Origin of the sequence: Ciceribacter lividus, assembly GCF_003337715.1 — a bacterium.
Classification (GTDB): Bacteria; Pseudomonadota; Alphaproteobacteria; order Rhizobiales; family Rhizobiaceae; genus Allorhizobium; species Allorhizobium lividum.
This window is the reverse complement of sequence record NZ_QPIX01000013.1, coordinates 1-56,431: the sequence shown is the minus strand read 5'-3', so window position 1 is coordinate 56,431 and position 56,431 is coordinate 1. Positions and strand designations below refer to the sequence as shown.

Annotated in this window: 52 protein-coding genes, 2 pseudogenes and 1 riboswitch; of the genes and pseudogenes, 30 read left to right on the top strand and 24 right to left on the bottom strand. The window is 63.1% G+C overall.

The genetic code is table 11. From position 1 onward, the window contains the following. The first annotated feature begins 154 nt into the window (after positions 1 to 154). Positions 155 to 987 (top strand): IS5 family transposase gene (locus tag DFR48_RS19405; protein WP_245415667.1). Its coding sequence is split into 2 segments (ribosomal slippage): positions 155 to 254 and positions 254 to 987, totalling 834 coding nucleotides; the frame shifts between segments, so codons are not numbered across the junction. Positions 988 to 1,019: 32 nt separating this feature from the next. On the opposite strand, the pseudogene DFR48_RS19400 reads toward DFR48_RS19405, so the two are convergent. Next, positions 1,020 to 1,326 (bottom strand): annotated as a pseudogene (locus tag DFR48_RS19400) (IS6 family transposase); the annotation flags it as partial. Between the two features lie 305 nt (positions 1,327 to 1,631). On the opposite strand from DFR48_RS19400, the gene DFR48_RS19395 reads away from it, so the two are divergent. Further along, entirely contained in the window at positions 1,632 to 2,435 is an 804-nt protein-coding gene (locus tag DFR48_RS19395; RefSeq protein ID WP_114364877.1) for a creatininase family protein, read from the top strand. An 8-nt stretch (positions 2,436 to 2,443) separates the two neighbouring features. Here the strand turns inward: DFR48_RS19395 and DFR48_RS19390 are convergent, their stop codons facing one another. Next, positions 2,444 to 3,403, bottom strand: a complete 960-nt coding sequence (locus tag DFR48_RS19390) for a LysR family transcriptional regulator (RefSeq protein ID WP_114364876.1) — start codon at positions 3,401 to 3,403, stop codon at positions 2,444 to 2,446. 162 nt (positions 3,404 to 3,565) lie between these two features. Between DFR48_RS19390 and DFR48_RS19385 the strand changes: the two genes are divergently transcribed. From DFR48_RS19385 to ggt, 13 genes are all read left to right on the top strand, one after another. Continuing rightward, positions 3,566 to 4,570 carry an ABC transporter substrate-binding protein gene (locus DFR48_RS19385; protein WP_114364875.1) on the top strand — a complete coding sequence of 335 codons (1,005 nt, stop codon included), beginning with the start codon at positions 3,566 to 3,568 and terminating at the stop codon, positions 4,568 to 4,570. Between the two features lie 71 nt (positions 4,571 to 4,641). Further along, positions 4,642 to 5,466 (top strand): ABC transporter ATP-binding protein, encoded by an 825-nt coding sequence (locus DFR48_RS19380; protein WP_114364874.1) that lies wholly within the window; start codon positions 4,642 to 4,644, stop codon positions 5,464 to 5,466. Continuing rightward, on the top strand, positions 5,466 to 6,293 hold the full coding sequence (locus DFR48_RS19375; protein WP_114364873.1) for an ABC transporter permease: 828 nt from the start codon (positions 5,466 to 5,468) through the stop codon (positions 6,291 to 6,293). The genes DFR48_RS19380 and DFR48_RS19375 overlap by 1 nt, the downstream gene beginning before the upstream one ends. Before the next feature lie 3 nt (positions 6,294 to 6,296). After that, on the top strand, positions 6,297 to 7,607 hold the full coding sequence (locus tag DFR48_RS19370) for a cytosine deaminase (RefSeq protein ID WP_114364872.1): 1,311 nt from the start codon (positions 6,297 to 6,299) through the stop codon (positions 7,605 to 7,607). Between the two features lie 2 nt (positions 7,608 to 7,609). Continuing rightward, on the top strand, positions 7,610 to 9,016 hold the full coding sequence (locus DFR48_RS19365; RefSeq protein WP_114364871.1) for an FAD-binding oxidoreductase: 1,407 nt from the start codon (positions 7,610 to 7,612) through the stop codon (positions 9,014 to 9,016). Continuing rightward, the gene (locus DFR48_RS19360) at positions 9,017 to 9,598 is read left to right on the top strand and encodes an NAD(P)H-dependent oxidoreductase (RefSeq protein WP_114364870.1); all 582 of its coding nucleotides are present in this window, start codon (positions 9,017 to 9,019) and stop codon (positions 9,596 to 9,598) included. Between the two features lie 11 nt (positions 9,599 to 9,609). After that, positions 9,610 to 9,996 (top strand): RidA family protein, encoded by a 387-nt coding sequence (locus DFR48_RS19355; RefSeq protein WP_114364869.1) that lies wholly within the window; start codon positions 9,610 to 9,612, stop codon positions 9,994 to 9,996. A gap of 86 nt (positions 9,997 to 10,082) precedes the next feature. Further along, positions 10,083 to 10,274 (top strand): hypothetical protein, encoded by a 192-nt coding sequence (locus DFR48_RS19350; protein WP_210206019.1) that lies wholly within the window; start codon positions 10,083 to 10,085, stop codon positions 10,272 to 10,274. Positions 10,275 to 10,362: 88 nt separating this feature from the next. Next, positions 10,363 to 11,037 carry a GntR family transcriptional regulator gene (locus DFR48_RS19345; protein WP_114364868.1) on the top strand — a complete coding sequence of 225 codons (675 nt, stop codon included), beginning with the start codon at positions 10,363 to 10,365 and terminating at the stop codon, positions 11,035 to 11,037. Positions 11,038 to 11,134: 97 nt separating this feature from the next. Beyond that, the gene (locus DFR48_RS19340; RefSeq protein ID WP_114364867.1) at positions 11,135 to 11,986 is read left to right on the top strand and encodes a transporter substrate-binding domain-containing protein; all 852 of its coding nucleotides are present in this window, start codon (positions 11,135 to 11,137) and stop codon (positions 11,984 to 11,986) included. Positions 11,987 to 12,058: 72 nt separating this feature from the next. Further along, positions 12,059 to 12,772: an ABC transporter permease gene (locus DFR48_RS19335; RefSeq protein ID WP_114364866.1), complete on the top strand. Its 714-nt coding sequence runs from the start codon at positions 12,059 to 12,061 to the stop codon at positions 12,770 to 12,772. Then, complete coding sequence (locus DFR48_RS19330) at positions 12,769 to 13,461, top strand: ABC transporter permease (protein ID WP_114364865.1); 693 nt, start codon at positions 12,769 to 12,771, stop codon at positions 13,459 to 13,461. The genes DFR48_RS19335 and DFR48_RS19330 overlap by 4 nt, the downstream gene beginning before the upstream one ends. Positions 13,462 to 13,500: 39 nt before the next feature. Next, positions 13,501 to 15,096, top strand: coding sequence for a gamma-glutamyltransferase (ggt, locus tag DFR48_RS19325; RefSeq protein ID WP_114364864.1), 1,596 nt, complete (start codon positions 13,501 to 13,503; stop codon positions 15,094 to 15,096). Positions 15,097 to 15,278: 182 nt separating this feature from the next. Here the strand turns inward: ggt and atzF are convergent, their stop codons facing one another. The 8 genes and pseudogenes from atzF to DFR48_RS19285 form a co-directional block, all read right to left on the bottom strand. Beyond that, entirely contained in the window at positions 15,279 to 17,084 is a 1,806-nt protein-coding gene (gene atzF / locus DFR48_RS19320; RefSeq protein ID WP_114364863.1) for an allophanate hydrolase, read from the bottom strand. After that, the gene (uca, locus tag DFR48_RS19315; protein WP_114364862.1) at positions 17,084 to 20,620 is read right to left on the bottom strand and encodes an urea carboxylase; all 3,537 of its coding nucleotides are present in this window, start codon (positions 20,618 to 20,620) and stop codon (positions 17,084 to 17,086) included. Before uca ends, atzF begins: the two co-directional genes overlap by 1 nt. A gap of 2 nt (positions 20,621 to 20,622) precedes the next feature. Continuing rightward, positions 20,623 to 21,273, bottom strand: coding sequence for an urea amidolyase associated protein UAAP2 (locus DFR48_RS19310; protein WP_114364915.1), 651 nt, complete (start codon positions 21,271 to 21,273; stop codon positions 20,623 to 20,625). 13 nt (positions 21,274 to 21,286) lie between these two features. After that, the gene (locus tag DFR48_RS19305) at positions 21,287 to 22,105 is read right to left on the bottom strand and encodes an urea amidolyase associated protein UAAP1 (RefSeq protein ID WP_210206018.1); all 819 of its coding nucleotides are present in this window, start codon (positions 22,103 to 22,105) and stop codon (positions 21,287 to 21,289) included. Between the two features lie 3 nt (positions 22,106 to 22,108). Beyond that, positions 22,109 to 22,931 (bottom strand): annotated as a pseudogene (locus DFR48_RS19300) (ABC transporter ATP-binding protein); the annotation flags it as partial. Beyond that, a complete protein-coding gene (locus tag DFR48_RS19295; protein ID WP_114364914.1) occupies positions 22,928 to 23,746 on the bottom strand; it encodes an ABC transporter permease in 819 nt (272 codons plus the stop codon). The pseudogene DFR48_RS19300 and the gene DFR48_RS19295, both read right to left, overlap by 4 nt. A gap of 72 nt (positions 23,747 to 23,818) precedes the next feature. Further along, complete coding sequence (locus DFR48_RS19290; RefSeq protein WP_114364859.1) at positions 23,819 to 24,892, bottom strand: putative urea ABC transporter substrate-binding protein; 1,074 nt, start codon at positions 24,890 to 24,892, stop codon at positions 23,819 to 23,821. A 72-nt stretch (positions 24,893 to 24,964) separates the two neighbouring features. Next, positions 24,965 to 25,073, bottom strand: a riboswitch (guanidine-I (ykkC/yxkD leader). Between the two features lie 200 nt (positions 25,074 to 25,273). Next, complete coding sequence (locus DFR48_RS19285; protein WP_114364858.1) at positions 25,274 to 26,230, bottom strand: bile acid:sodium symporter family protein; 957 nt, start codon at positions 26,228 to 26,230, stop codon at positions 25,274 to 25,276. Positions 26,231 to 26,319: 89 nt separating this feature from the next. On the opposite strand from DFR48_RS19285, the gene DFR48_RS19280 reads away from it, so the two are divergent. The 8 genes from DFR48_RS19280 to DFR48_RS19245 all read left to right on the top strand — a co-directional run bounded on the left by DFR48_RS19280 (position 26,320) and on the right by DFR48_RS19245 (position 36,060). After that, complete coding sequence (locus DFR48_RS19280) at positions 26,320 to 27,180, top strand: LysR family transcriptional regulator (protein WP_114364857.1); 861 nt, start codon at positions 26,320 to 26,322, stop codon at positions 27,178 to 27,180. A gap of 205 nt (positions 27,181 to 27,385) precedes the next feature. Beyond that, a complete protein-coding gene (locus DFR48_RS19275; protein ID WP_114364856.1) occupies positions 27,386 to 28,117 on the top strand; it encodes a FadR/GntR family transcriptional regulator in 732 nt (243 codons plus the stop codon). 101 nt (positions 28,118 to 28,218) lie between these two features. Beyond that, on the top strand, positions 28,219 to 29,727 hold the full coding sequence (locus DFR48_RS19270; RefSeq protein ID WP_114364855.1) for an ABC transporter substrate-binding protein: 1,509 nt from the start codon (positions 28,219 to 28,221) through the stop codon (positions 29,725 to 29,727). Positions 29,728 to 29,796: 69 nt separating this feature from the next. Beyond that, on the top strand, positions 29,797 to 30,744 hold the full coding sequence (locus DFR48_RS19265; protein WP_114364854.1) for an ABC transporter permease: 948 nt from the start codon (positions 29,797 to 29,799) through the stop codon (positions 30,742 to 30,744). Beyond that, complete coding sequence (locus DFR48_RS19260; protein WP_114364853.1) at positions 30,741 to 31,613, top strand: ABC transporter permease; 873 nt, start codon at positions 30,741 to 30,743, stop codon at positions 31,611 to 31,613. Before DFR48_RS19265 ends, DFR48_RS19260 begins: the two co-directional genes overlap by 4 nt. A gap of 22 nt (positions 31,614 to 31,635) precedes the next feature. Beyond that, entirely contained in the window at positions 31,636 to 33,420 is a 1,785-nt protein-coding gene (locus DFR48_RS19255; protein ID WP_114364852.1) for a gamma-glutamyltransferase family protein, read from the top strand. Positions 33,421 to 33,422: 2 nt separating this feature from the next. After that, complete coding sequence (locus DFR48_RS19250) at positions 33,423 to 34,181, top strand: DUF1028 domain-containing protein (protein ID WP_114364851.1); 759 nt, start codon at positions 33,423 to 33,425, stop codon at positions 34,179 to 34,181. Between the two features lie 46 nt (positions 34,182 to 34,227). After that, positions 34,228 to 36,060, top strand: a complete 1,833-nt coding sequence (locus DFR48_RS19245; protein ID WP_114364850.1) for an ABC transporter ATP-binding protein — start codon at positions 34,228 to 34,230, stop codon at positions 36,058 to 36,060. Positions 36,061 to 36,193: 133 nt separating this feature from the next. Here DFR48_RS19245 and speB read toward each other — a convergent pair whose 3' ends face one another. Genes speB through DFR48_RS19210 form a run of 7 tightly spaced genes read right to left on the bottom strand, consistent with a single transcriptional unit; the run spans position 36,194 to position 41,959 of the window. Further along, entirely contained in the window at positions 36,194 to 37,144 is a 951-nt protein-coding gene (gene speB, locus DFR48_RS19240) for an agmatinase (RefSeq protein ID WP_114364849.1), read from the bottom strand. 1 nt (position 37,145) lies between these two features. Next, entirely contained in the window at positions 37,146 to 37,925 is a 780-nt protein-coding gene (locus tag DFR48_RS19235) for a creatininase (protein ID WP_114364848.1), read from the bottom strand. Between the two features lie 10 nt (positions 37,926 to 37,935). After that, a complete protein-coding gene (locus DFR48_RS19230; RefSeq protein WP_114364847.1) occupies positions 37,936 to 38,643 on the bottom strand; it encodes an SDR family NAD(P)-dependent oxidoreductase in 708 nt (235 codons plus the stop codon). After that, a complete protein-coding gene (locus DFR48_RS19225) occupies positions 38,637 to 39,392 on the bottom strand; it encodes an SDR family NAD(P)-dependent oxidoreductase (RefSeq protein WP_114364846.1) in 756 nt (251 codons plus the stop codon). The genes DFR48_RS19230 and DFR48_RS19225 overlap by 7 nt, the downstream gene beginning before the upstream one ends. Beyond that, positions 39,389 to 40,162, bottom strand: a complete 774-nt coding sequence (locus DFR48_RS19220; RefSeq protein ID WP_114364845.1) for an ABC transporter ATP-binding protein — start codon at positions 40,160 to 40,162, stop codon at positions 39,389 to 39,391. The genes DFR48_RS19225 and DFR48_RS19220 overlap by 4 nt, the downstream gene beginning before the upstream one ends. A 7-nt stretch (positions 40,163 to 40,169) precedes the next feature. Then, positions 40,170 to 40,952: an ABC transporter permease gene (locus DFR48_RS19215; protein ID WP_114364844.1), complete on the bottom strand. Its 783-nt coding sequence runs from the start codon at positions 40,950 to 40,952 to the stop codon at positions 40,170 to 40,172. Positions 40,953 to 40,972: 20 nt separating this feature from the next. Next, positions 40,973 to 41,959 (bottom strand): ABC transporter substrate-binding protein, encoded by a 987-nt coding sequence (locus DFR48_RS19210; protein WP_114364843.1) that lies wholly within the window; start codon positions 41,957 to 41,959, stop codon positions 40,973 to 40,975. 107 nt (positions 41,960 to 42,066) lie between these two features. Here DFR48_RS19210 and DFR48_RS19205 point away from each other — a divergent pair, with 107 nt between their 5' ends. The 5 genes from DFR48_RS19205 (at position 42,067) to arsC (ending at position 46,696) form a co-directional block, all read left to right on the top strand. After that, the gene (locus DFR48_RS19205) at positions 42,067 to 42,969 is read left to right on the top strand and encodes a LysR family transcriptional regulator (RefSeq protein WP_114364842.1); all 903 of its coding nucleotides are present in this window, start codon (positions 42,067 to 42,069) and stop codon (positions 42,967 to 42,969) included. A 1,307-nt stretch (positions 42,970 to 44,276) separates the two neighbouring features. Further along, positions 44,277 to 44,630, top strand: coding sequence for an ArsR/SmtB family transcription factor (locus DFR48_RS19200; RefSeq protein WP_114364841.1), 354 nt, complete (start codon positions 44,277 to 44,279; stop codon positions 44,628 to 44,630). Positions 44,631 to 44,667: 37 nt separating this feature from the next. Beyond that, positions 44,668 to 45,210 (top strand): arsenate reductase ArsC, encoded by a 543-nt coding sequence (locus DFR48_RS19195; protein WP_114364840.1) that lies wholly within the window; start codon positions 44,668 to 44,670, stop codon positions 45,208 to 45,210. Further along, the gene (gene arsB / locus DFR48_RS19190; RefSeq protein ID WP_114364839.1) at positions 45,210 to 46,268 is read left to right on the top strand and encodes an ACR3 family arsenite efflux transporter; all 1,059 of its coding nucleotides are present in this window, start codon (positions 45,210 to 45,212) and stop codon (positions 46,266 to 46,268) included. The genes DFR48_RS19195 and arsB overlap by 1 nt, the downstream gene beginning before the upstream one ends. Positions 46,269 to 46,270: 2 nt before the next feature. Next, positions 46,271 to 46,696 carry an arsenate reductase (glutaredoxin) gene (gene arsC, locus DFR48_RS19185; RefSeq protein WP_114364838.1) on the top strand — a complete coding sequence of 142 codons (426 nt, stop codon included), beginning with the start codon at positions 46,271 to 46,273 and terminating at the stop codon, positions 46,694 to 46,696. Between the two features lie 12 nt (positions 46,697 to 46,708). Here arsC and DFR48_RS19180 read toward each other — a convergent pair whose 3' ends face one another. Continuing rightward, complete coding sequence (locus DFR48_RS19180; RefSeq protein WP_114364837.1) at positions 46,709 to 48,031, bottom strand: capsular polysaccharide export protein, LipB/KpsS family; 1,323 nt, start codon at positions 48,029 to 48,031, stop codon at positions 46,709 to 46,711. Positions 48,032 to 48,199: 168 nt separating this feature from the next. On the opposite strand from DFR48_RS19180, the gene DFR48_RS19175 reads away from it, so the two are divergent. Further along, positions 48,200 to 48,778: a transglycosylase SLT domain-containing protein gene (locus tag DFR48_RS19175; protein WP_114364836.1), complete on the top strand. Its 579-nt coding sequence runs from the start codon at positions 48,200 to 48,202 to the stop codon at positions 48,776 to 48,778. Positions 48,779 to 49,115: 337 nt separating this feature from the next. Here the strand turns inward: DFR48_RS19175 and DFR48_RS19170 are convergent, their stop codons facing one another. Both DFR48_RS19170 and DFR48_RS19165 read right to left on the bottom strand, forming a co-directional pair. Next, positions 49,116 to 50,102: a Tim44 domain-containing protein gene (locus DFR48_RS19170; RefSeq protein ID WP_114364913.1), complete on the bottom strand. Its 987-nt coding sequence runs from the start codon at positions 50,100 to 50,102 to the stop codon at positions 49,116 to 49,118. Positions 50,103 to 50,236: 134 nt separating this feature from the next. Beyond that, a complete protein-coding gene (locus DFR48_RS19165; RefSeq protein ID WP_114364835.1) occupies positions 50,237 to 50,842 on the bottom strand; it encodes a LysE family translocator in 606 nt (201 codons plus the stop codon). Positions 50,843 to 50,982: 140 nt separating this feature from the next. Between DFR48_RS19165 and DFR48_RS19160 the strand changes: the two genes are divergently transcribed. Continuing rightward, positions 50,983 to 51,915 carry an AraC family transcriptional regulator gene (locus DFR48_RS19160; protein WP_170141937.1) on the top strand — a complete coding sequence of 311 codons (933 nt, stop codon included), beginning with the start codon at positions 50,983 to 50,985 and terminating at the stop codon, positions 51,913 to 51,915. Between the two features lie 60 nt (positions 51,916 to 51,975). On the opposite strand, the gene serA is transcribed toward DFR48_RS19160, so the two are convergent. The 4 genes from serA to DFR48_RS19140 form a co-directional block, all read right to left on the bottom strand. Continuing rightward, positions 51,976 to 53,571 carry a phosphoglycerate dehydrogenase gene (gene serA / locus DFR48_RS19155; protein ID WP_114364833.1) on the bottom strand — a complete coding sequence of 532 codons (1,596 nt, stop codon included), beginning with the start codon at positions 53,569 to 53,571 and terminating at the stop codon, positions 51,976 to 51,978. Positions 53,572 to 53,649: 78 nt separating this feature from the next. Next, positions 53,650 to 54,828: a phosphoserine transaminase gene (locus tag DFR48_RS19150; protein ID WP_114364832.1), complete on the bottom strand. Its 1,179-nt coding sequence runs from the start codon at positions 54,826 to 54,828 to the stop codon at positions 53,650 to 53,652. A 195-nt stretch (positions 54,829 to 55,023) separates the two neighbouring features. Beyond that, on the bottom strand, positions 55,024 to 55,833 hold the full coding sequence (locus DFR48_RS19145; protein WP_114364831.1) for an outer membrane protein: 810 nt from the start codon (positions 55,831 to 55,833) through the stop codon (positions 55,024 to 55,026). Between the two features lie 223 nt (positions 55,834 to 56,056). Then, complete coding sequence (locus DFR48_RS19140) at positions 56,057 to 56,398, bottom strand: hypothetical protein (protein ID WP_114364830.1); 342 nt, start codon at positions 56,396 to 56,398, stop codon at positions 56,057 to 56,059. Between the last annotated feature and the right edge of the window lie 33 nt (positions 56,399 to 56,431).

The window sequence follows — 56,431 nt, the reverse complement described above, 5'->3', positions numbered from 1 at the left end:
CCGCCTCGACCGAGCCGGGAGAATGACGGGCTCAGTGAATTAGCCCCCGAAAGGCACGGACATGCTCCCCCACTTAGAGGCCACCTCAAAAAGAGGTATGTGATTTCAAGCGCTTATGAGTCCTTCGGATTTGCGAAATCCGATGGAGAACATGATGGCCTGGAGCGAAATCACCCGTCGGCAATATGCCTGGCGAACGGCACGCTACGCAAGCGACATGACGGATCGGGAATGGGCGCTTGTGGAGCCTTTCTGCCGATGCCCCGCCCCTTGGGTCGTCCCCGGACCACGGATTTGCGCGAGGTAGTGAATGCGCTGCTTTACATCGCCACGACCGGTTGCCAGTGGCGCATGCTGCCGAAGGATTTCCCGCCCTGTTCAACCGTCCAGCGTTATTTCTATGAATGGCGGGCGCTGGGACTTTGGGCGCACATCAACCATCATCTGGTGATGGAAGCCCGCGAGCTGGAGGGTAGAGAGGCAAGTCCGACGGCCGGTGTGATCGATAGCCAGAGCGTGAAAACCACGGAAAGCGGCGGCATACGAGGCTATGACGCGGGCAAGAAGACCAAAGGGCGCAAGCGCCATATCATTGTCGATACGCTCGGCCTGATGGTCGGCCTCATGGTGCACAGCGCCGACATCCAGGATCGAGATGGTGCTCCCGATCTCCTGAAATCCATCCGCCACAGGTGGCCATGGTTGCTGCATGTCTTTGCCGATGGCGGCTATTCCGGCGACAAACTGAAGCGGCGACTGAAGAAAATCGGGCGCTTCACGGTCGAGATCATCAAGCGCTCAGACAAGGCGAAAGGCTTCGAAGTCCCGCCGCGCCACTGGGTCGTAGAGCGGACCTTCGCCTGGCTCGGCAGATGCCGCGGACTGGCCAGGGACGTCGAAAAATCCATAGCTTCAGCCGAGGCCTGGGTCATGATCGCCCACATCCGCCTTATGACCCGGCGTCTTGCAAGGTATTGCTACTACTGAGAGCTTTTCGAGTCCGACTCTCAGCTAAGAGCTTGAACCGGAACGTCGAGCACGTCACCATCGGCGTCAATGGCCCGCCATAACCAGAATTTCTTTCCGCCGATCATGATGACGGCCTCATCGAGGCACCATTTGTCGTTTGGCTTTGGCCGGTTCCTGCGAGTACTGCCGGCAAAATGACGACCAAAGCGGCTGATCCAAAGCCGCACGGTTTCCCGGCTGACAATGACGCCCGCGCTCCGCCAGAAGATCTCCCACATCCGCCGTGCTCAAGGCAAACCGGTGATAGGCCCACACAGCGCAGGCGACAACTTCACGCGGAAAACGAAACCCCTCCAGACGGGGAAACGCTCGGTAGTTTTATTTCGTCTCGATAACCGAAGCGCGGAGGTCAAACAACTTGGCGATGCCTCGAATACGTCTCCCTTGAACAGAGATTGCTCTAAAAAAGGCATCGCTATCGGCGCAAATTGATGCTTTTCCGATGACAAGCTGCGGCTTTATACGAAGTTCTTGGCATCGGACCTCGCGAGGGCTGGCGTGACTTGGAAGGGGTGGAGACGCCCCACCTCCTTGCATCGACAGTCGGCAGTGCAGCCATTGCAGTGATTCAATGCAGGTCAACAGCGCGGGAAGGAACCTCTATGGCACGACCATTCTACTGGAACGAACTGACCGCCTATGACTTCAAATCACTGAACCCGGATGAGACGATTGCCATCCTGCCGCTGGCCTCCACCGAGCAGCATGGTCCGCATCTACCGATTTCCACCGATGTGACGATCGCAAACGGAATGCTTGCCGAAGTACGCAGCATCCTGCCGCAGGACCTGACGGCGCTTGTGCTGCCGACGCAGGAGATCGGCAAGGCCAACGAACATGTTTACGGCCCCGGCACCCTGTCGCTTCCGGCCGGGCTCCTGATCGAGGCCTGGACCACGATCGGGCAGAAGGTGGCGGAAGCAGGCGTACGCAAGCTGGTGATGGTCAACTCCCATGGCGGCAATCTCGACATCATGAGCATCGTTTCGCGCGAAATGCGCGTTCGCTTCAGTATGATGGCGGTCGCCACGCAATGGACTCGCTTTGGCTATCCTGACGACCTGGTTCTGTCGCCCGACGAACAGAAATACGGCATTCACGGTGGCGAGGTGGAGACCTCGCTGATGCTCCACTTCCGTCCCGATCTGGTGAAGATGGAAAACGCGGATGATTTCCGGTCCAAGGCCGAGTGGATGGCCAGCAACACGAAATATCTTCAGCCGCTACCGCCACATTCGGTCGCCTGGATCGCGCATGACCTCAATCCGTTCGGCGTCGTCGGCAATGCCGCCGCCGGCACGGCGGAAAAGGGCGAGAAGATCGCAGGCCATATCGCGCGCGCCTTCGTCGACCTTCTTCATGATGTGAAGGCCTACCCGTTGAGCAATCTCTACTCGCCGAAATAGATCCCTGCCTATTCGTCCAGATTGACGCCCGGCCCGACGCTCTTGACGCCTTGCGCCGAAAGGCTGGCGAGCAGCGATGACAGTTCGGCAAGCAGGAACTCGACGAAGAGGCTTGTGGCACTGTCGAGCGGGGTACGCGCACGCGCGAAAACCTTCATCTGTTGCACTTTCACATGCGGATCGGAAAGCGGCCGAAAGGCGAGCTCGCCCCGCTCACACTCATGAATGATATCAAGCGGGTTCATGAGCGAGACACCTGCCCCCGCCCGAACGAACTGCTTGACCGCCTCCGTCGTGTTCGTCTCGATGACGGGCTCGACCGGAACGGAGAGAGGTGCAAAGGCAAAGTCGATAACCTCGCGCAGGCTCAGAGACTTCATCACCAGAACCAGCCGCTCCTGAAGCAGTTCGGCGAGGCTGACCTGGGCTTGCCGCGCAAGCGGGTGTCCCGGCGGCAGGACTGCGCCGATCGGCACGTCGAACACGGCCAGCGTACGGATGCCCGGAGACGCCGGAATGTTGAGGCCGATGCCGATATCCACCTCTCCGACGCTTACCGGGTTGAGCGTGGTCCCGGAGCCGATGTCATTGCGTATGAATATCTTGACCCGCGGATGCCGCGCCAGGAATTTCGAGACGATCACCGGCATCGGACCGGCGGCAAGCCCGGTCGTCGTGACAATGCGCACCTTGCCCGCGTCCGGCATCTTCAGGGCTTTGACGCGAGACTCGAGCCGCTGATAGCTCTTGATGACGTCGCGGATATGTTCGACATAAAGCTCACCCGCCGAGGTCAGGCGCAGGCCGCGCGGCAGGCGCTCGAACAAGGCGGCGCCGATTTCGTCCTCGAGTTCGATGATCTGCCGGTTGATGGCGGAGGAGGCAACATTCAGCTTGGCCGCGGCCTTGCGAATGGACCCAGTGCGGGCAATTTCGTCGATGTAAAGCAGTTTGCGAGAATGAAGCACCTGTGTTCCTTTTCTCGATTCCTGTAAGCGGAGCGCTTCCTGACATAGCGCAAAAAGGCATCAATGCGAACGAATTTTGATGCTTTTCAAAGAGCGTAACGCCAGCGCACTATCCTGCTGCAGCGCAAAAGCGCCTTCCAGATAAAGCAGGGAACAGTCTTGATGTCGCACTTCCTCAAATCTCTCGCCGCCTCAGCGGCAGTTTGCCTGTCGGCGAGCCTCCCCGCGCACGCGCTCGACAAGGTCTCCTTCGGAACGAACTGGCTCGCCGAGCCGGAGCATGGGGGCTATTACCAGGCCGTCGCCGATGGCACTTACAAGAAGCACGGGCTGGACGTGACGATCGTGCAGGGTGGCCCGAACGCCGCCAACAGCGCACTTCTGATTTCCGGCAAGATCGAATTCTACATGGGCGGCGAAATGGGTTCGCTCAACGCGGTCAAGCAGGACATTCCACTGGTGGATGTCGCCGCCATGTTCCAGAAGGACCCGCAGGTCCTGATGGCCCATCCCGACGAGGGCATCGAGACGTTCGACGATCTGGCCAAGGCCAGCGCCATTTTCATGGGCAAGGACGGGTATCTCACCTATTTCGAATGGATGAAGGTCAACTTCAAGGGCTTCCAGGACGAGCAGTACAAGCCCTATAACTTCAATCCCGGCCCGTTCATCGCCGACAAGAAGTCGGTGCAGCAGGGCTATCTGACCTCAGAACCCTATGCGGTTGAAAAAGAGACCGGCTGGAAGCCCAAGGTATTCCTGCTCGCCGACAATGGCTTCAGCCCCTATTCGACCACAGTGTCGGTCAAGGCCGACCTGATCGCGTCCAATCCGGACCTGGTCCAGCGCTTCGTCGATGCCTCGATCGAGGGCTGGTACAACTATCTCTACGGCGACAACAAGGCGGCCAATGATCTGATCAAGAAAGACAATCCGGAAATGACCGATGAGCAGATCGCCTTCTCCATCGCCCAGATGAAGGAGCATGGCATTCTGGAATCGGATGAGGCTCTAACCAAGGGCATCGGCTGCATGACCGACGAGAAGTACAAGAAGTTCTTCGATGAGATGGTCAAGATCAAGCTCTTCGACGCAGGCATGGACTACAAGAAGGCCTTCACCACGCAGTTTGTCTGCAAGGGCGTCGGCATGTCCCTCAAGAAGTAATTTGCAAGAGCAAATCTCCGTTCCCGATCGTTCGGGAACGGAGAGACCAGATCCAGCTTAGAGTTGATGGCATGAACGCTCAGGCGGCCAAACCAGTCGCGACAACGGCCCATACCCGCCCGCTCGTCGTGATGGACCATGTGACCAAGAAGTTCTCCAACGGTACGCTCGCCCTTCAGGACATGTCGCTGACGGTGTGCGGTGGCGAATTCCTGAGCCTGCTCGGTCCTTCGGGCTGCGGCAAATCGACGGCGTTGCGCATCATCGCCGGTCTCGGCGGCGTCAGCGGCGGCTCCATCGACTGGCCGAGTTCCCGCATCAATTCGAAGGGATTGCCGGAGGGCGATATCAGTTTCGTCTTCCAGGAGCCGACATTGATGCCCTGGCAGACGGTGTTCGGAAATGTCTATCTGCCGCTCCGGCTGCGCGGGGTCACCCAGAAGGCGGCTGCAACCCCGATCATGGAAGCGCTATCCGCCGTGGGCCTCGGCGACTTCGCGAATGCCTATCCGCGCGAGCTCTCCGGCGGCATGAAGATGCGGGTCTCGATTGCCCGGGCCATGGTCACCAAGCCACGCCTTCTGCTGATGGACGAGCCCTTTGCCGCGCTGGACGAGATCACCCGGCAGAAGCTCAACGACGACGTTCTCGATCTCTGGCGCAAGACCGGCATCACCGTGATCTTCGTGACCCATTCCGTTTTCGAATCCGCCTATCTGTCCAACCGCATCGTCGTGATGAAGGCGCGGCCCGGCCGCGTTCATGCGGATTTCCCGCTTGTGACGGCAAGCGAGCGCGACGCGCTCTATCGCAGTTCCGAAGATTATCGCCAGGCCTGCGAGAAGGTCTCCGCGATGTTGCTCGAAGCCATGGGTGACGCCCCGGAGGGCCACTGATGACAAGCCCCGCACCTGAACCGAACATGACAGCCGGACGCGGCAGGGAATTAGCGCTGCGCATCGCCGTTCCCCTGCTGATGGTCGTAGCGCTGGTGCTGATCTGGCATCTTGGCGTGATGTGGTCGGGCGTCCCGCCCTATATTCTTCCCAGTCCGGGCGCGGTCGTCGCCGCCCTGATCGGCGACTGGGGTCTTCTGTTTCCCGCCCTTCTGGTGACGACGAAGATCACGCTGATGTCGCTGGCCCTGGCCCTGATTGGCGGGGGCGGCTTTGCGATCTTTCTGGTGCAGTCCCGCTGGATTGAAATCGCCTTCTACCCGATCGCCGTCATCCTGCAGGTCACGCCGATCGTTGCGATCTCGCCGCTCATTCTCATCTATGCGCCGACCACGCAGGTGGCGCTGCTCATCTGCGCCTTTCTCGTCGCCTTCTTCCCGATCCTGTCCAACATGGTTCAGGGATTGAAGAGCGTCGATCACAATCTCCTGAACCTTTTCGACCTCTATGGCGCGTCGCGTTGGCAGACGCTGGTCTATCTGAAGATACCCGCAGCCCAGCCCTATTTCATGACGGGCCTCAGGATCGGCGGCGGGCTCGCGCTCATCGCCGCCGTGGTGGCGGAGTTTGCGGCAGGCTCGGCGGGCGCATCTTCCGGTCTCGCCTTCCGCCTGCTGGAATCGCAGTTCCGAATGAATATTCCCAGGCTCTTTGCAGCCCTTTTGCTGCTCTCGGCGCTGGGGGTCGCAATCTTTGCCGCAACCTCTTTCATCTCCTGGCTCGTGCTGCATCGCTGGCATGAGAGCAACCTCAAGCGCGAGAACTGAAACGTGACGTCAAGCGCGGAACTACCCGGATCACCAGTCTACGTGCTGAAAGGCGCGACCGTGCCGCAGGCGGCGACGAGCGCAAGGCTGCCGGCACCGAAGGAAGGGCTCGCCAGCGCCGACCTCGTAATCCGGGAGGGTGTGATTGCGGAGATTCTGCCTGCCGGCGCGGCGAATTCCGAACTTCCTGCGGTCGAACTCGGCGGGCGTATGGTCTGGCCCTGCTTCACAGATATGCATACCCATCTCGACAAGGGTCATATCTGGGAGCGCAATCCCAACCCCGACGGCAGCTTTCCCGGAGCACTGGACGCTGTGCAGGCGGACCGTGAGGCGAACTGGTCTGCCGAAGACGTCGCAAGACGCATGGATTTCTCCCTCCGCTGCGCTTATGCGCACGGCACGTCGCTCATCCGCACACATATCGACTCGCTCAATCCCCAGCATCGCATTTCCTTCCCGATCGTGCAGGAGATGCGGGAACGCTGGAAGGGCAGGATCGACCTTCAGGCGGCAGCTCTCTTTCCACTTTATGCGATGGCGGACGAGGTGTTCTTCCGCGATCTCGTGGCCGTCCTGACGGAAACTGGCGGCATCCTTGGCGGACTGACGCAGGTGGGGCCGAACCTTGATGCAGAACTCGACCAGCTTCTGCAGACGGCCTCCGACATTGGCGTGGATGTCGATCTCCATGTCGACGAAACCGCTGACCGCGAAGTCCTGACCCTGGCCTCGATTGCGAAAGCCGTAATCCGGAATGGTTTTCAAGGAACGGTTACCGTCGGCCATTGCTGCTCGTTGGCTCGGCAGGACGAGGAAACGGCGAAACGAACGGTGGATCTGGTCGCCGAAGCCAATCTCGCCGTCGTTTCGCTACCCATGTGCAACATGTATCTGCAAGACAGGCATGCCGGCCTGACGCCTCGCTGGCGCGGTGTTACGCTCTTCAACGAGTTGCGCGCCGCCGGCGTCCGCACGGCCGTGTCCTCCGACAATACGCGCGATCCGTTCTATGCCTATGGCGATCTGGATTCGGTGGAAGTCTTCCGAGAGGCGGTGCGGTTCCTCCATCTTGACCATCCGCTGACCGATGCGGCCTCGATCGTGACCGCGACCCCCGCTGACATCCTCGGCCGGAAGGACAAGAGCCGCATTGCGGTCGGAGCCGCCGCCGATCTTGTTGTCTTCAAAGCCAGACGCTGGAGCGAATTCCTGTCGCGCCCCCAATCTGACCGAACCGTCATCCGGAGCGGTCGCATCATCGAGCACGCCATTCCCGACTACGCCGAACTCGACACCCTTCACGGAGCATGAACATGGTGGATTACGCACAGATCAAGAAAGACCTGGAAGGGATAGCGGTCGAGGATCATCCGGCTCTCGTCAAGCAGAAGAGCCGGGACTTTTACTGGTACTCCCCGATCCTGAAGAGCCAGCTCGACAACGTGACAGCGGATCTTGTCGTGTCTCCGGTGACGGAAGAGGAGGTCATTCGCACTCTGAAGGTCGCCTACGCGCATGGTGCGCCAATCACGCCGCGCGGCGGCGGTACGGGAAACTACGGGCAGGCCATGCCCCTTTCCGGCGGCATCATCCTGAACATGGCGAACATGAACAAGGTCAAACAAATCCTGCCCGGGCGCGTCATCGCTGAAACGGGTGTGATCATTTCCGAGCTTGATAAGCAGACGAAGGCGCATTCCGGGCAGGAGCTGCGCTTCCATCCCTCGACGGCGCAGACCGCGACAATCGGCGGCTTCATCGCCGGCGGCTCGGGCGGCGTCGGCTCGATCACCTGGGGGGGCTTGCGCGATCTCGGCAATATCCTGCGCCTGCGGGTGATCACCATGGAGGCTGAGCCGCGCATTCTCGACCTGACCGGCTGGGACCTGCAGAAGGTCAGCCATGCCTACGGAACGAATGGCATCATCACCGAAGTCGAGATGCCGCTCGCGCCAGCCTATGACTGGGTCGACGTGCTGGTCGGCTATGACGACTTCATGGATGCGGTTCGCTTTGCCGATACGCTGGCGCATTCCAATGGGCTGCTGGTCAAGGAAATCGCGCCCATCGCAGCGCCTGCGCCGTTCGAATATTTCACACGGCACAAGCCCTACCTGAAGGAAGGCCAGTCTGTCGTCGTGATCATGGTCGCGCCCCATTCCATGGGGCCATTCGAGGCGCTGGTCTCGCGCTACAAGGGCGATATCCGCTTCCGCTCCGACAAGGTGGAGAGCATGAAAGGCATCCCGCATGCCTATGAGCTGGCCTGGAACCACACCACGCTGCGGGCTCTCAAGATCGACCCGAGCATCACCTATCTTCAGGTTCAGTATCCCGCTCCCGACCATGTGGAAAGGGTTCGCAAGACCGTTGAGACCTTCCCCGGCGAGTTGATCGGCCATCTGGAATTCATGCGCTTTGACGGGTCAATCCAGTGCTCGGGCCTGCCCATGGTGCGCTACACGACGGCCGAGCGCCTGGAAGAAATCATCCGCATTCACGAGGATCTGGGATGCCCGATCTTCAATCCGCATCGCTACACGCTGGAAGAGGGCGGGATGAAGCAGACAGACGTCGTGCAGCTCGCCTTCAAGAGGGAGACCGATCCGAAGGGCCTGCTCAACCCCGGCAAGATGATTGCCTGGGACAATCCGGATTTCGACTTCAAGGCGGGCAAGAACTATCTCTTTCAGGGTCTCGCGGCCTTCATGGAGGCGTGAATGCGTGTTCTCGTCCTCTATTCGCACCCGGTCGAAGATAGCTATGGTGCCGCGCTGCACGCCCAGACGGTTGAGAGCCTGAAGGCCGCTGGCCATGAGGTCGATGACTGCGATCTCTATGCCGAAGGCTTCGACCCAGTGCTGTCGCGCCACGATCGCATGATCTATCACACCTATCCCGACAACACGGCGCTGGTCTCCGGCTATGTGGAGCGGCTGAAAAAAGCTGAAGCGCTTGTCATCTGCACGCCGGTCTGGAACTTCGGCTTTCCGGCGATGCTCAAGGGCTATTTCGATCGCGTCTGGCTGCCCGGCGTCACCTTCGATCTGGTCGATGGCAAGGTGCAGTCGACGCTACGCCATATCAAGAAGCTCGGCGCCGTTCTGACCTATGGGGCCGATCCTTTCCGGGCCTTTGTGGCCGGCAATCCGCCCAAGAAGATCGTCAAGCGCGTGATCCGGGCGCAGATCGCTCCGCTCGCCAAGGTGCGCTTCCTTGCCCATTACGACATGAACCGCGCCACCGAAGAGACCCGCAAACGCTTTCTCGACAAGGTCAAGCGGGAATTTTCCACATTCTGAGGCAGCCGCCTATGAAACGATCTCTCAACCCCCTCACTGTGCGAAAACCCTTCGGACATTATAATCACGGGCTCATCATGCCCGCTCGAGGCGAGTTGCTCGTCACATCCGGCCAGCTGGGCATCCGGCCCGACGAAACCGTTCCCGACAGCATAGAGGATCAGGCGGTGATCTGCTTCGAGGCCATTGCGGCAATCCTCGAAGAGGCCGAAATGAGCTTCGCCGACGTCGTCCGCATCGCGGGCTTCGTGACCCGGCGGGAGGATTTCGCTCCCTATATGGCCGTGCGCGACCGATATACGCGAGAACCCCGGCCGGTCTCCACGCTCTTGATCGTCAGCGGCTTCACCCGACCTGAATTCAAGGTCGAGGTCGAGGTAACCGCCCTGAGATCATGAGGAGCTGGAACGCGCCGGGCATCCGTGGCGCATCGTCTGCTCCTGCCAGAGCCGCAGTGGTCTGACGGCCGCGGCCAGGACCGGCATTGGGCATCATGGTCGAGTCGCGAAGCCTCGCCCCGGCCGGACGGCGCGAATTGCCACCCTCTACCCTACCGCCGATCGAGGATGTGGAGTTCATTCTGGTGTCCGCTCCCTTCGCGGATCGCGCCTCGGTCACCGCGTTCACTCGCCTCATTCGCGAACGCGTCGGCAACAGCCTTTCGCCGTCCCGCTAACGCCCCACAGCATGTCTGATCGAAGTCCCTTGACGTCGCCAAAACTGAATGATTGTATGAGTGGATACAAAAATCCAATAGGCCACAGATGCCGATATCTCCAGCCTCCACCGCACATCTCGCCTCCACGGCCGAAGAGGAGGCCTACTTCCATCTGCAGCAGGCCCTGCGTTTCGGTCGCTACAAGCCAGGCGATCGCCTGATCCCCGAAGAGATTGCCGCCGAAATCGGAATGAGCCGCATGCCCGTGCGGGAAGCCTTTCGGCGTCTCGCCGCCGATGGCTTGGTGACACTTCGTCCCAACCGGGGATGTGTCGTTGCCGGCCTGACGCTGGATGAGATCCATGAGACCTTCGAAATCCGATCCGTGCTCGAGGGCCTCGCCGTCCGCCTGGCGACGCCGCGGATGAATTCAGAGACTTTCGAGGAACTGGAGGGGCTGCTCGACCGCGTCGAACGCGCCGGACAGTCCGGCAGCGGCGACTGGGTCCTGCGCCACCAGGAATTCCACGCCTTCATCTACGGCCTGAGCGGCCGCCCGAAGCTCATCCGGCAGATCACCGCGCTGCATGTGGTGATCGAGCCCTACATGCGCATCTGGTTCGACTACGTCGACAAACCCCTGTCTGCCCGCGAGGAGCACCAGAAGCTGATCGACGCTCTGAGGTCCGGCGATGCCCGCCACGCCGAAGCGGTCATGCAGGACCACATCATTGAAACGGCATCGATGCTTGCCGATTACGCCAGTCCCGGGCGGCGCTGAACGCTGCCCGGTCATTTTGTCCGAAGCTGGGGGAGACATCCGGCAAGGACGGGGAACCGCCGTCACGAACGGCCAAAACAGACGAAGAGGAAAAGTCATGACGATCCGTCGCATGGCCGCGCTGGCGGCTGCCTTTACGACACTGACATTCGGCCAGGTTGCCCTGGCGCAGGACGCACCGACCGAGATCAAGATTGCGACCGAGGGCGCCTATGCGCCCTGGAACTTCACCACAGCCGACGGCAAGCTCGACGGTCTCGAAGTCGAACTCGCCAACGACCTCTGCGCCCGCATGAAGGTCAAGTGCACCATCGTCGCCCAGGACTGGGACGGCCTCATCCCCTCGCTCACCGTCGGCAAGTTCGACGTCATCATGGCGAGCATGTTCATCACGCCGAAGCGCCTGGAAACGATCGACTTCACCCAGCCCTACGCCGTCGACCCGTCGGGCTTCGCCATCGGCAAGGACAGCGAGCTCGGCAAGCTCGGTGTCTCGGCTGAGAAGTTCAAGCTCGAAGACGAGGCCTCGGCTCTTGCGGCCATCGACAAGTTGAAGCCCATGCTCAAGGGCAAGGTCGTCGGCGTGCAGGCCGCCACCACGAACCTCGACTTCCTGAAGAAGTACTTCGCCGACACCGTCGAGATCCGCGAATACAAGACGACCGAACAGCACGACCTCGACCTCGCCGCCGGCCGCATCGATGCGCTCTTCGCGCAGCAGACCGCGCTCGCCGCGACGCTGGCAAAGCCTGAATTCGCCGACTACACGATCGCCGGTCCGGGCTTCGTCGGCGGCGTCTTCGGCCTCGGTACGGGTGCGGGTCTGCGCAAGGAGGACACCAAGCTCAAGGATATGCTGAATGCCGCAATCGACTCCGCGATTGCCGATGGCACGATCAAGCGCATTTCGGAGAAGTGGGTCGGCACCGACGTAACCCCGGTCAAGTAACCAAGGCGGACCGCACACAGCCGGAGTTCAGCGGACTCCGGCTGTGTGGAATGCAAGGAGAGGTTCGCCCACATGCTTGAAAGACTGCATCTGCTCGGCTTCGCCGAAGGCGGCTGGGGCGTGGCCCTTCTAGCGGCAGCCGCAATGACACTGCTCCTGTCCGTCCTGGGCTTCGTGCTCGGAGCAATTTTCGGCGGCTTTGCGGCAGCCGGCCGCCTGTCTTCGGGGCGCGTGCCGAAAGCCCTCGCCTCAGCCTATGGCACGGTCTTCCGCGGTGTGCCGGACCTCCTCACCATCTACCTGTTCTACTATGGCGGCAGCATTGCCTTGACCGCGATCGCCCGCAGCCTCGGCTCCGACGAATTTGTCGGCCTGCCGTCGCTTGCAACCGGCGTGCTTGCGATCGGCATCATTTCAGGCGCCTACCAGGCGGAAGTCTATCGCGGGGCATATCTGGCTGTCGAACGGGGACAGTTCGATGCCGCGAAGGCGCTCGCACTCTCGAACATCCAGATGCTGCGGCTGGTGATTGTCCCGCAACTGTTGCGCCATGCGATACCGGGTCTGAGCAATGTCTGGCAGCTGGTCCTCAAGGACTCTGCCCTGATTTCCGTCATCGGCCTCGTCGAGCTGATGCGCCAGGCCCAGATCGGCGCCGGTTCGACGCGGGAACCCTTCCTCTTCTATCTCGCTGCCGGAAGCCTCTACTTCGTGATCGCCGGCATCACCGGACAGGTCTTCCGCTTCGGAGAGACACGCGCCTCCCGGGGGATCACGCCTCGATGATCGACGTCGGCTTTTTCCTCGAAATCATCCCTAAGCTACTGTCCGGGGTTCCGCTGACCTTGCAGCTCGCGGGCACCTCCATTCTGCTCGGCTTCATGCTCGCCCTCGCCCTCGCCCTCGCCCAGCAGGGTGGGCACCGCCGGATCGTCTGGCCGATACGCACCTTCGTCGCCGTCTTCCGCGGCACGCCCCTGCTCGTCCAGATCTTCCTTATCTACTACGGGCTCGGCCAGTTCCGCCCTGCCCTCCAGACGGTCGGGCTGTGGTGGCTGTTTCGTGAGCCCTACTGGTGCGCGATCCTGGCGCTGACGCTCAACACGGCCGCCTATGGCAGCGAGATCCTGCGCGGCGCAATCAGCAATGTCCCGCGCGGGCTCGGCGAAGCGGCTTCCGCGCTTGGCATGTCACGCCTGCTGACGCTCCGTCTCGTCACACTGCCGATCGCACTCCGCCAGGCGATACCCGCTTACGGCAACGAGATCATCCTGATGGTGAAGGGCACCTCGCTCGCCTCGATCATCACCCTGATGGAGGTCACGGGCATCGCCCAAGGGCTGATCTCCCAGAGCTATCGTGCGATCGAAGTCTTCATCGCCGCGGGCGCGATCTATCTGCTGCTGAATTTCCTGATCGTCCGGGCACTGTCTGCCCTCGAAATCAGGCTCACGCCATACCGAACCCGCACCTGACCGGCTGCGGCACAAAAGCATACGAGGAGACTGACAAGGATGCGCAACTTCGAAAAGCCGACGCGGTCGGTGGCCGTATCGGCCAAGGCCATGGCTGCAACCTCCCACCCTTATGCGACGCTGACAGCCGTCAACGTATTGCAGGCCGGTGGAAACGCCATGGACGCAGCCATTGCCGCCTGTGCCGTGCAATGCGTGGTCGAACCGGGCTCCACAGGCATCGGCGGCGATTGTTTCGCCCTTTATGCGCCCAAGGGCGGCGCCGACGTCATCGCCTATAACGGCTCCGGTCGCACGCCGAAGGCGCTGACGATCGAATGGTTCGAAGAACGTGGGCTCTCGGAAGTGCCGCGCCAGTCGCCCTCCGCCGTCACCATTCCCGGGGCAATCGACGCCTGGACGCGCCTGCATGCCGATCATGGCCGTCTGCCCTTGGCCGAGGTGCTCGCACCCGCCATTCGTTATGCCGAGGAAGGCTACGCCATCACGCCCCGCGTCCACCGTGACTGGGCGCAAGAAGAGAAGCTTCTCGCCGCCGACAAGGCGGCTGCCGAAATCTTCCTGCCCGGCGGTCGCGCGCCGCGCATCGGCGAAATGCACCGTCAGCCGAAGCTGGCAGCGACTTTGCGCCGGATCGCGGCCGAGGGCCGTGACGGCTTCTACACGGGGCCGGTGGCGGCTGACATGGTGGCGCATCTCAACGCCCATGGCGGCCTGCACACGCTCGAGGATTTCGCCGCGGCGAAGGGCGAATATGTGACGCCGGTGACGACGACCTTCCGCGGCCATACAATCCATGAATGCCCGCCGAACGGCCAGGGCATCATCGCCCTGCTCATCCTCAACATCCTGTCCTGCTTCGACAATCAGCTGGCACCCCAGTCACCGGACCGGCTGCATCTGGAGATCGAGGCGACCCGCCTCGCCTATGCCGCCCGTGACGCCTGGATCGCCGATCCTGACAAGGCCGATGTGCCGATCGACGAACTGTTGTCGGAGGACTTCGCGCGTCGCCTGGCCGGCATGATCGACCTGACCCGGGCCCTGACGGAGCTCCCGGATTTCGAGATGCCGCTTCACCGCGACACCGTCTACATTTCGATCGTCGATGAAGAACGCAACGCGGTAAGCTTCATCAATTCGATCTTCGACAGCTTCGGCACGGGCCTGGTCGCCCCTGAATCAGGCGTCATCCTGCACAATCGTGGTCAGAGTTTTTCGCTCGAGCGCGGACACCCGAACATGATCGCCCCGGAGAAACGACCTCTGCATACGATCATCCCGGGCATGGTGACCCGAAACGGCCGAACGGAGTTGTCCTTCGGCGTGATGGGTGGCTATTATCAGGCGATGGGTCACGCTCACCTGGTCTCGAAGGTGGTCGATTACGACATGGACATGCAGGACGCGATCGATCTGCCGCGCCTGATCCCCGTCGGCGGCAAGGCGCCCCGCGTCGAGGCGGAGCATACCGTTCCCATGGAAACGGTGGCGGAACTCACCCGCCGCGGCTTCGAGATCGTGCCGGCCGAGGATCCGATCGGCGGCGCACAGGTTATCCGGATCGACTGGGACAATGGAACGCTCACCGGCGCATCGGAATCACGCAAAGACGGCATCGCCCTCGGATACTGATCCCGGAACACCGCCCGGGAAGCGCCCACAACGGCAGTATCGAAGCGAGGAGGTCCCTGGGGACGAAGCCGTTGATGTTCGACTTCGTCACGAGGTGCTCGCCTTCGACGGGCGCGACCACTCTGTTGATCTCGGCGCCTGCAGTTCCCGGAACGACGAACGTCGCCCCTCCTCCCCGGCACTCAGACCGAAAGCGAGCGGATATAGCTCCGCCAGCCGCCAAGCGCGGTGATCTCTTGTGCGCCGGCGATCGCGTAGGCTTCACAAAGGAAACCGGATACGGAGGAGCCGTCGTCGAGCGTAACCTTGCCGATGCCGAGCGGGGCCGGAATATTGGCGACGAAGCGGCCAAAGGCATCCGGCGGCAGCGCCCACACTTCCACTTCGAGGCCCGCCGCCTCGTAATCCGGTTCGTGGATGAGGCCCGGCTTGGGTGGTGTGGTGTCGGGCAGGACGAAGAGGCGATAATCATTCGAGGTACGGCAGATCCTGACGAGCCTTCCGCCCGATCCCGTCAGTTCGTGGTTGAGCGGCATGCCGGTCAGGTGCGCGCCAACGACCATGATGGGGATCATGCCATCGTCGGGCTCGACCACGCGGCTCGCCTCGGGCAGTGCGGCGAGCCTGTCCTTGCCCATACCCGCCGCGACGTCGCGGTGCATCCGGTCGGCGAACGATGCAAGAGCCTCATCGGCGAAGGCCGGGCCGATCAGCGTCACGCCGAAAGGCAGATGGCCGGCGATATCGAAGCCGGCGGGAATGGCGATCGCGGCATAGCCGAACAGGTTCACGAAATTGGTGTAGCGGCCGAAATGGCCGTTCTTCGCGATCGGATCGGCCAGCATGTCCTCGACCGTGTAGGTGGTCGGCGACGTCGGCAACATCAGCATGTCGACCTTGTTCCACTCGACCTTCGTTTTCTGGCGAAGGCTTTCGAGCTTGTACCTTCCCTCGAAGGCCGCCACCGCGTCGTAGCGTCTGGCTCCCTCGATGATCGTGCGGACGGTCGGGTCGAAATCATCGGCATTCGTGGCGATGAAATCCTTCACCGCGGCCAGACGTTCTGCCACCCAGGGGCCGTTGTAGAGCAGTTCGGCAGCTTCACGAAACGGCGCATAGTCGAATGGCACGATGGTGGCGCCCAAGGATTTCGCCCGCTCGATCGCCGCATCGTAGAGCGCTTCATAGGCCTTGTTGCCGTAGAATTCGCGTTCCGCACCGTCGAGGACGCCGATCCGGAGGCCCGAGGCGGGAAGCGTGCACGGTTCAGCCTCGCGCGAGAAGGGATCTCCCGCATCATAGCCCTCCATCACCTTTCGGACGGCGATACCATCGCCGACCGTCCCGGCAAAGACGGTCACGACATCGACGCTGCGGCAGGCTGGAATGACGCCGGTGTTCGGCACCAGGCCGGGCGTGGGCTTGATTCCGACGAGGTTATTGAAGCTGGCCGGAACGCGTCCGGAGCCGGCGGTATCGGTCCCCAATGCGAATGTCGCGAGGCCCGATGCCACCGCAACGGCCGAGCCGGAACTCGATCCGCCCGAGACATAGGCCTTGTCGAAGACCGAGCGGGGTGCGCCATAGGGCGAGCGGGTACCGTTGAGGCCCGTTGCGAACTGGTCCAGATTCGTCTTGCCGATGACGAGCGCGCCCGCGGCCTTCAGCCGGGCGATCAGCGTTGCATCCGCTTCCGGACGATATTCATAGGCGGGACAGGCGGCCGTGGTCGGTAGGCCGGCGACGTCGATATTGTCCTTGACCGCAAAGGGAATGCCCCAGAGCGGAAGACTGTTCGGCTGCGGCGCGCGCGCTACCAGTTCCCTTGCAGCATTGCGCAATTCGTCGTCGGGCGTGCGCGTGATGAAGATCGCCGGATCGTCGGCCGCCTCGCAGCGGACGATCACTTCCTCGACGAGTTCGAGCGGTGTGAGACCCTGCGCATAAGCGGCACGGACGGACGATAGATCGAGTATTTCGGGAAGCATCAGATTTCCTCCAGTACGGCCAGCACGTCTCCGGCCTTGATGTTCCGGCCGGGACCGGCGCGCAATTCGCGAACGCGGCCATTGGCATGGGCGGTGATGGTGATTTCCATCTTCATGGATTCGATGATTGCGAGCGTATCACCCGCGGCGACGGACTGGCCCTGTTCGACCAGCACTTTCCAGACATTGCCGGGCACGGCACTTTCGACACCGAAACAGCCCTCGGGGATGTCTCCGCCCGGATGGTGACCGGGACCTTCGTCGACAGTGAAGCTGTCAAGTCCCTGCTCTTTCCAGCGCCGACGCTCGGCTTCGAAAGCAGCCTGCTGACCCGCCTTGAAAGTGGCAATGGAACCTGCGTCGGCGGCAAGGCCGGCCTCGTAGTCGGCGTAGCAAAAGGTGCCGTCCTCGATGCGGATCGGGTAGCCGTCATACGGGAATGCAGCGCGCGCCTCCGTCAGTTCCTCGTGACTGACGGGAAAAAAGCGGATCTGGTCGAAGAAATCGAGCAGCCAGGGCTTGCCCTTCGAGAAGAAAGCCGTCTGCCGCCAGGTGTTCCAGACCTGGATGGTGCGGCCGAACAGCTGATAGCCGCCCGGACCCTCCATGCCGTAGATGCACATGTAGGCGCCGCCGATGCCGACTGCGTTTTCGGGCGTCCAGGTGCGGGCCGGATTGTACTTGGTCGTCACCAGCCGGTGACGCGGGTCGAGCGGGGTTGCCACCGGCGCACCGAGATAGACGTCGCCCAGGCCCATGACCAGATAGCTGGCATTGAAGATCGTGTCCTTGACCGCCTGCTCGTCGGCAAGGCCGTTGATGCGGCGAATGAACTCGATGTTCGACGGGCACCAGGGTGCATTGGGGCGCACCAGTTCCTGATATTTCCGCATGGCGAGTTCGGCGTCTGGGTCGTTCCACGAGAGCGGCAGGTAGACCGTGCGGCTCGGCACCTTCGCCTCGTGGACGGCGGGGAGCGAGGCCTCGATCTCGGAGAGCAGGCCGAGCAGGCGCGTGCGCGACAGAGACGTGCCGTCGTAGTGGACCTGCAGCGAGCGGATACCCGGCGTCAGGTCGATGAGCCCCGGCACTTTCTCCTCCTGCAAGGCCTGCATCAGCAGATGGGCGCGGAGCCTCAGGCCGATCGACAGATGCATCGGCCCGTATTCGACCAGAATATTGTCGTCGCCCTGCCGGCGATAGACCACCGGCACCGGGCCACTCTCGCTGCTCGCAATGACCGGCGAGCCCGCATCTTCGCCGATGCGTTTGACGACAGGACCGGCGATGGTATCGTCGGGCCGGACGACGGCATGGAACCGAATTTTGTCGCCCGGCTTGAACTGACCCATCTTCCACTGCTCATCGCGGGCGATGACGGCCGGGCAGACGAAGCCGCCGAGGCTCGGACCATCGGGACCGAGGATGATCGGCATGTCCCCGGTGAAATCGATCGCGCCGATCGCATAGGCATTGTCATGCAGATTGGACGGATGGAGACCCGCCTCGCCGCCATCCTCACGGGCCCATTTCGGCGCGGAGCCAATCAGGCGCACGCCGGTGCGGGCGCTGTTGAAGTGGACCTCGTATTCGGTCGAGAACAACGTTTCGATGTCCTCTTCGACAAAGAAATCGGGCGCGCCATGCGGACCGTAAACTACGCCGACCGTCCATTCGTGCGACAGCGGTGCGGGTGCTTCTGGCGGCTTTACGTTCACCTGCGGTTCTCTGGCGAGGCGCAACACATGACCGGCACGGAGCGTGCCGGTCGCGTTGCCGCCGAACTGGCCGAGGCCGAAAGTTGCGCGGGAACCGAGCACCACGGGTGCGGCAAGGCCGCCTGCAACGGCAAGATAGGCGCGCTGGCCGGGACCGTCGATCGTGCCGATCGCCAGCGTCTGTCCGGCCTTCACTCTGACTGCGGCGTTGTGGGTTACCGGCTCACCGTCGAGCTTCATCGGCATTTTCGCACCGGCAAGCGCCACCGTCGCGTCGGCGAAGAATTTCAGCACCGGACCAGAGACGGTGAGCTCCAGCGCTGCGGTTTCGTCGGCATTGCCGACAAGCCGGTTGGCGTGGCGGAAGGATCGGTCGTCCATTGGCCCGCTCGGGGGTACGCCGACATGCCAGAGGCCGAGGCGACCCGGCAGTTCCTGCAGGCTCGACTGTGCGCCCGGCGTGATGACCTCGATCACGTGAGGCGAGAAGGCGAAGCCCTTCAGCGCCGTCGTCGCCACATCCCCGCTCTTGAACAGGTCGGAAGCGGCGATCGCCTTGAGATAATCGAGATTGGTCTCGATGCCGGAAATCGAGCTGCTGTCCAGCGCTTGGCCAAGGGCACTTATCGCCGAGCCGCGATCCGCAGCCGATACGATGATCTTTGCCAGCATCGGGTCGTAATAGGGGCTGACCTCGGTACCGGTCTCGATCCAGCAGTCGACGCGCACGTTTTCCGGAAATACGACCTCGGTCAGCAATCCGGTGCTTGGGCGAAAATCGGCATGGGGCATCTCGGCATAGACACGAGCCTCTATCGCCGCGCCCCTTGGCATGAGGTTTTCCTTGCCGGTGAGCACATCCTCGCCCGCGGCGTGACGGATCATCCATTCGACCAGGTCGATGCCGAAGACGGCCTCCGTTACCGGGTGCTCGACCTGCAGGCGAGTGTTGACCTCCAGGAAATAGAATTCCTGACGGGCCGGATCGTAGATGAACTCCACCGTTCCCGCCGACTCATAGTTCGCCTTCTGCCCCAGGGCGACGGCAGCGGCATGAAGACGCTTGCGCACTGCGTCGGGAAGGCCGGGCGCCGGCGTCTCCTCGATGACCTTCTGGTTCCGCCGTTGCAGTGAGCAATCCCGCTCGCCGAGCGCAATCACCCGGCCTTTGCCATCACCAAAGATCTGCACCTCGACGTGGCGCGCCTTGGCAACGAAGCGTTCCAGATAGACCCGAGCATCGCCGAAGCTGGATTTCGCTGTACGCTGCACGCTGTCGAAGGCGGCGGCGAGCGCGTCCGGCGTATCGCACAGCTGCATGCCGATGCCGCCGCCGCCGGCCGTCGACTTCAGCATCACAGGATAGCCGATCTCGTCCGCAGCCGTCAGAGCCTCTTCCTTCGTTTCCAAGAGGCCGGATCCCGGAAGCAACGGCACGCCGCTTTCGCGCGCCAATTCGCGGGCAGTGTGCTTCAGACCGAAGGCTTCGATATTGTCGGGCCGGGGACCGATGAAGGCGATCCCTTCCGCCTTCAGTCGCTCTGCAAAGCCGATATTCTCCGAGAGGAAGCCATAACCGGGGTGAACGGCCCCGGCACCGGTTTGCCGGCAGGCAGCGATCACGGCATCGATATTGAGATAGCTTTCGGACGCCGGCGAAGGTCCGATCCGGACGGCCTCGTCAGCGATCAGGACTGCCTTGGAGAACCGGTCGGCATCGGAATAGACCGCGACCGATGCAATGCCGAGCTTCCTCAGTGTATGGATGATCCGCACCGCGATCTCGCCGCGGTTGGCAATCAGGACTTTCTGAAACATGGTCAGGCCTCGCCGTCCCAAACGAGCACGCGGATCGGCGTGGGGTCGAAGCCGTTACAGGGGTTGTTGATCTGCGGGCAGTTGGAAATGACCAGCAGTAGGTCCATCTCGGCCTTCATCTCGACATAGTCGCCGGGTGCGGAAATGCCGTCGACGATCGTCATCTTGCCATCGGGTTCGATGGGCACGTTCATGAAGAAGTTGATGTTGGGGGCGACATCCCGCTTGCTCATGCCGTGTCTGGAAACCTCGAGGACGAAGTTGTCGCGGCAGGCATGCAGGTATTTGGTGCCATGCCCGAAGCGCACGGTATTGCTCTCGCAGGAGCAGGCTCCGGCCGAAGTGTCATGCCGTCCGCAACTGTCGGCGGTCATGGTCGCCATCAGCCGGCCCTCGTTCGACATGATCTTCGTGCCGGTCGAGATATAGGCCGCACCTTGCATGCGCATCGTATCCTGGCTGGAATAGCGCTCGGAAAAGTCCGCGGCATTGTAGAACAGCGTATCGACAGCCTGCTGGCCGTAACTGTCCTCGATGCGCAGGATCTGCCCCTTCTTCAAGAAAGTGGAGAAAGGGGCTTCGGCCGCGATGAAATGGTCCTGGACGGCATTCTCGACGGTGCGATTGACAGAGGTCGCAATGAAACTCGTCATGGTCATCTCTCCCTCAGGCTTCGGCGCGTGCGTTGTTTTCGAAGCCGCGTACGGCTTCGGCGGTCGCGGTCCGGCAAAGGTCGTCGGCCGCCGGCGTGACGGCGGCGATGCGGGTGACGGTTACCGGGGCGGGCGTCCATTCCGGTTTCGGATCGAGGGGATGCGGGCAATTGGAGAAGCCGACGAGCATATCCATCTCGGCACGCAATTCGACATAGTCGGCGCCGTTCAGGAGCTCCGGCTTCCAGGCGAACCGGCCTTCGGCATCCACCCGCACGGGGGCGAAAAGTGACAGGGCGGCCGGAATGTCGCGCTTGTCGAGACCGAGCTTGGTGGCGACGATCACGAAATTGTCGCGCGTGTTGCGGGTCTTCGCCTCGCCGTATTTTTCCGCATTCGAAGCAGCGGTCGAGCCGCCCATCAGACAATCATGTGCGCCGCTCGAATCCTCGGTGATCGAGAACATGACCTTGCCCATGTCGGAGAAGATCACGCGACCCTTGCCGAGGCCGGTCGTCCATTGCAGCTTGACGGTATCGGGCAGGTTCAGCCGCTCCGACGGATCGGCCTCGTTCCAGGCGACCATGGCAACGGTCGAGAAGCCGCCGTCGAGGCTCACTCGCAAGGTTTCGTTTTTCTTCACGCGGGTCCACCAGTACCAGCCGCCGGGAATGATTTCGCGGTGGACGATGCTTTCGGCCGGGACTGTCGGCGCAGGTAGGCTGCTCCTGTCGGGCAGGGCCTTCGGTGCGAAGTCGAACCCCTTCTTCTGGTGTTCCTCATAGCGCGCACGGTTGGCGGCGATTTCTTCGGGAGAACGTCTGATATGCATGAGTTCTTCTCCTTGCATTCGATGAGCCGGGTCGTCCCGACTAATGACCGCTCGCGACCGGGCCGTCCCGGTCTGGTCGAATGAGTGAAGGCCGGCCCGCCTGACGAGGCGGCCAGATCGGCAGGTCGCGCGTGATCGTTGCACCGTATCGAAGCTTTTCCTCGGGCCGGTCCCGCCTGCGCTCGAAGGCGACGACCCGCGTGGCGAGCGTGAAGGCCTCGCGCATGTCATGGGTCACCATCACCACCGTCATCGAGTTCTCGTGCCAGAGCCGCGTCATCAGCGTATGGATCTCTGCGCGAATGCCGGGATCGAGCGCACCGAAGGGTTCGTCGAGAAGCAGGACCTTCGGCTTCATCACCAGCGCCTGCGCGAGCGCCAGGCGCTGCTGCATGCCGCCGGAAAGCTGGGCGGGATATTTATCCTCGGCATGGGTGAGGCCGACTTCCGCGATCATCGCGCGGGCTTCTTCGATGGCGGCCTTGCGTGCTGTCCCGAACAGCCGCGCGCTATAGCGGGCGGTGGTCATTTCCTTGCCGATCAGCACATTGCCGAGCACGGTGAGGTGCGGGAAGACGGAATAGCGTTGGAAGACGACGCCGCGATCCGGCCCGGGTTCGGCCGACAACGGCCTGCCGTCGATCAGAATGGTGCCACGCGTTGGCGGCTCCTGACCGAGCAGCATGCGAAGGAAGGTGGTCTTGCCGCAGCCGGAGGGGCCGACAAGTGCGACGAAGGCGCGGGATTCGATCTCGATCGAGATGTCTTCCAGAACAATCTGGTCTCCGTATTCCTTCCAGACCTTGTCGATGGTGAGCGCGCTCATGCGTTCTTCTCCAGTTCGGACCAGGGGAAGACGGTGACGCGCAGCCGGTCGAGCAGGACATCCGTGCCGACGGCGAGAAGCGTGATCCAGGCGACATAGGGAAAGATCACATCCATGGCGAGATAGCGGCGCACGAGGAAGATGCGGTATCCGAGGCCAGCCTCCGACGAGATCGCTTCGGCGGCGATGAGGAAGAGCCAGGCCGGGCCGATCTGCAGCCGCAACGTGTCGATCAGCCGCGGCAGGATCTGTGGCAGAACCACGCGCAAGGCAATCTGCCACGACGAGCCTCCGAGCGTCTCTGCCTTGATGATCTGTTCGCGCGGCAACGCCGTCGCCGTGAGCGCCAGATCGCGGATCATGATCGGCGTGACGCCGATGGCGATCAGGGCGATCTTCGAGGTCTCTCCGAGACCCACAATGATGAAGAGGATCGGCAAGAGTGCGAGCGGCGGCACCATGGAGATGGCAGAAACGAACGGCGCCAGCAGCGCCCGCATATAGGGCAGCATACCGATCAGCATGCCGATCGCCAGTGCGATCAGGGTGGCGATGCCGATGCCCGAGTAAAGCCGGGTGAGGCTTGCGGCTGTGTCTACCCAGAGCAGGTAGTCGCCGCTACGCACATCGGGCACGAAAGCCATGCGATTGATGGCGTCGGCAAAGCCCGCAAAACTCGGCAACAGCCTGTCGTTCGCATTTTCGGCCAGTCGCGCAGCCGAACCGATCAGATAAGCGATCAGAACGACCATGAAGGGCGCAAGCGAAAGGGCGAGCCGGGCGCCTTTGCTCGGGCGCGTATTGATCCAGCGCATCATCTGCTCCGTCGAAATCCCCGGGGATGTGCCGGGCAGCGGGCTGCCCGGCCGTTCAGGTTCGATAGGCGATCAAAGCGTGCCCTTGGCGGCGGCCTCCATGTATGTGGAGGTGAAGCGCAGCTTCACATTGTCCTTGTCGCCCAGCACGGAACCGTCAGGCATTTCGATACCGATGACGTCGGCCGACGATGCACCACTGCCGAGCAGGCCCTTCTCGAACAGGAAGTTGCGAACGTGATCCACGGTTTTCGGGAGATCCGCGGAGCCCGTGAAGCCAACGGCATCCGCCGGCTTGTCGAACAGCTTGGTGGCCGCCATCTGCGCTTCGAACCCTGCCAGATCCGTGCCCGACGCCGCTCCCATCGCGGTGCGCGCGGCCCTGCCTTCATCGCTGTCGGCAGTCATCACGGCCATGGTGTCATACCAGATGCCGGCAAGCGCCTTGCCGAAATCCGGATTGTCTTTCAGGACCTCCGTATTGGCCACCATCAGGTCGATGATTTCGCCGGGAATCTGTGAGCTGTCGAATACCTTCCTGGCCGTCTTGTCTTCCTGGATGGCGGAGACGAGCGGGTTCCAGGTGACGACTGCAGTCACGTCCGGTGTCTTGTAGGCGGCGACCATGTCCGCATCGGAGGTGTTGACCACCTTCACGTCACGTTCGGTGGACCCCATGCTTTCGAGCGCGCGGGCGAGCAGGTAATGCGAGACGGAAAACTCGACCAGGTTGACGTTCTGCCCCTTGATGTCGGCAAGCTTGTCCTTGTCCTTCAGGATCACCGCATCATTGCCGTTGGAGAAATCACCAACGATGACCGCCGTGGTATCGACACCACCGGCGGCGGGGATCGACAACCCGTCCATATTGGTCAGCGTCACGGCATCGAAGGCGCCTGCCGTGTACTGGTTCATCGACTCCACGTAGTCGTTGAACTGAGTGACCTCGATGCTGATCCCGTATTTGTCCGCCCATTTCTTGACGATGCCATGGTCGGCCGCATAGCCCCAGGGCATCCAGCCCACATAGATCGACCAGGCGACCTTGAATTCCTTTTTCGCTTCCGCATGCGCAATGCCGGTTGCGGCGACTGCGAGCGACACGGAGAGAGCGGAGATGGAAAGAAGCTTTTTCAAAGTCTGCATTGGTATTCCCCTTTTTGCATTTTCAAAAAGGGATCGGCAAAGACCAACGCCGCCAATCCCTTGGCTAACGAGGTCTCCCGGGCTTTTGTCCCGCCGTGCACCCGACAGGCTGTTCCCTGCCGGTGGCTGCTCTCGGACCAGCCGTGCCAATACAAGCACCGGAACCCTAGCGGCCAACTCTAACCCCAATGAAGCAAGAGGCGTGCCAGCCCGATTTGCGGCACTTTTTTCGGCCATCTGCACTCCATTGACCGTATGAGGGGCAATGGGCTGCCTGCCCGCTTGATCTTTCGCCTCTTTTTTGGGCGCATTCTGCCCACTGTCCGGCAGCGCGCTGTATCGAATGCCGCCGATCCGAATTGCCTGCGCAATCGTGCTCCGTCAGGCATTTCGCGCGTAGCGCTGGGCAATCAGTGCACACACCATCAACTGGATCTGGTGGAACAGCATCAGGGGCAGGACGATGGCGCCAACGCTCTGGCCGGAGAAGATCGCACCGGCCATCGGAACGCCACTGGCGAGACTCTTTTTCGAGCCGCAGAAGGTGATGGTGATTTCGTCCTCTCTGGAAAACCCGAGGAAACGGCTGCCGAACATGGTGACGGCAAGCACCGTTGCGAGAAGGACGACGTCGACAAGAGCGACAATGCCGAGATCTTGAAGCGAAAGCGTCCGCCACAGGCCCTCGACGACAGCGGAGCTGAACGCGAGATAGACCACCATCAGGATCGAACCGCGATCAATCGGCGCCAGCAACTTCTTGCGGGCGCGGATCCAGTCGCCGATCCACGGCTGGAGGATCTGCCCGAGAATGAAGGGCGCCAGCAACTGCAGCAGGATTTGCTCGAGCGCCGTCATCGAAAATCCACCCCCGCCTGACGCCGAAAGCAGCAAGCCGACGAGAAGCGGCGTCAGGAACATGCCAAGGATATTCGAGGCGGACGCAGCGCAGATGGCGGCCGGCACGTTGCCACCGGCCATCGACGTAAATGCGATCGATGACTGCACCGTCGAAGGCAAGACACAGAGAAACAGGAGACCAGTATAGAGCGCCGCGGGAAGCGATGACGGCAGCATGAGACCGGCGGCGAGCCCGAGAAGTGGAAAGATGGCGAAGGTTACAAACAGGATCACGCCGTGCAGCCTCCAGTGCAGCAGGCCGGCGATCACCACGTCGCGCGCGAGGCGCGCGCCGTGCAGAAAGAACAGCAGGGCGATGGCGAGCTTCGTCGCAAGCGCCATCCACACCTGCGCCCCGCCGGTGACCGGCAGGACCGAGGCCAGGAGCACTGCCGCCAAGAGCAGCATTGTGAAGGTATCGGGGAGGAAACGGCGCATCTTCTCATTCCGGTGGACGTCGTTTCGCTCACTCCATTATTGTGATACAAGATGCAACAAATAACACTCATCGCGAAACGAGATATCAGATGCTCGACCTCGTCCAGTTGCGCAGTTTCCTCGCGATCCAGCAGACAGGCAGTTTCACCCGCGCCGCGGAAAATCTCGGGCTTGGGCAGTCAACGGTCAGCCAGCATATTCAGAAGCTGGAAGCCACCCTTGATCGCCGTCTCATCTTTCGCGACACCCATCGCCTCGGCTTGACACCCGATGGCGAAGTCCTGGCCGGCCACGCCCGCGCAATGCTCGCGATCGACGCTCAGGTCTTCGACCTGTTTGCAGCGAACAAGCTGCGCGGGCAATTGCGACTTGGCGTCTCCGAAGACTTCGCAACCAGCCGCCTGACGGCGGTCCTCGAAGATTTCACCCGCGCGTATCCCTCCGTGGATCTGCAATTGACCGTGGCATTGAGTGGCGCCTTGTACGAGATGCAGGATCTGGGAGAAATCGACCTCGTCTTCGCCAAGCGACGCCTTGGCGACCAGCGCGGTCGTCTCGTCTATCGCGAGCCGCTGATCTGGCTGGCGCGCGATCCGCTGCAACTGACGGCTCAGTCGGCTCCTTTGCCGTTGATCGCGTTCCCGCCACCAAGCATTACCCGCAAGCTCGCTCTCGAAGCCCTGGATGCAAGCCGGATCCCCTGGCGCATCGTCTGCACATGCGGCAGCCTCAGCGGACTGACGGCTGCAGCGCGCGCGGGCATGGGCGTCCTGGTGCAGCCTCGCAGCATGGCGCCCGCCGGGCTGAAAGAAATCCCCCAGGATATTCTGCCACCGCTCGAGGACGTGGAATTCGTCCTGGTTCCGCGCAACGGAGCCGACCAGGCGCTCATCACCGCCCTGTCGGACGAAATCCTCTCGAAAGTCGGGAGCAGTTCCGAGACGACCTGAAGCCGGGACAGCCGGTTTCCATCTCTGAAAGGCCGAAGGTGCGCATGGATACGCCGCTTCGACACGGCAATGGTGCGCCTGTTTCGAGCATGACCGCACGAAATTGCCTCAAAATTGTGCATTTGACTTATTGCACAAAAACTATCTTGACGGTCGCGTGAAATCGGCATTCACTGAACCAATCGGAAATTGGTTCGGACCAATCATGCCAGACACTTCACCCAAAGAAAACTCGAACTACGCCCTCGAAAAGCTCCGGGATCTTCTTCGCCACGGTGACGTCGGAGCGGAAGGGAAGCTGCCGACCGAGCGCACACTGTCGGAAAAGCTTGGCCTCAGTCGCCGGGCCATCCGCCGGGCGCTGGAGGTTCTCGAGGCGGAAGGCGCGATCTGGCGCAAGCAGGGTTCCGGTACCTTTGTCGGCCAGAAGCCGCACGAGTGGAGCGACCAGCTGGAGACGATCGTGGCGGGAACCAATTTCATGGAGATCATGGAAGTGCGCCTGCGCATCGAACCCCAACTGGCGCAACTGGCGGCCCTCCGGGCGAAAGGCAGCGACATCGACCGCATGCGGGAGCTCGCTCAGAAGATCCTCGGCAGCGAGGATGCCGACGCCAAGGAGCTCTGGGACGGGGCGCTCCACCGGCAGATCGCCCAGGCAGCGGGCAACCTGCTGTTCCTGTCCATCTTCGACGTCATCAACCGGGTTCGCCAGGACGACGCCTGGCAGTCGATCCGCGAGCGCGCCCGCAGCAACGCCAACACGATGAGCATATCCAGCGCCCAGCACGCGGCGATCATCGATGCCATTGCCGCCCGAGATCCCGCCAAGGCGGGCGAAGCGATGCGCCGGCATCTGTTGATGCTGCAAGAGCGCCTGATCCGGCAAACCTCGATGGATCATCTGGAGGATGATCCGATCGGCGATGTGTCATGACGTACCGAATTCCGGCCGCGTGGCCGGTCTGACTTGAACGCCGGGGAAACAACCGGTGAGACCCTTGAGAACAGAGAACCAGACCAGAGGAGTTCCAGAATATGAAGATACTGCCCCGTCTTTCGACCTTATTGCTGGCCGGTGCGATGCTCGCGAGCCCCGCCCTTTCTGCCGAGCTTCGCATCGGCCTCGCGGACGATGCCGACGTGCTTGACCCGGCCCAGTCCCGGACCTTTGTCGGCCGCATCGTCTACACGGCGATGTGCGACAAACTCGTCGACGTCTCGCCTGACCTGAAGATCGTGCCGCAGCTCGCCACTGAATGGGCCTGGTCCGCTGACGGCAAGGAACTCACCATGAAGCTGCGCGAGGGCGTGAAGTTCCATGACGAAACGCCGTTCAACGCGGCCGCGGTCGTCGCCACCATCGAACGCAACATGACGCTTCCGGAATCGCGTCGCAAAAGCGAGCTGAGCTCGGTCGAGAAGATCGAGGCCGTCGGCGACTATGAGGTCAAGTTCACCCTGAAGGCGCCGGACGTCACGCTTCTCGCGCAGCTTTCCGACCGCGCAGGCATGATCGTCTCGCCGGCGGCTGCCAAGGAGCTGGGCGCCAATTTCGGCTCCAAGCCCGTCTGCGCCGGGCCGTTCAAATTCGTCGAGCGCGTGCAGCAGGACCGTATCGTCCTCGAGAAGTTCGCCGACTACTGGGACAAGGACAAGGTGTTCATCGACAAGGTCACCTATCTGCCGATCCCGGATTCCACAGTGCGTCTCGCCAACTTGCGCTCCGGCGAACTCGACATGATCGAGCGGTTGGCCGCAACCGATGCCGCTTCGGTCAAGAGCGACGCCGCCCTCACCTATGCGGATACCGTCAGCATCGGCTACATGGCCATGTACGTCAACATCGCCAATGGGCCGCGCGCCGACAATCCGTTCGGCAAGGACAAGCGCCTGCGTCAGGCTTTCTCGCTCGCTATCGACCGCGAGGCGCTGAGCCAGGTGGTCTTCGAAGGAACGGCCATGGCCGGCAATCAGCCCTATCCGCCGACAAGTCCCTGGTTCAACAAGGAGATCCCGGTTCCCACCCGCGATGTCGCCAAGGCCAAGGAGCTCATGAAGGCGGCAGGGCATGAAACGCTCGACATCGAGCTGCAGCACGCCAATAGCCCTGTCGTCACCCAGATGATGCAGGTCATTCAATCGATGGTCGCGGAAGCCGGCTTCAACGTCTCGCTGAAGGCGACCGAATTCGCCACCCTGCTTTCCGAACAGTCTGCCGGCAATTTTCAGCTCAGCCGCTCGGATTGGTCGGGCCGCATCGATCCTGATGGCAACCTGCACCAGTTCGTCACCTGCGAAGGCGGCATCAACGACTCCAAGTACTGCAACGCGGAAGTCGACAAGCTCCTCAACGAGGCACGCGCCTCGACCGATGACGCGGTCCGCAAGCAGAAATACGACGCTGCGGCCAAGATCCTCAACGACGACCTGCCGATCATCTATCTCGGCCATCAGTCCTGGATCTGGGCCATCAAGAAAGAAGTCACCGGCTTCGTACCGTCGCCCGACGGCATGATCCGCCTGCTCGGCGTCAAGAAGGGCTGATTTTGCCCAGTCTTGCCTACGGAGCGCCGATGCTCCGTAGGCGACCCCGCAATCCAGGACCGTGCGCCCATGCATCTCTACATCGGAAAACGGCTGCTCGTTGCCATCCCGACGCTACTGATCGTCTCGATCTTCGTCTTCTCGCTGCAGAAGCTGCTGCCGGGCGATCCCGTCCTCGCCATGGCCGGCGAAGAGCGCGATCCGCAGGTGATCGAATTCCTTCGGGAGAAATACCGCCTGAACGATCCGGTCGTGTACCAGTACGGCTACTGGATCGCCAACGTATTGCAGGGCGATTTCGGCATGTCGCTGCGCACCAACCAGCCGGTGCTGGAACTGATCGGCGAGAAGCTGCCGGTCACCATCCAGCTCGCGGTGATGTCGATGATCTTCGCCTTCGTCATCGGCGTGCCGATGGGCATCCTGGCGGCCGTCAAGAAGAATACCGTCACCGATTATATCGCCAATATCGTCGCGCTGTCGGGCCTTTCGATCCCCAATTTCTGGCTGGGCATCATGCTGATCCTGCTGGTCTCGGTCAGGCTAGGCTGGCTTCCGGCCTCCGGTTACGAATCGATCTTCGTCGACCCCGTGCGCTCGATTGAGACCATGATCATGCCGTCCTTTGTGCTGGGTAACGCGCTCGCCGCCACCTTGATGCGACACACCCGCTCGGCCATGCTGGGCGTCATGAGGGCGGACTACATCCGCACGGCGCGTGCCAAGGGACTGTCGGAACGGGTCGTCATCCTCAGCCATACCTTTCGCAACGCTCTGTTGCCGATCGTAACGCTCAGCGCGCTTCTGTTCGGCGAACTGCTGGCCGGGGCCGTCCTCACCGAACAGATCTTCACCATTCCCGGCTTCGGCAAGCTGATCGTCGATGCCGTGTTCAACCGCGATTACGCCGTCGTCCAGGGTGTCGTTCTGTGCACCGCCGTCGGCTTCATCCTGATGAACCTCGTGGCCGACGTACTCTATGTCCTCCTCAATCCTCGCATGAGGGCCAACCTATGACCACGCTCGACCAGACCGCCGTTGCCGCACCGGCCAGGAGCAGCAATCGCGCATGGCGGAAACTCAAGGCCAACAGAAGCGCCCTTGTCGGCCTCTCCATCATCGTGTTCTTCACCTTGCTTGCGATCGCCGCCCCTCTTCTGCCGATCGTCGATCCGCTGGCGACCAGCTGGACGGCCATTCGCAAGGCACCGTCCGCCGCCCATTGGATGGGCACCGACGATATCGGTCGCGATATCCTGTCCCGCATGATCTGGGGGGCGCAGGCGTCGCTCATGGCCGGTATCTTTTCGGTCGCCATCGCCATCGCCATCGGCGTTCCCTTTGGCTTGATCTCCGGCTATTTCGGCGGGTGGGTCGATCAGGTGATATCGAGGATCACCGAGGCCTTTCTGGCCCTCCCGTTTCTGATCATGGCCATTGCCCTTGCCGCCTTTCTCGGTCCCAGCCTCACCAATGCGATGATCGCGATCGGCCTTTCCGCGATGCCGGTCTTCGTGCGGTTGACGCGCGGTCAGGTTCTCGCGGTCAGGACCGAAGACTATGTCGAAGGCGCGCGCTCGATCGGCCTTGGCCACTTCGACATCATGACCCGATACATCCTGCCGAACATCATGGCGCCGATCATCGTGCAGGCGACCCTGACGGTTGCGACGGCCATCATTGCCGAGGCCAGCCTCTCCTTCCTCGGCCTTGGTCAACAGCCGCCGGCCCCAAGCTGGGGTTCCATGCTCAATGTCGCGAAGAATTTCCTCGACCAGGCACCCTGGATGGCCATGTGGCCGGGGGCCGCAATCTTCCTGGTCGTGATCGGTTTCAATCTGCTCGGTGACGGTCTGCGCGATGCGCTCGACCCCCGGGAATCATGAAGTAATATCGAAGGAACAGTTGATGAGTGACTTTACCACCCGCCCGGAGATCCTCGGCACCTTCGGCGTCGTGACCTCCACCCACTGGATCGCCTCGGCCGTCGGCATGAGCATCCTGGAAAAGGGCGGAAACGCCTTCGATGCGGCCGTTGCATCCGGTTTCGTGCTGCAGGTTCTCGAACCGCATCTGGTCGGCCCCGGCGGAGACATGCCCGGTGTCATCTATTCCGCGAAGAAGGGCAAGGTCGAGGTCATCTGCGCGCAAGGGACCGCACCCGCCGGCGCGACCATCGAACACTACAGCGGCGAAGGCCTGTCGATCATTCCCGGTGACGGGCTGCTGGCGACCGTCATCCCCGGCTCCTTCGATGGCTGGATGCTGATGCTGCGCGACTACGGAACCATGTCGGTGCGCGATGTGCTCGAACCGGCGATCCATTATGCCGAGCACGGCCACCCGGTACTGCCGCGCGTTTCGGCAACGATCAAGGGACTGGCGGGCTTCTTCGAAAAGGAGTGGCCGACATCGTACGAGACCTGGCTTCCGGGCGGTTCCGCCCCCGAGCCCCACGCACTCTTCCGCAATCCGGTCCTGGCTGCCACCTGGCAACGCATCGTCACCGAGGCCGAAAGCGCCAAGGGTCGCGAAAACCAGATCGAGGCGGCCCGCAACGCCTTTTACCGCGGCTTCGTGGCCGAGGCGATCGATACCTATCTGAAAACCGCCGAAGTCATGGATGCCAGCGGCAGCCGCCACAAGGGTGTGCTGACTGCCGGCGACATGGCCGGCTGGAGCGCCACGGTAGAAGAACCGCAGACCTATGACTATCATGGGTGGACCGTCGCCAAGACCGGTCCATGGGGCCAGGGTCCGGTGCTGCTGCAGTCGCTGGCACTCCTGAGCGGCATCGATATCGGCGCCATGGAACCCGGGAGCGCGGAATTCGTCCATACGGTCGTCGAGGCGATGAAGCTCGCTTATGCCGATCGCGAGGTCTATTACGGCGATCCGGCTTTTGCCACCGTCCCGATGGACCGGTTATTGTCGGACAGCTACAACGACGAGCGGCGCAAGCTGATCTCCTCGCAGGCGTCGATGACGCTCCGCCCGGGCAAGCTGCCCGGCTACGAGACCCAATACGATCTCACCATGGAGATGCTGGCCGGCATGTCGGGCACTGGCGCGGTCTACGAGCCGACCATGTCGCACCTGACCGAAAAACGTGGCGACACCGTCCACATCGACGTCATAGACCGCGAGGGCAACATGGTGTCGGTGACGCCGTCCGGCGGCTGGCTGCAATCCTCGCCGATCGTTCCGGGTCTTGGCTTCTGCCTCAATTCCCGTGCCCAGATGTTCTGGCTGAAGCCCGGACTGCCGACCTCGCTGGCACCCGGCAAGCGCCCGCGCACGACGCTGACGCCATCCCTGGCTCTCTACGAGGGCAAGCCGACGCTCGCATTCGGCACGCCGGGTGGCGACCAGCAGGATCAGTGGCAGCTGTCCTTCTTCCTGCGCTACGTTCATCACAGGCAGAACCTGCAGGCGGCAATCGACATGCCGTTGTTCCACACATCGCATTTCCCGGGCTCGTTCTACCCACGCACAAGCCAGCCCGGAAGCCTGATGATCGAAAGCAATATCGGCAGCGATGTCATCGCCGGACTGGCCGCCATGGGCCACCAGATCACGCCGGCCGATCCCTGGACGGTCGGTCGACTGACCGCGGCCAGGAGAGATGCCGACGGTTTGCTGCGCGCCGCAGCCACGCCGCGTCTCATGCAAGCTTATGCAATAGGGAGATAGTCATGACCTGGTCGATTGTCGCACGTGATCCGCAGACGGGCCATCTGGGCGTGGCGGTGGCAAGCCGCTTCTTCGCCGTCGGCGCCGCCGTTCCACACATTCGCGGCCGGGTGGGCGCCATTGCCACCCAGGCCTTCGTCAGTCCCCTTTACGGCACGGATGGCCTTGTCCTGCTGGCCGAAGGCCGTACACCCGAGGAGATCATTTCGGTATTGACGGCCCGCGATGACGGGAGCCAGCAGCGCCAACTGCATCTGATCGACGCTGCAGGACGCAATGCAGCCTTCACCGGATCCAGGTGCATCGACTGGGCCGGGCATATTGTCGACGACAATGTATCCGTTGCCGGCAATATGCTGGCTGGTCCGCAGGTCATCGCCGAGACGCTCAGGGTTTACAAGGCGCTGGCGGATGCGCCTTTCGCCGAGCGATTGCTGGCGGCCATGGACGCCGGAGAAGCGGCCGGCGGTGACAAACGCGGCAAGCAGTCGGCGGCACTCGTGATCTACCGGGACCAGGACTATCCGTGGCTCGACATCCGTGCCGACGACCATCCGGACCCGTTGGCCGAGCTCCGCCGGCTCTATGCTGTCGCGCAGGAGCGCTATCTCCATGTGGCGCAGACCATGCCGACCCGTGAGAACCCTCACGGACTGACGGACCGCACGGAGATCGACCGCAAGATCGCAGAACTGGAGGCTGCGCGCATAGCCGAAGGACGCCCCTCGCCTTCATTCGCAACCCCGCTGAAGCCCGTGTGAACCACCGCCCGACACGCATGACCGGATCAGGAAAACCATGAGCCCCATGACGACAGCAGCCGCCGCCCGAGCCGAGATGCCCGCCGTTCTCTCTGTCGAGGGATTGACGACCTCATTCCTGGTCGACGGCCAATGGCGATCGGTGGTGCGCGACATCTCCTTTGACGTAAAGCCCGGCGAAACCGTTGCCATCGTCGGCGAATCCGGCTCCGGCAAGAGCGTGACATCGCTTTCCATCATGCGTCTGCTGGCCCGGGACACAAGTCGCGTCGAAGGCCGGGTATTGCTGAACGGGCGGGACGTTCTGGCGCTGCCGGAAAAGGAGATGCAGAAGGTGCGCGGCAACGAGGCCGCGATGATCTTCCAGGAGCCGATGACCAGTCTCAACCCGATCTTCACGATCGGGCGGCAGATCTCGGAAGTGCTGACACGGCACAAGGGCATGTCGAAAGCCGAGGCCCGAGCCGAGACTGTCCGCATGCTGGAAAAGGTCCGTATCCCCAACGCCGCGAACCGCTTCGACGAATATCCGCATCAATTCTCAGGCGGCATGCGCCAGCGCGTGATGATCGCGATGGCGCTCGCCTCCAGACCGAAGTTGCTGATCGCCGACGAGCCGACCACCGCGCTCGATGTCACGATCCAGGGCCAGATCCTCGACCTCATCAAGGTACTTCAGGAAGAGGAAGGCATGTCGGTTCTCTTCATCACCCACGACATGGGTGTCGTTGCAGAAATTGCCGATCGGACGATCGTGATGCTGCGTGGAGAGACGGTCGAACAGGGTGCGACCGCGGATGTTTTCCATCGTGGCAAGCATCCCTACACGCGCGCCCTTCTGGCCGCCGTTCCGAAGCTGGGCTCGATGCACGGTCATGCCTGGCCACTGCGCTTTCCCATTGTCGATATCGGGACAGGCAAGGCGAGTGAGCCGACAGAGGTGGCCGACACCGTCGACACTCGCAAGACGCCGGTACTGTCTGTCAAAAACCTCGTGACGCAGTTCCCGATCCGCAGCGGCCTGTTCGGCCGCCAGACCGGCGCCGTGCATGCCGTCGAGGACATCTCGTTCGAGCTCTTCCAGGGCGAGACACTTTCGATCGTCGGGGAATCGGGTTGCGGCAAATCCACGACTGGCCGTTCGATCACTCGGCTGGTCGAGCCGAGAAGCGGCGAAATCCATCTCGACGGCTACAATGTGCTGACGCTGGATCAGCCAAGCCTGCGCGCCATGCGCCGCAGCGTGCAGATGATCTTCCAGGATCCGTTCTCGAGCCTCAACCCGCGCATGACGGTGGGAGCAGCCATCGCCGAGCCCTATCTGAAACACCGGCTCGGGAACAGGCAGGAGGCAAATGAAAAGGTCGCGGATCTCCTGCGGAAGGTTGGCCTCGCCCCGGAGATGATGAGCCGCTATCCGCACGAATTCTCCGGCGGTCAGCGCCAACGCATCGCCATTGCCCGCGCACTGTCGCTCAATCCGAAGGTGATCGTTGCGGACGAAAGCGTCTCGGCGCTGGATGTCTCCATCAAGGCGCAAGTCTGCAATCTCTTGATGGACCTGCAGGAGGAGTTCAATCTCGCTTTTCTGTTCATCAGCCATGACATGGCCGTGGTCGAGCGCATCAGCCACCGGGTCGCGGTCATGTATCTCGGCGAAATCGTCGAGATCGGGCCGCGAGCCGCGATCTTCGACAATCCGCAGCACGAATATACGAAGAAGCTGATGGCAGCCGTCCCCGTGCCGGACCCCGCCCGGCGCAGTTTGAGGCGCAACACGGCCGTCGATGAACTGAAAAGCCCCGTGCGTCCTTCCGGCTACGTGCCACCCCGCCGCGAATACCGGGAAGTCGCCAAGGGGCATTTCGTGCAGGCCTGATCGGCGACACGACATCGGTCCAGCAGATCAGCCGCTGCGGGGCACCCTCCGTGACGATATTAACCGCGCGGACAAGACCGTGCTCGATCTCGAGGTCCAAAACCTTCGGGCAGGCCAGCGCCGTCGGGTCCCGTCACGCCTGGAATTTCGCCGCGATCACGCACATCAGCTCGAACATCATCGTCGCGCCGGCGATCGCCGTCATGCCGGCGAGATCGAAGGGAGGCGCCACCTCGACGACGTCGGCACCGACGATATCGACGCCTTCCAGCAGGCGGATCATCTGCTGCGCCTCGCGCGTGGTGAAGCCGCCGACCTCAGGCGTCCCGGTTCCCGGTGCCATCGACGGATCGATGCTGTCGATGTCGAAGGTCACATAGGTGGGCGCCGAACCGACGATCGCCTTCGCTTCGGCGATCACGTCGGCCGCGCCGCGGCGGGTGAACTCTTCCATGTAGATGATGCGAATGCCCTGCTCGAGAGCCCAGGCGTGCTCGTCGGTCTCATAGATCGAACCGCGAATGCCGATCTGCACCATGCGCTTGGGCTCGAGCAGCCCCTCCTCGATGGCGCGCCGGAACGGCGTGCCATGCGTATAGCGATTGCCGCCGAAATAGGTGTCGTTGGTGTCGGAATGGGCATCGAAATGGATGAGGCCGACCGGCCTGTGCCGGGCCACCGCCCGCAGCACCGGCAGTGTCGTCAGATGGTCGCCACCGGCGGAAAGGGGAATGGCCCCCACCGCGATGATGCTGGCAATCCCTTCCTCGATGCGCTTGAGTGCATCCATCAGGTCGATCGGATTGACGGAGAGGTCGCCCACATCGGCGATATTGGCGAGGCTGAAAGGTGCAATCTTGGAAACGTGATGCACCTTGCGCATCAGGCTCGACTGGCTGCGGATCTCGCGCGGCCCATGCCGGGCGCCGGCCCGGTTGGTGGTTCCGCCATCCCACGGGATGCCGACCAGGGCGATGTCGAGCCCCTCGGCGGTCGGCACGGCCGGAAGCCTCATGAACGTGGCCTGACCGGCAAAGCGCGGAACCTCCGCGGCATCCACCGGCTGATGCTTACCGTTGATCATATTAGCCTCCAATGCCGAATTCGTCTCGAACGATCTGTGTCATGCGGCTGACCACGTCGGTCAGCAGCCAATTGCCTTTTTCAGCCTGCGATCCCGCCGTCATGGACAGCACGCCGGAGGGCGGCACGTCGGCGAGCGGAAGAGGATAGCGATCATAGGGCTTGAACATCGCCGGCCCATCGTGAAGCGACCGGCCGAGATCGACGAGTTCCGGGCGCAGCGCCAGCATCATGGAGGTCTCGATCACGCTCGCATGCTCGAGCTCGATGCCGGGATAGCCATCCGGGAAGATCCGATCGATGGTCGACGGCTGGACGAGATCCCAGTGGTCGAGGCGGAGGATCGTCAGCCCGTCGCAGCGGTCGCGGCCGATCGCATCCAGCGCCAGTTCAATGCCTTCGACCGCGGGCCAGATGTTCTCGTAGTGGCCGTTCACCACCACGATCCGCCGGACTTTCTGCCGGTAGAGCTCGCACAGGACGTCGCGCACCACCAGCGAGAACGTGTGGGCCGTCAGATTGATCGTGCCGCCGAAGGCCGATCCGCCGCCGGTCTTCGGCTGCGATCGGTTGCCATAGGGAATGGTGGGCAGAACCAGCCCGCCGACGGCTCTTGCGACCGTTTCACATATGGAGGTCGGCAGGACGACGTCGACATTGAGTGCCATGTGATGGCCGTGCTGCTCGGTCGCGCCGAGCGGCAGGAATATCGGTGCGCCGCCGGCCACCTTCGCGGCCGCCTCGGGCCATGTCTGCTCCGCCCAGAATACGCTGTCGTTCATCGTGACGTCCTCAAATCATCGCCGCGCCGCCATTGGCGCCCAGGCATTGTCCGGTGAAGAAGGTAGCCCCCGGCCCTGCGAGAAAAACCACGGCTGCCGCCACTTCCTCCGGCCTGCCGATCCGCCCCATGGGATTGGCCGTCTCGGCCGCCTTCTGTGCCACCGTCAGGGTCTCGAAGGCCAGGAGCGGGGTGTCGGTCGGTCCCGGAGCAACGGCATTCACCAGGATCTTCGGCGCGAGTTCCCGCGCCCAGGAGCGGGTCAAGCCGAGGATGGCCGCCTTGGTGGCGCAATAGACGGAGGCGTCCGCCCTGCCGAGATAGGCGAGTTCGGAGGCGATATTGATGATCCGCCCTCCATCGGGCAGATGCGGCAGTGCTTCCCGCGCCACGAGGATTGCCCCCCGCACGTTGACCGCGAACATGCGATCGACATGGGCGGCGCCGATGCTCCCCAGTGGGCATTCCTCGAGTATGCCCGCATTGTTGACGAGGATGTCGATTCCGCCCATTCGCCGCGCGGCTTCGCCGACGCAGGAGACGACCTGACCCTCGTCCGCGAGATCGCAGGCGAGAATGGACCGGTTCCCCTCCTGCGCTCTCAGATCAAGGCCGATGACCGTGGCGCCTTCGGCCGCCAGCGCCTCCGCGACAGCTAGACCGATGCCGCTGGCCGCTCCGGTCACCAGGGCCCTCTTGCCCGTCAACGGCTTCACCATGGAACTTCTCCCCGATCGGCGCCGATCGACTGGCCCGTGATGTTCTTCGCCTTGTCGGACGCGAGGAACAGGTAGATCTCTCCCATGTCGTCGGGTTCCATCAGGCCGGGCAAGGCCTGGCCGCCGACGATGTCTTCGAGAAGGCTGTCTTCGCTGACCCCTTGCGCGGATGCCATCAGCCCCAGCGAACGCATCGAGGCTTCCGTCCTCACCCAGCCGGGGCAGACGGCATTGACGCGGATATTGCGCGGCCCGAGCTCCTTCGCCCAGGTCTTGGTGAGCCCTATGATCGCGTGTTTCGAGGCCACATAGGCGTCGAACTGCGCCTCCGCCACACGCCCCCAGATCGAGGCCGTGTTGACGATCGCCCCACCCGAAGACATGGACTGGAGTGCGCGCCTTGTGACCAGGGCCGTGCCGGCGATATTGATGTCGATGATGCGGCGGAAAGTGGCGAAAGTCTCCGGGCTCGGATCGCCAAGCGGCGTCAGGCGCTCGAGGCCGGCATTGTTGATGAGCACATCGATCGTCGCCACGTCCTTCAATGCGGCGTCGACGCTGGCTCCGTCCGCAATGTCCGCCTGGGCGGCGGTGGCGCCGAGTTCGTCGGCGCGCGCGTGCACCGCAGGGTCATCGGCAATCAGATGGAGCCGCGCACCCTCGCGGTGGAAGGCCCGGGCAATGCCGAGCCCGATCCCGCGGCTTGCCCCGGTGATCACCACCGTGCGATCCGAGAACATGCCCTTCATAGGGGGTCTCCCGTTTCATTGCGGATGAGATGGAGGATCTTGTTGCGAAGGTCGAAGAAGCTCTGCGTTTCGCGGATCTCCAGCGGCCGCTCGACTCCGAGTGCGGCGTTGACGTCGATGTCGGCGACGATGCGCGCCGGCCGTTTCGAGAACAGCACGATGCGGTCAGCAAGGAGCACGGCCTCCTCGACGTCATGGGTGACGAAAATCACCGTCTTTTGCTCGGAGATCTGCAACGCCCTCAGTTGCACCTGCAGGCGTTCGCGGGTCAGGGCATCGAGCGCACCGAACGGCTCGTCCATCAACAGGACTTCGGAACCGGCGGCAAGCGTGCGGGCGATGGCGACGCGCTGGCGCATGCCGCCGGAAATGCGCGACGGATAGGCATCGGCGAATTCCTCGAGGCCCACCAGCTTCAGATAGTGCGCCTTGCGTTCCGCCTTTTCCTGCGCCGAGATATCGGAACGGTAGCGCATGCCAAAGGCGATGTTTTCCGCGACCGTCAGCCAGGGAAAGGAGGAGTAGGCCTGGAAGACCATGCCGCGGCGGCGATCGGGGGCACGGACGATATCGCCGTCGAGCCGAATACGGCCGGTCGTGGGCGTATCGAGCCCGCCCACCATGCGCATCAGCGTGGTCTTGCCGCAACCGGACGGGCCGAGAAAGACGACCAGGCTGCCGCGGCCGATCGAAAGATCGGTCCTTGTCACGACGTTCATAGGGCCGAAGCTCTTGGTGACGCCTTCGAATGCCAAGTAGTTCTCTGCCATGGAGGGCTCACACATATTGGAAGATCCTGCGATGCAGGACACGCAGCAACTGGTCGGTCACCAGACCGACCAGCCCGATGACGAGAACGCCGGCCATGACTTCCGGTGTCTTGACGTAACGGCGTGCCGACCAGATGACGAAGCCGATGCCGGAATCCGCTGCGACGATTTCGGCGATGATGAGATAGGTCCAGCACCAGCCGAGGGTGATCCGGAGATTGTCGAGCAGCGACGGTCCCATGGCCCTGAAGATCACATCCGTCATCACCTGCCGCGACCGCGCACCCACGGTACGGGCCACCTCCACATATTCGTTGGGCACCCGGCGAACGTCGTCCGCCACGAACAGCACGAGCTGAAAGAAGGTACCGAGCCACAGCAGGAAGATCTTGGTGGACTCCCCCACGCCGAACCAGATGATCGACAAGGGCACGAGAGCCGGCACCGGCAGGTAGCGGATGAAATCGATCATCGGTTCGAGCGACGCCCCGACGATGCGATAGCTGCTCATCAGCATGCCGATCGGGATCGCCATCAGCGCGGCCAGCAGAAAAGCCGACCAGACCCGCCCCGCCGAGACCGCCGTGTGCCAGAGGAGGTCCTGCTGCGTCAGCATGCGCCAGAGCGCCGCCAGGACGTCGCCCGGAGACGGCAGGAACTGCGGCTTGACGAGACCCATCCTTGCCACCAGCTCCCAGAACCCCAGCAGGAGCGCCGCCGCCGCCAGACCGACAAGCAGTTCGGCGACGGGCGACTTCCCGCCTCGAAAGGTGAACAGTTTTGCAAACATCCGCGTGTGCCGGTCCGAACTCACTTGCCGACGGTCGCGATGACGGTGCTATCGATCTGCTCGGCGGCCACCAGCTGGTTGTCGGCTGCGCCATTCTCCAGATTGAGCGCCATCAACGTCTCGAAGATCGCAAACAGGCTGCCGGGCTTCGAGGGCTCGCCCATATAGGTCTTGGCTTCCGACAATGTGGTATAGGCCAGACTGCCGTTGACCACGTCCAGTACCTCTTCAGGTGTCAGGCCAAAGCTCGGGGCGGCGATTTCGGCGAACTTCTGTGGTTCGGCCTTGATGAAGTCGACGGCCGAATAGATGCACTTCAGGAAACGCCCATACTTGTCCGGCGAGGCCTTGAGGTCATCGTTGCGCGCAATGATGGCGTCGATGATGAGGCCGCGGTGATCCTTGGAAGAGATCAGCACCTTTGCGCCCTCCCGCGAGGAGGCCTTGATGGCCTGCGACATGAAGGGTTCGTAGGTGGCGACTGCGGCAATGCTCTCGTCGACGAAAACGGCACCCGTATCGGCCGTGGAAATCTCCTTGATGTCCAGATCCTTCAGGGTGAGGCCGGCCTGCTTGAGTTCCATCTGCAGCAGAAGGCGCGAAGGGATATTGGGTTCGGCGGCGATGGTCTTGCCCTTGAGATCGGCAACCGTCTTGATGCTGCCGTCGGCGATCACGCCGTCGCCACCGACCGATTCGTCGATTGTGCCGATAATGATACCGGGCGTCGTCTTGTCGCGCGGACGGCCCTGATACTCGCCGACGCTGCGCATCTGGATCTCGATATCGCCGCGCGCCATGGCCGCCATCACGTTGCTGAGGTCATCTTCGAAGGCGATGGTGACATCGAGCTTCTCCTGTTCGAAGCAACCATTGGCCTGCGCCACATGGACCGGCGCGAAGCCGAGCCAGGTCGGCGCGAGAATGCGGATCTGGTCCGCAGCGAAAACGTTCGTCGACGACACGATCAGGGCGATCGCGGTCGTCAGTCCGAGTGTCTTGTTCATGATGTTCCCCTTTTTTTGAATTTGAGGCAGCGTCATGCATATTCACATTGGAGTAAATCACAATATTTGGGATTATACATCGAAGAACGTCAATGTGAGTTTTGCCAATGCGTCGCCTCGACAATATCGATATCCGCCTGCTTCGCGTTTTCGTCGCGCTTGCGGACGCCAATGGTTTCTCGGACGCGCAACTGGCGCTGAACCTGTCGCAGTCGACGCTGAGCACCCATCTGGCGGAGCTCGAAAAGCGGATCGGCGGCCAGTTGTGTCATCGCGGCAGGCAGCAGTTTCGCCTGACCGAACTCGGCCGCGCCACCTATGACGCGGCCGTCAAGCTGTTCCGCGACATCGACGATTTCACCCAGCGCGTCAGTGCGGCGAGCGGCAATCTTTCGGGCCGGCTGCGTCTGGGCGCGTCGGACGGCGTGATGACCAGCGAGCAGCTCGGAGTACAAAGGGCGATCGCCCAGTTCATGCAGCCGGGTACGGACATTTTCGTCGACCTCGAACTGGGCACGCCCTCGGAGCTCGAACAAAAGGTGGCGGACGGCGATCGCGATATCGCCATCGGTCCGTTTTCACAGCGTTCTCCGGGCCTGACCTACCGGGATTTTGCCAGCGAGCCGCACAATCTCTACTGCGGCCGCGAACATCCGCTGTTCGACAGACCGGACCACGAGATCGACCAGCGGGTCATCTCCGGCGCCCGCTTCTCGGTGCGACGCTACCGCCATTTCGACGACCTCTACCTGGTCGGCCATCCGCGCGCGAGCGCCTCTGTCGTGGCGATGGAAGCGCAGGTCATGCTCATCCTGTCGGGGCAGTTCATCGGTTTTCTGCCCTGCCATTTCGCCGAACCCTGGGTGGCGCGCGGCGAACTGCGCGCCATTCGCCCCGGCGCTTTCGGCTTTTCGTCGATGCACAAGATCGCCTATAGGCGAGAGAACAAGAACAGTCCGCTAATTGCGGAGTTTCTGACCATCCTGGAGCGACTAAAGAGCCCGATCTGACGTGCACAGGAATTCATTGCGGGGTTCGCAACCAATCCCGGATCTGGCAGAGCTCGTCAGCATCTGATTTCAACCGTCGCACGGTATTGAGGGAACCGCTCTCCCGCTACGACTCTTCCTTTCTTTTCAAAGATCTGGGCCTTCGATCATCGCCGGTCGATCGCATTGCCCGACAGACACGCCGGTGCATTCACGCGCGGTCTCCCGCCGTGGTGTCCGGCATTTCGGTTCCCCCTTCTGCCCTTTCGGACGCGGGGGATCGGACGGGGCGCTGAAAGCTGCCTCGTAAGTTATTTTATATGGCACCTCTCAGCGCCCCGTTCGGCGTTCTTGCCCGCTGCATGCGTCTCTCTGGCAAGGCGGCGCCTTTGCCGAAACTTGAAGTCTCGGCATCGGCCGGCGCGGATCGGCATCGAGCGCGCATCCGTCCGGTGACGGACCTTCGCTGACGCCTGGCCGGTGGCCCGGGAGGTTCCCGCCGGATGGTACCGTCCGGCCTGACCCTCGCCGGCAGATGAGCCGGGATCATTGGCGATCCTTAGGCTCACCCCGCCGTCTTTTTCGCCGGGGGGCTTTTTCAAGCTCCCAGGGCGCCTGTCTGTGTGCCTCCAAGGCACGCCCGCGTTAGCGGCGGTGACGGCGAGCCGGTCCGGACCGTTTCGCCTTCCGCCTCCCGCGGAGGGAGACCGTTGCAGCGGCCGGAGCTTTCGACCTGCGACAGTCGTCCACCCCGGCGCCGGTCCCGCCTCGCCGGACTTCGCATGGTCCGGTGTATCCGATGGCGGAACGGGGTGACTCTACGACAGGTCGGAAGGGGGTGAATAAAAAAGGGTGTCGGGGATTGATTCTGTTGGGGAATTTTTGCGGTGAGCCGAAGGTGGGGGGCGCTCACCCCCCTCTGTCCTGCCGGACATCTCCCCCACAAGGGGGGAGATCGGCTGCGGCCGGCGTTGCAGTCAGTCGTGAGTGCGAAGGTAAGGGACACAACGAGCGTCTGGGGATCCTCGGGTCGAGCCCGAGGATGACGGGAGTGCGGGAATCGTGGCCCCAAAGAGGCGTTGACGTGATCGGGGAGGACGACGCGGCGCTCGAGACAGATGCCGAGCTTGCACAGACCTCTCGGTAGGGCACTCAAGCGACACATGAAAAGTCGTCATCCTCGGGCTTGACCCGAGGATCCACGCCGTCCTGCCAATCGCGCTAGGGTGTCCTTGCAGCAGGGGGAGCTGGGCCAATGTGATGGATACGCGCCCTCCCCCCCACATCCCGCGCCTTGACACGCCAGATTCATCCATTATTCTGGATATATGGATGAGAAAAACGTCATCGCGGCGCTGGCCGCCCTTGCCCAGTCGACCCGGCTGCAGACCTTTCGCCTGCTGGTGGCGTGCGAGCCGGACGGCGTGCCGGCGGGAGAGTTGGCGCGGCTTGCCGGCGTGCCGCAGAACACCATGTCGGCGCATCTTTCGACGCTGGCCCAGGCCGGACTGGTCACGGGCGAACGGCAGGGCCGCTTGATCCTCTATCGCGCCGATCTCGCCCGTTTCCGGGCGATGATGCTTTATCTCCTCAAGGACTGCTGCGGCGGCAATGCCGAACTCTGCGCGCCGCTGATCGCCGATCTCGCACCCTGCTGCCCGCCTGCCGCTCACGCGAAATAACCACGCTCACGCCCGAACCAACCGACGGACGACGACCATGACCGACAAGACCTACAACGTGCTTTTCCTCTGCACGGGCAATTCCGCCCGCTCCATTCTCGCCGAGGCGATCCTGGCAAAGGAGGGGAACGGACGCTTCCGCACCTTCTCCGCCGGCAGCCGGCCAAAGGGCGAGGTGCATCCGCTGGCGCTGAAGACCCTCGCCGCCCTCGGCTACCCGACCGAGGGCTACCGCTCCAAGAGCTGGGACGAGTTCGCCGAACCTGGTGCCCCGGAGATCGATTTCATCTTCACCGTCTGCGACAACGCCGCAGGCGAGGCCTGCCCGGTCTGGCCCGGTCATCCGATGACCGCCCATTGGGGCGTCGAGGACCCGGCGGCCGTCGAAGGCTCCGACCTCGAGAAGGAACGCGCCTTCGGCCAGGCCGCCCGCTTCCTGAAGAACCGCATCACCGTCTTCACCAGCCTGCCGCTTTCCTCGATCGACAAGCTCGCGCTGCAAACGCGGTTGAAGCAGATCGGCACCATGGAAGGCGCAAGCCATGCTGCCGCCGACGCGGCCGGCGGAAAGGTCGCCTGATGTCCAGCTTCGAACGCTACCTCACCGTCTGGGTCGGCCTCTGCATCGTCGCCGGCATCGCGCTTGGCCATCTCTTCCCGCCGCTCTTCCACGCGATCGGCGCGCTGGAGGTCGCCAAGGTGAACCTGCCGGTCGCCGTGCTGATCTGGCTGATGATCGTGCCGATGCTCCTGAAGATCGACTTCGCAGCCCTTGCCGAAGTCGGCCGCCACTGGCGCGGCATCGGCGTCACCCTGCTGGTCAACTGGGCGGTCAAGCCCTTCTCGATGGCACTGCTCGGCTGGCTTTTCGTCGGCTGGCTCTTCCGCCCCTACCTGCCGGCGGGCCAGATCGATTCCTACATCGCCGGCCTCATCATCCTCGCCGCCGCCCCGTGCACGGCGATGGTCTTCGTCTGGTCCAACCTGACGAAGGGAGAGCCGCATTTCACGCTGACGCAGGTGGCGCTGAACGATGCGATCATGGTGGTCGCCTTCGCGCCGATCGTCGCCCTCCTGCTCGGGCTTTCGGCGATCACCGTCCCGTGGGACACGCTGGTGCTTTCGGTGGTGCTCTACATCGTCATCCCGGTCGCGGTGGCGCAGATCCTGCGGCGGCGGCTGCTTTCCGCCGGCACACCGATCCGGCTCGAGCGCCTGCTCGCGAAACTGCAGCCGCTGTCGCTCGTCTCGCTGCTCGCGACCCTCGTCCTGCTCTTCGGTTTCCAGGGCGAACAGATCATCGCGCAGCCGGCGGTCATCGGCCTGCTCGCGGTGCCGATCCTGATCCAGGTCTATTTCAACTCGGGGCTCGCTTATCTCCTCAACCGCTGGTCCGGCGAAGAGCATTGCGTCGCCGGCCCCTCGGCCCTCATCGGCGCCTCGAACTTCTTCGAGCTCGCCGTCGCCGCCGCGATCAGCCTCTTCGGCTTCCAGTCGGGTGCGGCGCTCGCCACCGTCGTCGGCGTGCTGATCGAGGTGCCGGTCATGCTGTCGGTCGTCTGGATCGTCAACCGCAGCAAGGGATGGTACGAACGCGGCGGCGCCGTCTCCCACGGCATCTCCACCGAAAAGGCCTGAACATGGACGTCGTCATTTATCACAACCCCGCCTGCGGCACCTCGCGCAACACGCTGGCGCTGATCCGCCATGCCGGCATCGAGCCGACCGTGGTGGAATACGTGAAGACCCCGCCGGGACGGGAGGTGCTTGCCGCCATGATCCGCGACGCGGGGCTCTCCGTCCGCGAGGCGATCCGCGAGAAGGGCACGCCCTATGTCGAACTCGGCCTTGCCGATCCGGCGCTCACCGACGAGCAACTGCTGGACGCCATGCTCGCCCATCCGATCCTGATCAACCGGCCCTTCGTGGTGACACCGCTCGGGACCCGCCTCTGCCGGCCCTCGGAAGCCGTACTCGACATCCTGCCCGCCGACGCCTTCAAGGGCGGCTTTGCCAAGGAGGACGGCGAACAGGTGCTGGACACGGACGGCAAGCGTCTCGCCTGAACCGAAATACCGCTAGCCTTCCGAAGGTGCCCGGTCGAAACCGTCCGCAAAGCGGTCGTCGTCGAACGGATAGAGGAGCCGCCCGAGCCTTCGGAAGCCGGGATCGGAAAGCTCACGGAAGAAGCCGATCGGGTCGCTGCGGTAGCTCGCCGCATCCTCCGGCGAGCCGAGGCGGGCGACGAGCGGCGCGACGAGCGGCGGCAGAAGATGCCGCCAGCCGAGGAGGCCGTAGGGACCGGCGGGGCGCCAGGGTGCGGCGCGCCGACGCGTTCCGACGAGCCGCCGGCTTTCTGCCGGCACCCCCTCATCGCGCCAGGCGACCATCTGAGCGAGGCACGCCTCGAAGCTGCTCACCGCCCCCGTCAGCGGATCGAAATAGCGCGGATAGAGGAGATAGACGCCGGCAAACAGCGCCTCGAGGCTGAGCCTGCGACCGCGCCGCGGATTGGCCTGCCGGTCATCGGTGAGGCCCCAACCGGCATAGAAGGGCGAGCCGATCACCGTCACCGGCTTGCCGCGCAGGAGCGCCTCGAAGCCGGCGAGCGAGGTGATGGCATAGACGTGGTCGGCGGCCTCCAGCACGTCGGCAAGCGGCACCGGATCGGTCAGGATCTCGCAGAGATGGGCGACCTCCCTCGGATCGGACTGCGCCTTGCGGACGCCTTTCAGCACGTCGGGATGCGGCTTGTAGACGATCCGGGCGCCGGGGTTCTCCGCGGCGGCGAGCCGCACGAGATCGTTGTTGCGGAAGAGCCGGTCGCAGCCGACGCGGATCGAGGCGTCGTCCTCCACCTGCCCGATCGCGAGCACGGTGCGGCGTCCGTCGCCCCTTGCCGGTGACGTCACCCCCGATGCCTGCGGCGCGTTGTACTTGCTGACCCGGCTCTCGAGGAGGGCCGCAATCCCGGCGCTTGCCCGCGCCAGAAGCGCGGGATCGGCTTCGAAATCATGAGTTCTCAGAAGGTCTTCGAGGCCGGAAGGGCCGCGGGCGTCGAAATAGGGACGCTTGCCGTCGACCGTCAGCGAGAAGGGTGCGCTCTGCCCGGCGCTCGACTGCAGCGAGCGCAGGAAGCCGTCCTCGACGAAGTGGATGGGAATGCCGTGCGTGGCGGCGTGGGCACGCGCCGCCTCCGGCAGATTCGGCCCCCAGACCACGAAGGCGGTCTTGCCGAGCGCGGCGATCCGCGGCGCCCAGACGGTGCGGAACTCGTCGTCACCAAGATGAAAGGGGATGTAGTGGAAGCGCCATTCCGGGAAATAGGCCTCCATCAGCCGCCTTTTCCATTGGTGGATATGGAAGGCGACGACCGGCAACGGCGTCGGCCGGGTGCTCATTCTATGTTCCTTGCTCGCTGGCCACGGACAACCTGAGACTGCCTTTACCCTGTCTTCACGCGGGACGCCAGTTCCGCCGGCGAAGCGGCACGGCGACGCAAAAGGCGATCGGAAAACCTTTCGTTAAATTTTACCTAATAGGATTGCCAGTCGAAGTGAGGATTAGCGATGCGTGGCGTAATTGTCGTTGGCCTTCTGCTGGCATTGACTGCTTGTGCGAAACCGCCGAGCCAGACGAAAAATGCCTGCGCGATATTCGAGCAGCGCGACGGGCTGTTCAACAACTGGCGACGGGCGGCAAAAAGTGCCGAACGGGAATACGGCGTGCCCGTGCCGATCCTGATGGCGACGATCTACACGGAATCGAATTTCAGGCACAATGCGCGCCCACCGCGCACCAAGCTCCTCGGCTTCATTCCGTGGAAACGGAAATCCACCGCCTACGGCTATTCGCAGGCGCTCGACGGCACCTGGGAGCGCTATCAGCGCGAGACCGGCCGCTGGAGTGCGCGGCGCACCGATTTCTCCGACGCGATGTCCTTCATCGGCTGGTATCACCGCGAAAGCGCGATGAAGAACGGCATTCCGCTCAACGACCCCTACCAGCTCTACCTCGCCTACCATTCCGGCCATGTCGGCTACGCCAAGGGCAGCTGGAGGAACAACAGCGAGGCACTCTCCGGCGCCAAGCGCTTCACCGAGATCACCTATACCTACGCGCGGCAGCTGCAGAGCTGCCCGGATTGAAGAGGCCGCTCGGGAGCCTGAAGCGCTCGTCCCCACCGGCGATGCCTTTGCTCAGTACGGCGTGGATCCTCGGGTCAAGCCCGAGGATGACGGCGTATCTGCAAGACCCGTGCCCAAATGCAGCTTGTGGGGCGGTGATGACGTTCCACGACGTGATGCCTGGAACTCGCGCACACGGCCTGGTGGGGTACCTTGCGAGTCATGAAAGGTCGTCATCCTCGGGCTTGACCCGAGGATCCACGGGCGCACGCGACGTCCTTGCTCCCCCCTCATCGCCTCGCATACGCTCGGCACTTCTCCCCGCCGGGGAGAAGAGAGAGTTCCAGACCGGTGGCGTTTATTCCGCGTCGCCCGCCGCCTGGATGGCGGAGATCTGCCAGTCGGCGCCCTGCCGGCGGGTGAAGGTCCAGATCTCGGTTGATTCGGAGAGATTGTCCGGGTCGCCACTCACCACCTTGCCGGTCGCGCGGTCACGCAGCACGTCGATGCTCTCGTAGCGCATGGCGACAGTCGCATAGTCGACATTGCCCTCGCGCCAGGCTTCGGCGACATCGCCCTGCAGAAGCCGGACGTCGCGCACCTCGTTCTTGACGCCCTTCGTGGCGTTCTCGCTCAATTCTTCGGCAAGATAGGACATCGCCTCGGGCGTGGTGATGCGGCGAAGTGCGGAATAGTCCTCGGCCATGTAGGCGGTCTGCATTTCCTTGAGCAAACCGTCGAACCGGTCGAGATCGGCCTGGCTTATGCCGATCTCGTCGGCGGAGGCCGACGGCGTGCGCGGCGCGGCGGACGCGGACGAGCCGCCGAAATCGACGCCGCCCATGCGCGGGATATGAAAGCCGGGGCCGCTCGCCACATTGCTGCGCGCCGAAGCGCCGGCGCCAGAATAGGCGGTCTGATTGTTGCCGAACATGCGCATGAAGAAGCGGATCGCAAAGAAGATCAGCGCGCCCTGCAGCAGCAGGCCGAGGAAGCCGAAGCCGCCGCCGATGCCGTGGCCGAGCAGCATGCCGAACAGGCCACCCGTCAGCAGGCCGCCCATCAGGCCGCCCGCGAGACCGCCGAACAGGCCACCGGTGCGCCCCGTCTGGCTCGGTGCGGCCGCCGGACGCGTGGCCTGGCTCTGCGGCGTCATGCTGCGCTCGATCGGGGAAGCCGTCGCGGGAGCCGTGCGGGTGACAGGCGGTGCGCTGTAGGTGCGGGTGCCGCGGCTGCCGAAGCCACCGAAGCTTCCGGCGCGCCGCGCCTCGGCGAGATCGGCCACGCTGACGACGACCGCGAGCGCGATCGCCAGGATCCCGAAGAACTTTCCGTATTGCCGCATCATGCCTTCCTGCATTCCTCCGTCGCCGGGGTGGCGACCGATACGCCCACCATATGGAGGCGGCGGACGCGGAGTTGAAGGGCAAGACGCCGAAATCAACCGGAAAGTCTCGGCCCGCGACGGATGAGCCCGGCTCATGTCCCGATGAAGACCGGCACCATTGAGGCGACCAGCAAGACGGCCATCGCCACATTGAACGGAACGACGTACTTTCCTTCGCCGAGCAGTCGCTTCAGCATCTGGCCCGAAATCGACCAGACGCCGATCGACGGCACGTTCACCACCGCGAAGACGAGGATCAGCAACATGAGGCTGGCGAGATAGCGGGACGGATCGGTGTAGGAAACCGTGACGATCAGCGCCACCGCCCAGGCCTTCGGATTGACGAGCTGGAAGAGCGCCGCCTCGATAAAGCCGATCGGCCGCGCCATGGAAGGATCGCCGGCGTTGCCCGAAGCGCCGCTCCGGGCGATCTTCAAGGCGAGCCAGAGGACATAGACCGCGCAGATGATCTTGAGCGCGAGGTAGACGGCAGGCGACATCGCCAGGACTTCGCCGAGCCCGAGACCGACCAGCAGGACCATCGACAGGAAGCCGCAGGTGATACCGAAGAGGAGCGGCAGCGAACGGACGAAGCCGAAATTCATGCCGGAGGCGAGCAACATGACGTTCGACGGCCCCGGGGAAATCGACATGACGAGCGCAAAGCCGGCAAGGGCGAGGAGATTTCCGGAGAACATGGGGACCTCTCGGGCAGTGAGCTTCAGGGGCTTTCCGATCGGCGACACCCGATCACGCTCCGGATATTGACATCATCGAAATGCAGACGCAGCCTCGGATTGTCTCGTATTTTTATCCGATCGTCCCGAGATCGATGGCCATGAATAAGAATGACATTCTAACTGGCATATTTTCGGCGCTCCGTCTCGAAACCCGGCTCTATTTCGAGGCGGCGTTCCCGAAGGCGTTTTCGGTCGCCCTGCCGAGAGAGCGGCAACACATCCGCTTCCATCTGGTGCTCGACGGCGACGCCTGGATCCGCGCCGAAGACGAAGAGCCGCAGAGGCTCGTCGAAGGCGATCTCGCGATCGTGCCGCACGGCAGCGCACAGATCGTTTCCGACACCCCGACGCGGCCACCCGTCGACCTCGCCGAAGTGCTGGCGCGGCATCCGCCGGAAGAGGGCGTGCTAAGCACCGGCGGCAATCCGGCGACGCGCCTGCTCTGCGGCTTCTGCGCCTTCGACGAAGCGATCGCCCACCCGCTGATTGCCGGGCTGCCGGCGCTCCTGGTCGTGCGCCCGGCCGAACTCAGGGACGAAGCCGCGGCCGCCGCAGCGCTCCGGCTGCTGGCGATGGAGGCGACCAATCGCCGCGAAGGCATGCCGGCCGTCGTCATGCGGCTCGTCGAGATCATCCTGATCCAGACGATCCGCCGCCTTTCTTCGGAAGACGATCAGCGCATCGGTTTTGTCGCGGCACTCGCCGACCGGCGGCTCTCGCGCGCCCTTTACGCCATGCACGACGCGCCGGAGCGCGACTGGACCGTCGAGCTGCTGGCGAAGGTCGCGGGCATGTCCCGCAGCCGGTTTGCCACAGAATTTGCCGAGGATGTCGGCCGGACGCCGATCGAGTACCTCACGGCCTGGCGGCTGGCGAAGGCAAGAGCGCTGCTCGCCCGCTCGGGACTGGACATCGCCGAGATCGCGGAGCGCTGCGGCTACCGGTCCCTGCCCTCCTTCTCGCAGCGTTTCAAGGCGACCTTCGGCGTCTCGCCGGCACGCTTCCGCCGGGAGAGCCGCGGGCAGGCATGAAAAAGCCCGGCGCGGAGGCGTCCGCGCCGGGCTCCGGTCACTTCCCTGGGAGGAGGAAAATCAGTCGACGTTGAAGATCAGCGGCTTCGCCTGCTTGATCGCGTGGTGGGCGGTCAGCTTGTCGAGGACATCCTGCCTGACCGGCTCGTCAACATAGAGAAGCGCAATCGCATCCCCGCCTTCCTTCTCGCGGCCGAGCTGGAAATTGGCGATGTTGACCCCGGCATCACCGAGCGTCGTGCCCATGAAGCCGATCATGCCGGGAACGTCGGTGTTGGCGATGTAGATCATGTGCGCGCCGACATCGGCATCCATGTTGATGCCCTTGATCTGGATGAAGCGCGGCTTGCCATCGGAGAAGACCGTGCCGGCGACCGAACGGGTCTGGCGCTCGGTGACGACGGTGAGCTTGATGTAGCCGTCGTAGACGCCGGTCTTGTCGCGCTTGACCTCGGAGAGCACGATGCCCTTCTCCTTGATCATGATCGGAGCCGAGACCATGTTGACGTCGGAGACCTGGTTGCGGATGAGGCCGGCGAGCAGCGCGCTCGTCAGCGCCTTGGTGTTCATCGTCGCGGTGATGCCGTCGTAGAGGATCTCGATTTCCTTGATCGGGCTTTCCGTGACCTGGCCTGCAAACGAGCCGAGCACGTCGGCCAGCCGGATGAACGGCTTCAGGATCGGCGCCTCTTCCGCCGTGATCGACGGCATGTTGATGGCGTTGGAGACCGCGCCCTTGATCAGGTAGTCGGACATCTGCTCGGCAACCTGGAGCGCAACGTTCTCCTGGGCTTCCGTCGTCGAGGCACCGAGATGCGGCGTGCAGACGACGTTCGGCAGGCCGAACAGCGGGCTTTCCGTCGCGGGCTCGACCTCGAAGACGTCGAAGCCGGCGCCGGCGACATGGCCCGACTTGATCGCTTCGGCAAGCGCCGCCTCGTCGACCAGGCCGCCGCGGGCGCAGTTGATGATGCGCACGCCGGGCTTCGTCTTGGCGATCGCATCCTTGCCCAGGATGCCGCGTGTCTTGTCGGTCATCGGCACGTGCAGGGTGATGAAGTCGGCGTGGGCGAGCAGTTCGTCGAGCTCGACCTTGGTCACGCCCATTTCCTCGGCGCGCTCCTTCGACAGGAAGGGGTCATAGGCCAGCACATGCATGCCGAGCCCGATCGCCTTCTTGCAGACGATGCCGCCGATATTGCCGGCGCCGATGACGCCGAGCGTCTTGCCGGTGATCTCGACACCCATGAACTTCGACTTCTCCCACTTGCCGGCCTGGGTCGAGGCGTCGGCGGCGGGGATCTGGCGGGCGACCGCGAACATCAGCGCGATGGCGTGTTCGGCGGTGGTGATCGAGTTGCCGAACGGGGTGTTCATGACAATGATACCGCGGCGCGAGGCGGCCGGGATGTCGACATTGTCGACGCCGATGCCGGCGCGGCCGATGACCTTCAGGTTGGTCGCAGCCGCGATCAGCTTCTCGGTCGCCTTGGTGGCGGAGCGGATGGCGAGACCATCATAATTGCCGATGATCTCGGCGAGCTTTTCCTTGTCCTTGCCGAGCTTCGGCTGGAAATCGACTTCGACGCCGCGATCGCGGAAGATCTGGACGGCGGTTTCCGAAAGTTCGTCGGATACGAGAACGCGAGGTGCCATGACGAGGCCTCCTTCAAAGAGTTCGTGTGTCAAAATTCGGGAAAGAGGGCTTCGCCCGCGGGCGAAGCCGGATCGGCGTCAGGCCGCAGCCTTGGCAAGGGTCGCCTTCTGGGTCCGGTAGGCCCAGGCGAGCCAGGGCATCAGCGCTTCCATGTCGGCCTTCTCGATGGTGGCACCGGCCCAGATGCGAAGTCCGGACGGCGCGTCACGATAGGCGCCGATGTCGTAGGCGACGCCTTCCTTGTCGAGCAGGTTGACAATGCCCTTGGCGAAGGCGGCCTGTGCGTCGGCGTCGAGCGCCAGCACTTGCCTGTCGACGATCGTCAGGCAGACGGAGGTGTTGGAGGCCGTCGCCGGGTCCTTGGCGAGATTGGCGATCCAGTCGTTCGCCGCAACGAAGTCGGCGATCACCTTCGCATTGGCATCGGCACGGGCCATCAGGCCTTCGAGGCCGCCGATCGACTTGGCCCAGAGGAGCGCGTCGATATAGTCCTCGACGCAGAGCATCGACGGCGTGTTGATGGTTTCGCCGGTGAAGATACCCTCGATCAGCTTGCCGCCCTTGGTCATGCGGAAGATCTTCGGCAGCGGCCAGGCCGGCGTATAGCTTTCGAGACGCGCGACGGCGCGCGGCGAGAGGATGAGCATGCCGTGGCCGCCCTCCCCGCCCAAAACCTTCTGCCAGGAGAAGGTGACGACGTCGAGCTTGGCGAAATCGAGGTTCTGGGCGAACGCCGCCGAGGTGGCGTCGCAGATCGTCAGGCCCTTGCGGTCCGCCGGGATGAAGTCGGCATTCGGGACGCGGACGCCCGAGGTGGTGCCGTTCCAGGTGAAGACCACGTCGCGGTCGAAATCGACGGCGGAAAGGTCGGGGAGTTCGCCATAAGCCGCTTCGAACTTGCGGACGTCCGGAAGCTTCAGCTGCTTGACGACGTCGGTGACCCAGCCGGCACCGAAGCTTTCCCAGGCGAGCATGTCAACGCCGCGCTCGCCGAGCAGCGACCAGAGCGCCATTTCGACGGCGCCGGTATCGGAAGCGGGCACGATGCCGATGCGGTAGTCCGCCGGCACGTTCAGAATTTCGCGGGTGAGGTCGATGGCCTGCTTCAGCTTGGTCTTGCCGACCTTGGCGCGGTGCGAACGACCGAGCGGAGCATCAGCGAGCGCTTCGAGCGACCAACCGGGGCGCTTCGAGCAGGGGCCAGAAGAAAAGTGAGCATTCGCCGGACGCGCGGCGGGGGCGACGATATCAGCCATATAGATACCCTTCCAGGTAATTAGCCTCTCGTTGGGGAGAGGTGTCCCGCCGTCGTCGTTAGTCCTCCACCCTTTTCCAGTCAAGCGCTTTGTGTCGCGATCCGGAAAATTTTTGCCGCAACCGTTGCAGTGCGAATGTCACACGCCGCCGGCGCGCGGTCCGGCGATATCCGTTCCGTGATGAAAAAGGGCCTCTTACCAGAGGCTCACGCGCACGCCGGCGCGGAATTCGTGACGCCGGAGGCCGCCGTCCTCGCCCGAGCTGCCGCCGGAGAACATCGCTCCGCCGGCGATGTCGGAAAAGCGATAGCCGATATCGAGCTTCACGCGGTCGCTGACGCTGTAGCTGACGCCGGCCATCAGGGCGTAGGTGAAGCGCCAGCCGTCCTCGCCGCCGTAGCGCTCGTCGGCAAAGGTCGCGCCGCCGCAGGCGCCGGCGCCGTCGACGCAGTTCGCGCTTGCGGTAAAGCTTCCCCAGGCGACATGGGTCGCGCCGATGCCGGCGCCGACATAAGGGGTGAAGCCGGAGACGTTCAGGAGATCGACGTAACCGTTCGCCATGAGGCCGTAGGCGCGGAAATCCGCCTTGCCGCCATAGGAGCACCCGGTGCCCGCAGGTGCGGCACCCGAACAGGGCTGTGTGGCGCGTCCGGAGCCTTCGAACGTGCCCTCGAAGAACTCGCCCGTGAGATCGGCGCGGAAGAGGTCGTTGAACTGGTAGCCGATGCCGGCGCTGCCGGCGAGCGGCCTGCCGAATCGCGAATCATCGAAATCGCCCGAATTGAGGAGCGCGCCGCCGCCATCGTTGAAACGGTAGGAGGCATCGTCGTCGCCGGTCCAGCCGGCATAGCCGAGATCGGCGCGCAGATAGAGCCCGGCCTTGGGCTCGCCCGCGGTGATGTCGACTTCCGGCGCGTCGATGAGATCCTCGTCCCCGGCACGCACCGGTCCGGCGACGGCGGTAAAGGCAAGGGCGGTGATTGCAAAAAGGCGGGCCGGCTTCATGGCATTTTCCCTGTTCGGGCAAGCGCACGCCGCCCGGACCAACGATCATCTGCCCGCACTATGCCGGCGACTGGTTAACCCGCCGTTAAGCATATCTGTTAAGCATCTTCGTTAGGAAAGGCGCCCCACCAAACGCGGAAAGGCCGCCCGAAGGCGGCATCGTCCCGTCGACGCCCCCGGCTGTCAAGCGAGGAGGCAATGCCGGAAGCGTTCCGGACGACGATCAATCGTCGTTGTCGTTGCCGCCGTTGTGGTCGCTGCCGCCGTCATGGCCGCCACCGTGGTCGCTGTCGTTACCGCTGTCATGGCCGGCACCGTTGTCGTTCTCGCCACGGCCGTTGTCGTCGTTGCCGTTGCGTTCATTGCGTTCGTTGCGCTCGCGGTTGCGCTCGGTATGGCCCATGCCGTTGTCGTCGTTCGAACGGTCGCTCCGTACAGACGAGGAATCGTGGCCGAGGCACTGAGCAACGGTGGAGCAACCTTCGCTCGCCATCGCCGGAGCAGAAAGCAGCGAGGAAGTGGAAGCGGCGAGAAGGGCGGCGAATACTGCGATGTAGGTCTTCATTGGTCAGTCCTCCGTGTTGAATATGGGATCATG

Coding starts and splice junctions, on each gene's coding strand:
- DFR48_RS19245 (WP_114364850.1), top strand. CDS start 34,228: ATGACGACAGCAGCCGCCGCCCGAGCCGAGATGCCCGCCGTTCTCTCT.
- DFR48_RS19280 (WP_114364857.1), top strand. CDS start 26,320: ATGCTCGACCTCGTCCAGTTGCGCAGTTTCCTCGCGATCCAGCAGACA.
- DFR48_RS19275 (WP_114364856.1), top strand. CDS start 27,386: ATGCCAGACACTTCACCCAAAGAAAACTCGAACTACGCCCTCGAAAAG.
- arsB (WP_114364839.1), top strand. CDS start 45,210: ATGTCCAGCTTCGAACGCTACCTCACCGTCTGGGTCGGCCTCTGCATC.
- DFR48_RS19235 (WP_114364848.1), bottom strand. CDS start 37,925: ATGAACGACAGCGTATTCTGGGCGGAGCAGACATGGCCCGAGGCGGCC.
- DFR48_RS19260 (WP_114364853.1), top strand. CDS start 30,741: ATGACCACGCTCGACCAGACCGCCGTTGCCGCACCGGCCAGGAGCAGC.
- DFR48_RS19180 (WP_114364837.1), bottom strand. CDS start 48,031: ATGAGCACCCGGCCGACGCCGTTGCCGGTCGTCGCCTTCCATATCCAC.
- DFR48_RS19195 (WP_114364840.1), top strand. CDS start 44,668: ATGACCGACAAGACCTACAACGTGCTTTTCCTCTGCACGGGCAATTCC.
- speB (WP_114364849.1), bottom strand. CDS start 37,144: ATGATCAACGGTAAGCATCAGCCGGTGGATGCCGCGGAGGTTCCGCGC.
- DFR48_RS19290 (WP_114364859.1), bottom strand. CDS start 24,892: ATGCAGACTTTGAAAAAGCTTCTTTCCATCTCCGCTCTCTCCGTGTCG.
- DFR48_RS19265 (WP_114364854.1), top strand. CDS start 29,797: ATGCATCTCTACATCGGAAAACGGCTGCTCGTTGCCATCCCGACGCTA.
- DFR48_RS19355 (WP_114364869.1), top strand. CDS start 9,610: ATGAAACGATCTCTCAACCCCCTCACTGTGCGAAAACCCTTCGGACAT.
- DFR48_RS19145 (WP_114364831.1), bottom strand. CDS start 55,833: ATGAAGCCGGCCCGCCTTTTTGCAATCACCGCCCTTGCCTTTACCGCC.
- DFR48_RS19200 (WP_114364841.1), top strand. CDS start 44,277: ATGGATGAGAAAAACGTCATCGCGGCGCTGGCCGCCCTTGCCCAGTCG.
- DFR48_RS19230 (WP_114364847.1), bottom strand. CDS start 38,643: ATGGTGAAGCCGTTGACGGGCAAGAGGGCCCTGGTGACCGGAGCGGCC.
- DFR48_RS19295 (WP_114364914.1), bottom strand. CDS start 23,746: ATGCGCTGGATCAATACGCGCCCGAGCAAAGGCGCCCGGCTCGCCCTT.
- DFR48_RS19175 (WP_114364836.1), top strand. CDS start 48,200: ATGCGTGGCGTAATTGTCGTTGGCCTTCTGCTGGCATTGACTGCTTGT.
- DFR48_RS19250 (WP_114364851.1), top strand. CDS start 33,423: ATGACCTGGTCGATTGTCGCACGTGATCCGCAGACGGGCCATCTGGGC.
- DFR48_RS19305 (WP_210206018.1), bottom strand. CDS start 22,105: ATGCATATCAGACGTTCTCCCGAAGAAATCGCCGCCAACCGTGCGCGC.
- DFR48_RS19385 (WP_114364875.1), top strand. CDS start 3,566: ATGTCGCACTTCCTCAAATCTCTCGCCGCCTCAGCGGCAGTTTGCCTG.
- DFR48_RS19205 (WP_114364842.1), top strand. CDS start 42,067: ATGCGTCGCCTCGACAATATCGATATCCGCCTGCTTCGCGTTTTCGTC.
- DFR48_RS19150 (WP_114364832.1), bottom strand. CDS start 54,828: ATGGCTGATATCGTCGCCCCCGCCGCGCGTCCGGCGAATGCTCACTTT.
- serA (WP_114364833.1), bottom strand. CDS start 53,571: ATGGCACCTCGCGTTCTCGTATCCGACGAACTTTCGGAAACCGCCGTC.
- arsC (WP_114364838.1), top strand. CDS start 46,271: ATGGACGTCGTCATTTATCACAACCCCGCCTGCGGCACCTCGCGCAAC.
- DFR48_RS19255 (WP_114364852.1), top strand. CDS start 31,636: ATGAGTGACTTTACCACCCGCCCGGAGATCCTCGGCACCTTCGGCGTC.
- DFR48_RS19225 (WP_114364846.1), bottom strand. CDS start 39,392: ATGAAGGGCATGTTCTCGGATCGCACGGTGGTGATCACCGGGGCAAGC.
- DFR48_RS19365 (WP_114364871.1), top strand. CDS start 7,610: ATGGTGGATTACGCACAGATCAAGAAAGACCTGGAAGGGATAGCGGTC.
- DFR48_RS19335 (WP_114364866.1), top strand. CDS start 12,059: ATGCTTGAAAGACTGCATCTGCTCGGCTTCGCCGAAGGCGGCTGGGGC.
- DFR48_RS19215 (WP_114364844.1), bottom strand. CDS start 40,952: ATGTTTGCAAAACTGTTCACCTTTCGAGGCGGGAAGTCGCCCGTCGCC.
- ggt (WP_114364864.1), top strand. CDS start 13,501: ATGCGCAACTTCGAAAAGCCGACGCGGTCGGTGGCCGTATCGGCCAAG.
- DFR48_RS19270 (WP_114364855.1), top strand. CDS start 28,219: ATGAAGATACTGCCCCGTCTTTCGACCTTATTGCTGGCCGGTGCGATG.
- DFR48_RS19330 (WP_114364865.1), top strand. CDS start 12,769: ATGATCGACGTCGGCTTTTTCCTCGAAATCATCCCTAAGCTACTGTCC.
- DFR48_RS19160 (WP_170141937.1), top strand. CDS start 50,983: ATGAATAAGAATGACATTCTAACTGGCATATTTTCGGCGCTCCGTCTC.
- DFR48_RS19140 (WP_114364830.1), bottom strand. CDS start 56,398: ATGAAGACCTACATCGCAGTATTCGCCGCCCTTCTCGCCGCTTCCACT.
- DFR48_RS19210 (WP_114364843.1), bottom strand. CDS start 41,959: ATGAACAAGACACTCGGACTGACGACCGCGATCGCCCTGATCGTGTCG.
- DFR48_RS19340 (WP_114364867.1), top strand. CDS start 11,135: ATGACGATCCGTCGCATGGCCGCGCTGGCGGCTGCCTTTACGACACTG.
- DFR48_RS19285 (WP_114364858.1), bottom strand. CDS start 26,230: ATGCGCCGTTTCCTCCCCGATACCTTCACAATGCTGCTCTTGGCGGCA.
- DFR48_RS19380 (WP_114364874.1), top strand. CDS start 4,642: ATGAACGCTCAGGCGGCCAAACCAGTCGCGACAACGGCCCATACCCGC.
- uca (WP_114364862.1), bottom strand. CDS start 20,620: ATGTTTCAGAAAGTCCTGATTGCCAACCGCGGCGAGATCGCGGTGCGG.
- DFR48_RS19165 (WP_114364835.1), bottom strand. CDS start 50,842: ATGTTCTCCGGAAATCTCCTCGCCCTTGCCGGCTTTGCGCTCGTCATG.
- atzF (WP_114364863.1), bottom strand. CDS start 17,084: ATGCTTCCCGAAATACTCGATCTATCGTCCGTCCGTGCCGCTTATGCG.
- DFR48_RS19220 (WP_114364845.1), bottom strand. CDS start 40,162: ATGGCAGAGAACTACTTGGCATTCGAAGGCGTCACCAAGAGCTTCGGC.
- DFR48_RS19375 (WP_114364873.1), top strand. CDS start 5,466: ATGACAAGCCCCGCACCTGAACCGAACATGACAGCCGGACGCGGCAGG.
- DFR48_RS19360 (WP_114364870.1), top strand. CDS start 9,017: ATGCGTGTTCTCGTCCTCTATTCGCACCCGGTCGAAGATAGCTATGGT.
- DFR48_RS19395 (WP_114364877.1), top strand. CDS start 1,632: ATGGCACGACCATTCTACTGGAACGAACTGACCGCCTATGACTTCAAA.
- DFR48_RS19170 (WP_114364913.1), bottom strand. CDS start 50,102: ATGCGGCAATACGGAAAGTTCTTCGGGATCCTGGCGATCGCGCTCGCG.
- DFR48_RS19345 (WP_114364868.1), top strand. CDS start 10,363: ATGCCGATATCTCCAGCCTCCACCGCACATCTCGCCTCCACGGCCGAA.
- DFR48_RS19310 (WP_114364915.1), bottom strand. CDS start 21,273: ATGACGAGTTTCATTGCGACCTCTGTCAATCGCACCGTCGAGAATGCC.